The 40,864-nt window shown below is 34.2% G+C and carries 35 protein-coding genes and 2 tRNA genes; 18 read left to right on the plus strand and 19 right to left on the minus strand.

The annotated features are described in order from the left end of the window. The first annotated feature begins 273 nt into the window (after positions 1-273). Together PHS07_03440 and PHS07_03445 are read left to right on the plus strand one after the other, a co-directional pair. Complete coding sequence (locus PHS07_03440) at positions 274-723, plus strand: hypothetical protein (protein ID MDD4607353.1); 450 nt, start codon at positions 274-276, stop codon at positions 721-723. 230 nt (positions 724-953) lie between these two features. Continuing rightward, positions 954-1,664: a hypothetical protein gene (locus PHS07_03445; protein ID MDD4607354.1), complete on the plus strand. Its 711-nt coding sequence runs from the start codon at positions 954-956 to the stop codon at positions 1,662-1,664. A 93-nt stretch (positions 1,665-1,757) separates the two neighbouring features. Here the strand turns inward: PHS07_03445 and PHS07_03450 are convergent, their stop codons facing one another. Continuing rightward, positions 1,758-3,338: a tRNA uridine(34) 5-carboxymethylaminomethyl modification radical SAM/GNAT enzyme Elp3 gene (locus PHS07_03450; protein MDD4607355.1), complete on the minus strand. Its 1,581-nt coding sequence runs from the start codon at positions 3,336-3,338 to the stop codon at positions 1,758-1,760. A gap of 259 nt (positions 3,339-3,597) precedes the next feature. Between PHS07_03450 and PHS07_03455 the strand changes: the two genes are divergently transcribed. The 4 genes from PHS07_03455 to PHS07_03470 all read left to right on the plus strand — a co-directional run bounded on the left by PHS07_03455 (position 3,598) and on the right by PHS07_03470 (position 10,123). Then, positions 3,598-4,287 carry a class I SAM-dependent methyltransferase gene (locus PHS07_03455; protein MDD4607356.1) on the plus strand — a complete coding sequence of 230 codons (690 nt, stop codon included), beginning with the start codon at positions 3,598-3,600 and terminating at the stop codon, positions 4,285-4,287. A gap of 70 nt (positions 4,288-4,357) precedes the next feature. Beyond that, positions 4,358-4,645 (plus strand): hypothetical protein, encoded by a 288-nt coding sequence (locus PHS07_03460; GenBank protein ID MDD4607357.1) that lies wholly within the window; start codon positions 4,358-4,360, stop codon positions 4,643-4,645. A gap of 76 nt (positions 4,646-4,721) precedes the next feature. After that, on the plus strand, positions 4,722-6,089 hold the full coding sequence (locus tag PHS07_03465) for a phosphomannomutase/phosphoglucomutase (GenBank protein ID MDD4607358.1): 1,368 nt from the start codon (positions 4,722-4,724) through the stop codon (positions 6,087-6,089). A 476-nt stretch (positions 6,090-6,565) separates the two neighbouring features. Continuing rightward, entirely contained in the window at positions 6,566-10,123 is a 3,558-nt protein-coding gene (locus tag PHS07_03470) for a right-handed parallel beta-helix repeat-containing protein (protein ID MDD4607359.1), read from the plus strand. Between the two features lie 57 nt (positions 10,124-10,180). On the opposite strand, the gene trpS is transcribed toward PHS07_03470, so the two are convergent. The 5 genes from trpS to secG all read right to left on the minus strand — a co-directional run bounded on the left by trpS (position 10,181) and on the right by secG (position 15,095). Further along, positions 10,181-11,161: a tryptophan--tRNA ligase gene (gene trpS, locus PHS07_03475; protein MDD4607360.1), complete on the minus strand. Its 981-nt coding sequence runs from the start codon at positions 11,159-11,161 to the stop codon at positions 10,181-10,183. A gap of 9 nt (positions 11,162-11,170) precedes the next feature. Further along, positions 11,171-12,865 (minus strand): ribonuclease J, encoded by a 1,695-nt coding sequence (locus PHS07_03480; GenBank protein MDD4607361.1) that lies wholly within the window; start codon positions 12,863-12,865, stop codon positions 11,171-11,173. A 24-nt stretch (positions 12,866-12,889) separates the two neighbouring features. Beyond that, positions 12,890-12,973 (minus strand) — tRNA-Leu (locus tag PHS07_03485). Between the two features lie 45 nt (positions 12,974-13,018). Then, positions 13,019-14,809 carry an ABC transporter substrate-binding protein gene (locus PHS07_03490; protein ID MDD4607362.1) on the minus strand — a complete coding sequence of 597 codons (1,791 nt, stop codon included), beginning with the start codon at positions 14,807-14,809 and terminating at the stop codon, positions 13,019-13,021. A 73-nt stretch (positions 14,810-14,882) separates the two neighbouring features. Next, positions 14,883-15,095, minus strand: coding sequence for a preprotein translocase subunit SecG (gene secG, locus PHS07_03495; GenBank protein ID MDD4607363.1), 213 nt, complete (start codon positions 15,093-15,095; stop codon positions 14,883-14,885). Positions 15,096-15,733: 638 nt separating this feature from the next. Between secG and uvrA the strand changes: the two genes are divergently transcribed. The 3 genes from uvrA (at position 15,734) to PHS07_03510 (ending at position 20,873) form a co-directional block, all read left to right on the plus strand. After that, positions 15,734-18,577, plus strand: coding sequence for an excinuclease ABC subunit UvrA (gene uvrA / locus PHS07_03500; protein MDD4607364.1), 2,844 nt, complete (start codon positions 15,734-15,736; stop codon positions 18,575-18,577). 6 nt (positions 18,578-18,583) lie between these two features. Then, positions 18,584-19,456, plus strand: coding sequence for a hypothetical protein (locus tag PHS07_03505; protein MDD4607365.1), 873 nt, complete (start codon positions 18,584-18,586; stop codon positions 19,454-19,456). 124 nt (positions 19,457-19,580) lie between these two features. Next, positions 19,581-20,873 carry an O-antigen ligase family protein gene (locus tag PHS07_03510; GenBank protein ID MDD4607366.1) on the plus strand — a complete coding sequence of 431 codons (1,293 nt, stop codon included), beginning with the start codon at positions 19,581-19,583 and terminating at the stop codon, positions 20,871-20,873. Positions 20,874-21,034: 161 nt separating this feature from the next. Here the strand turns inward: PHS07_03510 and PHS07_03515 are convergent, their stop codons facing one another. The 3 genes from PHS07_03515 to PHS07_03525 form a co-directional block, all read right to left on the minus strand. Next, the gene (locus PHS07_03515) at positions 21,035-21,346 is read right to left on the minus strand and encodes a hypothetical protein (GenBank protein ID MDD4607367.1); all 312 of its coding nucleotides are present in this window, start codon (positions 21,344-21,346) and stop codon (positions 21,035-21,037) included. Positions 21,347-21,358: 12 nt separating this feature from the next. Further along, a complete protein-coding gene (locus PHS07_03520; protein MDD4607368.1) occupies positions 21,359-21,613 on the minus strand; it encodes a hypothetical protein in 255 nt (84 codons plus the stop codon). 167 nt (positions 21,614-21,780) lie between these two features. Then, on the minus strand, positions 21,781-21,990 hold the full coding sequence (locus tag PHS07_03525) for a hypothetical protein (GenBank protein ID MDD4607369.1): 210 nt from the start codon (positions 21,988-21,990) through the stop codon (positions 21,781-21,783). A gap of 799 nt (positions 21,991-22,789) precedes the next feature. On the opposite strand from PHS07_03525, the gene PHS07_03530 reads away from it, so the two are divergent. Together PHS07_03530 and groL are read left to right on the plus strand one after the other, a co-directional pair. Next, the gene (locus PHS07_03530) at positions 22,790-23,080 is read left to right on the plus strand and encodes a co-chaperone GroES (protein MDD4607370.1); all 291 of its coding nucleotides are present in this window, start codon (positions 22,790-22,792) and stop codon (positions 23,078-23,080) included. Positions 23,081-23,115: 35 nt separating this feature from the next. Then, on the plus strand, positions 23,116-24,750 hold the full coding sequence (gene groL, locus PHS07_03535; GenBank protein ID MDD4607371.1) for a chaperonin GroEL: 1,635 nt from the start codon (positions 23,116-23,118) through the stop codon (positions 24,748-24,750). Positions 24,751-24,805: 55 nt separating this feature from the next. Here the strand turns inward: groL and PHS07_03540 are convergent, their stop codons facing one another. After that, a complete protein-coding gene (locus PHS07_03540; GenBank protein MDD4607372.1) occupies positions 24,806-25,309 on the minus strand; it encodes a hypothetical protein in 504 nt (167 codons plus the stop codon). Positions 25,310-25,429: 120 nt separating this feature from the next. Here PHS07_03540 and PHS07_03545 point away from each other — a divergent pair, with 120 nt between their 5' ends. The 3 genes from PHS07_03545 to ppsA are packed head-to-tail and all read left to right on the plus strand — an operon-like array spanning position 25,430 to position 29,138. Beyond that, positions 25,430-26,365, plus strand: a complete 936-nt coding sequence (locus PHS07_03545) for a calcium/sodium antiporter (GenBank protein MDD4607373.1) — start codon at positions 25,430-25,432, stop codon at positions 26,363-26,365. A gap of 11 nt (positions 26,366-26,376) precedes the next feature. Further along, positions 26,377-26,712, plus strand: coding sequence for a DUF4870 domain-containing protein (locus PHS07_03550; GenBank protein ID MDD4607374.1), 336 nt, complete (start codon positions 26,377-26,379; stop codon positions 26,710-26,712). Positions 26,713-26,723: 11 nt separating this feature from the next. Next, entirely contained in the window at positions 26,724-29,138 is a 2,415-nt protein-coding gene (gene ppsA / locus PHS07_03555) for a phosphoenolpyruvate synthase (protein MDD4607375.1), read from the plus strand. Between the two features lie 59 nt (positions 29,139-29,197). Here the strand turns inward: ppsA and PHS07_03560 are convergent, their stop codons facing one another. Next, positions 29,198-29,512 (minus strand): hypothetical protein, encoded by a 315-nt coding sequence (locus PHS07_03560; protein ID MDD4607376.1) that lies wholly within the window; start codon positions 29,510-29,512, stop codon positions 29,198-29,200. 196 nt (positions 29,513-29,708) lie between these two features. Here PHS07_03560 and PHS07_03565 point away from each other — a divergent pair, with 196 nt between their 5' ends. From PHS07_03565 to PHS07_03575, 3 genes are all read left to right on the plus strand, one after another. Then, positions 29,709-30,074 carry a hypothetical protein gene (locus tag PHS07_03565; protein MDD4607377.1) on the plus strand — a complete coding sequence of 122 codons (366 nt, stop codon included), beginning with the start codon at positions 29,709-29,711 and terminating at the stop codon, positions 30,072-30,074. Between the two features lie 232 nt (positions 30,075-30,306). Next, positions 30,307-30,394, plus strand: a tRNA-Ser gene (locus tag PHS07_03570). Positions 30,395-30,418: 24 nt separating this feature from the next. After that, complete coding sequence (locus PHS07_03575) at positions 30,419-31,666, plus strand: DUF1015 family protein (protein MDD4607378.1); 1,248 nt, start codon at positions 30,419-30,421, stop codon at positions 31,664-31,666. A 254-nt stretch (positions 31,667-31,920) separates the two neighbouring features. On the opposite strand, the gene PHS07_03580 is transcribed toward PHS07_03575, so the two are convergent. The 7 genes from PHS07_03580 to PHS07_03610 form a co-directional block, all read right to left on the minus strand. Beyond that, on the minus strand, positions 31,921-32,541 hold the full coding sequence (locus tag PHS07_03580; GenBank protein MDD4607379.1) for a class I SAM-dependent methyltransferase: 621 nt from the start codon (positions 32,539-32,541) through the stop codon (positions 31,921-31,923). A 308-nt stretch (positions 32,542-32,849) separates the two neighbouring features. Next, complete coding sequence (locus PHS07_03585; protein ID MDD4607380.1) at positions 32,850-33,263, minus strand: hypothetical protein; 414 nt, start codon at positions 33,261-33,263, stop codon at positions 32,850-32,852. A 306-nt stretch (positions 33,264-33,569) separates the two neighbouring features. Continuing rightward, the gene (locus PHS07_03590; GenBank protein ID MDD4607381.1) at positions 33,570-34,235 is read right to left on the minus strand and encodes a LysE family transporter; all 666 of its coding nucleotides are present in this window, start codon (positions 34,233-34,235) and stop codon (positions 33,570-33,572) included. 195 nt (positions 34,236-34,430) lie between these two features. Continuing rightward, complete coding sequence (locus tag PHS07_03595) at positions 34,431-34,784, minus strand: hypothetical protein (protein ID MDD4607382.1); 354 nt, start codon at positions 34,782-34,784, stop codon at positions 34,431-34,433. A 325-nt stretch (positions 34,785-35,109) separates the two neighbouring features. After that, positions 35,110-36,486, minus strand: a complete 1,377-nt coding sequence (locus PHS07_03600) for an aldehyde dehydrogenase family protein (GenBank protein ID MDD4607383.1) — start codon at positions 36,484-36,486, stop codon at positions 35,110-35,112. A gap of 314 nt (positions 36,487-36,800) precedes the next feature. Continuing rightward, complete coding sequence (locus PHS07_03605; protein ID MDD4607384.1) at positions 36,801-37,601, minus strand: amidohydrolase family protein; 801 nt, start codon at positions 37,599-37,601, stop codon at positions 36,801-36,803. 251 nt (positions 37,602-37,852) lie between these two features. Then, positions 37,853-38,791 (minus strand): metallophosphoesterase, encoded by a 939-nt coding sequence (locus PHS07_03610; GenBank protein MDD4607385.1) that lies wholly within the window; start codon positions 38,789-38,791, stop codon positions 37,853-37,855. Between the two features lie 956 nt (positions 38,792-39,747). On the opposite strand from PHS07_03610, the gene PHS07_03615 reads away from it, so the two are divergent. Then, positions 39,748-40,200: a hypothetical protein gene (locus PHS07_03615; GenBank protein MDD4607386.1), complete on the plus strand. Its 453-nt coding sequence runs from the start codon at positions 39,748-39,750 to the stop codon at positions 40,198-40,200. A gap of 243 nt (positions 40,201-40,443) precedes the next feature. Here the strand turns inward: PHS07_03615 and PHS07_03620 are convergent, their stop codons facing one another. Next, positions 40,444-40,683: a hypothetical protein gene (locus PHS07_03620; GenBank protein ID MDD4607387.1), complete on the minus strand. Its 240-nt coding sequence runs from the start codon at positions 40,681-40,683 to the stop codon at positions 40,444-40,446. Positions 40,684-40,864 lie beyond the last annotated feature (181 nt).

The raw sequence follows: 40,864 nt of genomic DNA on the forward strand, positions 1-40,864 counted from the left end.
CTAAGGTAAAATGTTTGTAGGGCATATTGTTTATCAAGTTAATTATTGATTGCTCAATAATCATTTTACTTGAAAACGTGTGCCCCTTTAAGTTGTCTTGATGTTTCACTTCGGAGTAGAATGCACCAGTTAGCTATTGACAAAAAATTTATAAAGTGCTACTATTTAATTAGTAAATAATTTAGATAGATCTTTTTATAAAAAATTTTTTGAAAAAATTTATCGCGTAAAGGTAGATAGCTACCTTGCGAAAAGGAAAAGTAAGGAGGTTGAATGAACAAAAACATTCTCATTGTTATGCTGATGTTGTTCATTGCTATGGCAATGATGGCATCACACGATCTCGATCGCGATCTCGATCCGGCTTTGGCTCCCAGTAACGCAACGATTATCCCGGCTGTCGACCCCGATCCTGGCGGTCTGGTCATCGCCAAAGAATATAATAATTACATCGACATCGTCGACATCACCGACGTCACGACCATCGCCACCGCCACCGCCATCGGCGCCGCCAGTCCAATAAGACCAATCAGCACCGTCGCTGACCGAAATCGAGATGGAATTCACGACTACTTATTCGCCGCGACACCGCCAGGATACAATCTGAAGATTGTTTCCTTGACGGCCGAGGAATCGGCTGTTAAATCCGGTTATAATAAATATTTTCCATCCGATCTCGCGGTTATTCCTGACAACTATGGCCGGGTGATGAAAATCACCTAGCCGTGCGCCTCTTTGAATCAGAGGCAAAACATGAGGCGTTCCCAGTGGAACGCCTCTTTTAATTTTTTATAAATTAAAAGTGGGATTACTTTGAAATTAGGTTTTGTAAAAGTTTAAAATTATCCATCCAGATTGGGTTGACAAAAAATTTAGATGTTGTATTATATAAATAGATACAGAAAAGGTTTCTGTGTCAGAACATTCACAAAATTAACAAGGAGGAATTGCTCATGGGAAACCAAGAGACAGTCCAAACAATGACCGCAGGTCAAATGAAAGAATTAACCGCCGCTTTGATTGAAGCTGTTCCGGCTGATCTAACTAAAGCGGAAGCACAGAAAGTTGTCGGGTCAAAGGAAAAAATAAGAGAGGCGATGGAACGAGCTATCAAAGAGATTGTCGGCAATACGACACTCAATGAATGGTCTCGTTTTTACCTCGAGGTTTTTGGTCTCAAAATTGACTTTTCTAACGTGCTAATGCCGAAGCCTCAAGGCGACATCGATTTCCCGATTTGTGTTGCTCAAGGCATGACGCCTAATCGTCTTTTCGAGAAAATGGCTTCTCGTTTCGCATCTTGGCGTTACATCGACAATCTCAATACCATCACCTCGATCAGAAAAACAGATCATAACTATATTGTTTTGGTTCGTTATCGCGTCGAGGCCGATAAAGAGCTCAAAAATTTTTCTGCCAATGATCTTAAAGCAAAAAATATCAATGTTATCACTTTAGAAGAGCGCCAGATATTGGAACTCTTCTATCACTGGAAGTCTGGTAAACATCTCGATGGCGAGAACTGGACTATTTGCGCCGGCTCGCGCTATGCCGATGGTGATGTCCCTGGCGTCGGTTTCTGCGACGGCAAGGTTAGGGTCCGCTACTGCGTTCCTTCGAACTCGGGTGAGGATCTGCGTGGCCGCCAAGTAGTTTCAATCTAACCCCCACTCACCAATTTATTGGTGAGGGGGTAAATCTTGTAACTTGTACCTTTTAACCTTAATCCCTTTTGCCAATTGGCAAGAGGGATAATTTTATACATTTTTTACCATATACGTCCCATCCAATTTATATCCCAATTTTCGATAATATTCACGCACACCAATTCCGGCGATAACCGCTAATTTAGAATAGTTATTTTTTTGAGTTATTTTTTCCGCTTGTATCATTAATTTTTTTCCCCAACCTTTGTGTTGGCTGGCCTGCTTATTTTTGGAATTTAAATTTATTAATTGACCATAAGTATGCAGCTCGCGCACCAAGGCGCAATCAATTAAATTTAAATTTTGTAGAAAAGGGTTAAATTTTTTTTCTGGCAATCTTAATCTTAAAAAAGCTAGCAGTTTATTATTTTTAACATCTTCATAACTTAAAAAATATTCTATACCACCTGAAGCTGAGTATTGAATTATTTTAAATTTAACATTTTTAAAATTGATTTGTTCGTTTTTAATTTCACGACAACGAATACATTGGCAAGCTAAATTTTGCTGAGCCATTTTTTTTTGTATAATTTCTCGCAAGTTGGTGACTTTGTTGCCAGCCTCAATTGAAATGGACGGAATATCGCGAATTAAGCGATTGACTCGAGTATAAGGTGGTAAAATAAGCTTAATTTTAATTAGTAAATCAATTAATTGTTTTTGAGTATAAGGTTTATATTTATTCTGTTGCCAAATTTTATATAAGGGCGAACCCTTTACCACCGTGCAAGGATAAATTTTTAACATGTCAGGTTGAAAGTCTGGACTAGAAAATAATTTTTTAAACATGGCTAAATCTTTTTTTAAAGTAGAACTGGGTAAATTCGGCATCATATGATAGCAGATTTTAAAGCCAGCTTGTTTTAATAATTTAGTGGCTTGGATAGTCGCTTGGACTTGATGACCACGTTTATTTTTTTGCAAAATATCATTAAAAATAGTTTGGACACCGATTTCAATACGCGTGCATCCTAATTTTCTTAAACGAATAACTTCTTTTTCGTTAACTAGATTTGGTCGGGTTTCAATTGACAAACCAATAATACGATGTTGGGTGGTTTGATTAATTTTTTGAGCCTGAGATAAACTTTGTTTTAGAGGTTGATTGCGTTTATTGAAATCATTAGCGGCTTGAAAACAACGTTTAATAAACCAAGTTTGATATTGTCGAGGATAAGCTGACCAAGTCGCACCCAAAATTATCAACTCAATTTTATCAGTTGGATGGCCAGTTTGATATAAACTTTTTAAACGACCCTGAACTTGTTTGTAGGGATCAAATTGACACAAAATAGCTCGCATCACCGCTGGTTCGTTAGATAAATAACTTTTTGGCATATTTTTTTCTTGGGGGCAATATAAACATTTTCCCGGACAAGGATAGGGCTTAGTTAAGACAGTGATAATAGCTACGCCAGATAAAGTTCTAACGGGTCGGCAGACTAAAAGTTTTTCTAAATTTTTATTCGATTGGATTTTTTTATTTTTAATCAATTGACGATAAGTTTTTAATAAATTAACATTAGAAATTATTTTTTTAGAATCACAAAATTGACGCTTGGCTTTATCCAAATCTTTTTTAGTGATATGATGACTATGAATTAAGTTTTGAATTATTTTTTCGTTAGACATTTTTTTAGGTTGTAGTGAGTAGTGTGTAGTGAGTAGATAACATCATTTCTGTTCACTAGTCGGTGGCGAAGAACATCGTTGTTTTAAAGTGTCATTGCGAGGGAGCCCGTCGACTCGGCGGACGACCGTGGCAATCCCGTAAATTGGCACACGAGGCATTTATTTACGAGATTGCTTCGCTACGCTCGCAATGACCAGTTATTTTCTATTTCTCTTTAATAAGGAATAGAAAAATTGACCAATTTGTAAAATTATTAAAATGCAAAAAAATAAAGTTAAAAATTTAATTAGCAAGACACGACAGGACTATGAATTAATTGCTAATCATTTTTCGCAGACTCGGGTCAAGCCTTGGCCAGAAATGTTAGAATTTAAAAAATATGTTCAGTCAAATGATAAAATTTTAGATCTGGGTTGTGGCAATGGTCGTTTGATTCAAGTTTTTACCGATCTAAATATAGATTACACTGGAATTGACATTAGCGCAAATCTAATAAAATTGGCTCGAGTTAATTATCCAGCCTCAAATTATAAATTTTTAGTTGGTGACATGACTCAATCCTTGCCCCTTGAAGACAAAAAATTTGATGCAGTGTTTTGTATTGCTGCTTTTCAGCACATTCCAGATGTGGATTTACGACAGCAAGTTTTAAAAGAAATTAAACGTATTATTAAGCCTGGTGGATATTTAATTATGACCAATTGGAATCTTAGAAAATGGAATTTAATTTTTAAATATAAATTGTGGCATTTATTATTAAATTTTAAATCTAAAAATTTAGAAAAAGGAGACACTTTAATTCCTTGGAAATTACAAAATAAAATTATTCAACGTTATTATCATGCCTTTACTTTAAAAGAGCTAGAAAGATTATTTAAATATACAAGTTGGCAAATAATTAAACAATATAAAATTAAAGATAATTTAATTAGCATAATCAGGGCTTGACAAAATATTTTAAAAGATTAAACTATATTTAGTTCTTAATAATATAAACTATTTTTATCAGGAGGAAAGAATGGTTTCTAATGAGCAAGAGTCTAGCGGTAATGGCAATTATTTGCCAGAGGTAGTTTGGATATATAAGGGGGTTGATGATCGATATTATTATTCGGCTCTAGGTCCAGATTATCCTCAAGATAGACCCATAAGTCAAATTAATTGTGGTCAAGATAGTTTCGAAATCGCCTTTGAGCTAGTTAGACAAATTAATTTTGGTCAACCCGAACAAAGACAAGCGGTTCTAGATCTTTTAGAAAAAAATCAAAGAATCACTAGAAAAAAACATGCCACTAGTCCTAACTAGAGGCATTTTTATTTGTTTTAAGCCGAAAAGCGTGTTAAAATATGTTAATAAACATTAATTTTTAAATTTTATTTTTATGGATAAAACAATTTTTAAAGCTTACGATATTCGAGGTGTTTTTCCGGAACAAATTAATCCCGAAATCGCCGAGAAAATCGCTCAGACTTTGATTTATATTTTATCGCAAAAATTAAATAAACCCATTTCAGAATTAAAATTAGCAGTCGGGCGAGATATTCGTCAATCGTCCGAACCTTTGATCAAAAAATTAATTGAAACGATTTTAAAATATGGCGTTAAAATTGATGATTTGGGTTTAATTTCAGTTAATGATCTATATTTTGCAGTGGGGCATTATCAATATGATGGTGGGATTATGGGCACAGCTTCGCACAATCCACCAGAATACGGTGGTTTTAAAATGGTGATGGCTGATCCAGATTTAAAAAATAGTATTTTATTTATTAGTGGCGAAGAATTATATCAGGTTATGCAAGAAATAGATTTACCTCTAAAAGCCGAAGAATTAGCTGGTACATTACAAACTAAAGATATTTTTAATGATCATTTAAAACATATTTTAAATTTTATAGACTTAACTAAAATTAAGCCCTTAAAAATAGTTGTGGATGCTGGCAATGGTATGAATGGTAAAATGGCGATGACAATTTTAGAAAAAATGGGTTGTCAGCCGATACCATTATTTATTGAGCCAGATGCAGATTTTCCTAATCGTCCGCCCAATCCCTTAACTCAATGTGCGGAAGAAAAAATTGCGACTAAAATTACTCAAGAGGGTGCAGACTTTGGCGTGATGTTTGACGTTGATGGCGATCGGATGTTTTTAGTTGATGAAGTCGGTAATTTTATACCTGGCGACATGGTCTTGTTGGTTTTAGCTCGGGCCTTTTTAAAATTACATCCAGGGTCGGGCATTGCTTATAATTTAATTTGTTCACACGCAGTACCGGAATTAATTCAACAATGGGGTGGCAAAGCGATTCGGAGTGAAGTGGGTTATCGCAATTTAGCGCGACATATGAAAGAAGAGGGGGGTTTAATGAGTGGTGAGGTTTCAGCTCATTTTGCTTTTAAAGATAATTTTTATGCTGATAATGGTTTTATTGCTCTGGCTTTAGCTACACAAGCCATTTCAGAAGATGGCCGCTTGCTTTCTGAAATTATTAAAGATTTTAAATTATACTATCGAGCCGATGAAGTTAATTTAAAAATAGATGATAAAGACATAGCCTCAGATTTGATTCGACAACATTATAAAGATAATATTCGCGACGAAATAGACGGCATTACAATTGAATTTGATGATTGGTGGTTTAATGTGCGACCTTCAAACACAGAACCAATTTTGCGCTTAACAGTTGAGGCTCGAGATAAAGAAATGGCAAAGGAAAAAATTGATGAGATTTTGAAGATTATAAATTAAGCAGTTTTAAAAAAATATTGTGTAAAGTTGGAAAAGAAGTGGGTTGAGTCGAGGAATTTGACAAATGTATGTAAACAGCATACAATTGTATGTATATAACATACAACTAAAATGATATTAAAATTTATATGGATAAAATTAAAAGTTTTATTGATGCCAAAGATCCTCAGTTAAAAATTTATTAATTTAAGAACATTGCCCAGAATTGGTTGGGGGGGGTGAGTTAAAGAAACTAATTTAAAAGTGAAAACAGTGAGTTATCCACAGGTTTTACACAGAAAAATTGATTTTTTATAGAAAAAGTGGATAAGATAGTCTTTTTAAGTATAAATCACAGGAAAATTTTAAAGATTTAATCTTTTTAAATATCAAGTACGTGGCTTAAATAAGCCATTTATTGACTTTTTGGACAAGATATGATATAATGAAGTCAGCTAGTCAGAGCTAGCACATTTTAACTAATTTACAAAAAATCTATGCAAAACAAAAAAAGGGTCACAAAAACAACTTTTAACAAGCTGATTTATTCAGTTTGTGTTATGGCTCTTGTCCTAGGTACGGGAGTTTTTTTAATGCCGAATGAGGTTGAGGCGAGTAGTTATACATTTACGGAAGATTTTTGGAATAAAACATATCAAGACAGCGTTTATACAAGCGCTTATTGGGAAAATTATGATTCTGTTAGGCTAACTAAAAATTATATTGCGGATAATAATATTCCGTCTGAACAATTAGTTAATACTAACCTTACTGAAGTACAACAAGATCCCGCGGTAGATTCAGATATAAATGGTAATTTTGTAATAGTTTGGAGAGGTATAAATGAATCAGACAGAACACATGATATTTATAGCCAAAGGTTTGATTATAATGGAAATAAAATAGGTGGTGAATTTAAGGTTAATAATGATGTACAGGCTGAACCTGCTTGGCCAGACGTTGCCACAGATGGACGCAATGAAACTGTAATTACGTGGGTTAGCTATGACCAACATGAAACTGGAAGTGGTTTTGATATTTATGCAAAGAAATATGATTCCTACTTTAATGAAATTCCCGTTTCATCACAGGCTCAAGGTTCTGGCGAGGGGAATGAATTTCAAGTGAACACTTTTACAGATGGCTGGCAAATTAATCCGGTCGTGGCTGCAGATGCAAACGGTAATTTTGTTATCGCTTGGACAGACATGGAAAACAATGTGATTAAGGCTCAAAAATTTGATGCTAATTGCAATAAAATAAGTGGAGAAATCAGCGTAGGAGACACAACAGCAGAGATAACCCCCGCTATAGATATGAATCCGGATGGAAGTTATATAATTACTTGGCAAAAAAGTACTGGGACAAAAGGAATTTATGCGCAAAGGTTTTATAGTGATGGATATCCTGCTGGCGGAGAATTTAGAGTTGACGTGGGTATTACTACTGTTAATGCCCCTACGGATCCAGACATCACTATTAGTAAGGATAATGGTTTTATAATAGTCTGGCATAGTTATGAACCGGGTCAGGATGTTATCGAGGACGTGGTACGTATACAGAGATTTAATAGTAATGGAGAACGCTTAGGTTCTTCTATTGAAGGACCACATGGTTTTACTTCTCCTGGCGAAGAAATTAGTCCCCCTAAAGTTATTTATAACCAACACAACTATGATTTTATTGTTATAATGTCTCGTTTAAGGGGGAGTTATCCCAGTGATGAAGACTGTTGTATTGTAGATGGTTTTCCAAGGAGTGATGATGTAATTGTTCAAAGATATTATAATGATGGTAATGAACATGGCGAAGAATTTAGAATTAGCTCATATGAGAGAGGGTTGAGATATGATCCTGTTATTACGGCCGGTAGGCATGATGATTATATAGCAGTTTGGCAAAGTAAACCATATACAATAGAAGGGGAGATAGAAGGTTTAGAAGATGATTGGGACATTTATTTTCAAAGAATCAATTTAGCAATGCCTCGATATGAAAGGTCAAATATTGCTCAATCCAAAACAATAGATACCACAAGCAAAAACATTACTAAGGCAACTACGGTCATAAACTACGACGAACCATGGGGAACTGATATTAATTATTATTTGAGTAATAATGGTGGAAAAAATTGGATAGAGATTGCCCCGCGTGAACCAGAGCGTACTTTTGTTACAACAGGTTCTGATTTAAGATGGAAGGCGATTTTACAAACCATAGATGATACCATAACACCGCAATTAATTAGTGTTGAGATTTCGTATTCCACCGATGCGGTTCCTCCAACTGAGACCTGCGCATCCTTCACCTATTCCGATTGGAGTGGATGTAATAATGGCCAACAAACACGTACTATTTTGACTTCATCTCCTGCCGGTTGTACGGGGGGCAGTCCGGTTTTAACTCAAAGTTGTACACCATCATTGCCACCATTACCAACAGGAGTTTGTACCTCCTTCACCTATTCCGACTGGGGTGAGTGTAACAACGGTATAAAAACTAGAACATTGTTAAATTCATCTCCAGAGGGTTGTACTGGTGGAACACCTATTTTGTCACGTAGTTGTAGTACAGAAGAAGATTTGCCAATTGTAGATTTAACCGATCCATCGACTTATCAAGGGCGAGTTCACAATGTTAATGGCGTTTATTTTATCTTAGATAGTATTAAACTTGAACCCAAAGAATATAATTTATCACCAGCTCCATTACTAAACGGATTTATTTATCCAGAATCGGCTGCAATCTATATCGAGGAATCAAATATAGTTTTAGACGGTAATGGCGCAATTTTAAACGGTGGTAGTTTTGAAGGTCAGGAAGATTATTCGCATGCTATTAAAATACATAACGCCAAGAATGTAACGGTTAAGAATTTTGAGATTAAAAACTATGTTTATGGCATTCATGCCGGCGATCATTATGGCCGGGCAGCTAAAGCAGTTACCAATTCAACTTTTCAAGATAATATTATTCATGATATAAAAACCGCCGCTATAGAAATGTTGTATTATTCAACTAATAATAGTGTTTTAGATAATGAAATTTATGATATTGGTCCAGGGAAAAATGGACATTCTTATTGTATCTCATTTTTTGGTCAATCCAATTATGGTCGTATAGAGGGTAATAAATGTAGTGGGTCGGCTGATGTGGGATTAAGAATTTTTGATGGTCCATTTGAAGTTATGAAAAATATTATTATTGACAACGATGGTTTCGATATTTATTCATACGGTCATGCCGACAATTATGGTTTCTCTAATGCTTGCGGTTCAACAATTCTATGGAATGATGATGGAGAACAAGGTTGTACTTATATGCCATCTGGTGATCCAAGTGATATACCAGAAGATATCGATGCTTATCAACAATATTTAGGCGAATTAAAGTTGGCCAATGGCAGATATTATTTTACAAGTGATGATGGTAGTTTTAATTCAGCTTTGATTTTTAGTAATCAAGTCGACGATATTAATAAATATTTAAACAAAAAAATAGTTGTCACATTAAAACAAGCAACTGACAATAGTATAGAAATTTGTAATATTAAAGTTATTGATGAAACTTTAAGGCGTCGCTTGGGTGGTAAATTATTATTACAGGTTGAAAGCCGAGGTAGGGTTTGGTATGTTGACAAACAAAAGAACACAAGATATTTGATTGAACAATATAAAGCCTTACCTTTATTCAGAGAATTGTCTTTGGGTATTACTGACGCAGACTTAAGTAAAATCCCAGTTAATACTAGTACCATTGATCCGAATTTGGACACAGATGGCGATGGCTATTCAGACAAACATGAGATAGAGAATGGTTACAATCCATATAATCCAGCTCCAGTTAAATTACAAACAGACGCAAACTTAGCTAATCGATTAAAAGGTCAATTATTGTTACAAGTAGAAGAAGGTGGTCGGGTTTGGTATGTGCATGAAGATGGTCAGGCCTATCGTGTTGAACCCAAAAATATTTTGGAGATATTCAGAACATTAGCCTTGGGTATTACTAATGAAAATCTAGAGAAAATTCCTAACAATAGTTTGATTAAATAAATTCATATCAAAAAAACGGCCTACATCGCGTAGGTCGTTTTTTTTGATAATTTAAATTTATTTTATCAAGCCAGTCAATTTTTTTATTTCAGTCATATTTTTGCTGGCAATTTTTTCGGCTTGTTGCGCGCCTTGATCTAAAGTTTTCCAAACTTGATCAGGTTTTTGGATTAAAGTTTGATATTGCTTTTGAATTGGTTTTAATAAATCAACAACATTATCAGCTAAAACAGTTTTTAGCTCTGAGTACTTGATTTTATTGGTTTTATATTCTTGCTCAAATTTATCGGCAGTTTTTTTGTCAGCTACAATTTTTAATAAAGTAAATAAATTAATTACACCTGGACTCATGGTTTTAGAATCTCCAGTATCAGTTACTGCTGACATGATTTTTTTTCTAATTATTTCTGGCTCATCAGTTAGGGCAATGTAAGTTTTTTCACCATGGCTTTTGCTCATTTTTTGAGTCGGATCAGTTAATGACATGATGCGTGGCGCTTGAGTAATGAGTTCTTTAGGCTCAGGGAAATAGTCGCCAAATTTATTGTTAAATTTTTTAGCAATTTTACGAGTTAATTCAATGTGTTGGACTTGATCTTCACCAACCGGTACAGCATCAGCTTTATACAATAAAATGTCAGCGGATTGAAGGATGGGATAGGTAAAAAGTCCAGCGTTAATATTATTTTTGTGTTGTTGAGCTTTGTCCTTAAATTGCGTCATGCGTTCTAATTCGCTGATAGGCAGTAAAGTATTAAAAATCCAAGTCAATTCAGTGTGTTGAGGGACGTGCGACTGAACAAAAAATATGGATTTTTTAGGATCAATGCCACAAGCTAACAAAGTAGCAGCGGTTTCCAAAATGCGTTGTTGAAAATTTTTAGCATCATAATCAACAGTCATGGCGTGCAGATCAACAATTGAATAAATACACTGATATTCCTTTTGGAGTTGCACCCAGTTTTGAATCGCGCCTAAATAATTACCTAAATGAATTTGACCTGAGGGCTGAATGCCAGAAAAAATAAGTTGAGACATAGATTTAATTTAAAGACTAATAATGACTGGTAAAATTAATGGTCGACGCTCAGTTTCTTTAAATAAGAATTTACCAATTTCGTCACGAATTTTATTTTTCAATTGATCTTCATTGCCAGGTTTAGACACGTCTTGATTTTGAACTAATTGTTTAACTTTATTGCGGACTTGTTCGATGAGTTTTCTATTTTCTTTCATGTAAATAAAACCACGTGAAATAATATCGGGATTATTTAATAATTTACCGCTACTTTTATTAACGGTAGCAATAACCACCAACATACCGTCATCAGCCATAGTGCGTCGATCGCGGAGAACAATATTGCTGACATCACCAACACCAAGGCCATCAACCATAATGTCATTAGTACAAACTTTTTTGTTCGTTAATTTAGCTTGGCCGTTTGCAAATTCAACAATTTGACCATTGACTGGAATTAAAATATTTTTTTCTGGGAAGTTCATGCCTTTAGCTAAGCGTTCGTGGGCCTTTAAAAGAGATAGATTGCCTTCGATGGGAATTAAATATTTAGGACTAACCAATTTTAACATTAATTTTAAATCTTCTTGCTTGGCGTGACCACCGGCATGGATATCAACCATTTGATAATGAATTACATCGGCGCCTTTACGATAGAGATCATCTTTAAGTCTTTGCACACTAGTTTCATTACCTGGCACAACTGAAGAAGAAAAAATAACCGTATCGTTTTTACCAATTTTAATATCCTTGTGTTCATCGTGAGCAATCCGCATTAAAGCGGCTCGATCTTCACCTTGAGCTCCAGTGCAAACGACGATTAATTTATTATCCGGAATATTTTGAGTTTTTCTCAATGAAATAATAGTATTTTTTTTATGTTTTAAATAGCCAAGCTGTTTAGCAATTTCAACATTAGTTTTCATACTAAAACCCTCAATGGCTACTTTTTTACCTAATTTTTCAGCCAACCAAATAATTTGTTGAATACGATTTAAAAGCGAAGCAAAGGTGGCGACAATAATTCTGCCTTTGGCTTGGCGAAAAACTTCTTCTAAATTATACTCAATTTGTTTTTCAGTAAATTGATGACCCGGACAATCAGCATTAGTGCTATCAGAAAGCAAAGCTAAAACATTGCGATTTTGAAATTGAGCAATTTTAGAGATATCGGGCGGTTCAGAGGCGGTTGGATTCATATCTAATTTAAAATCGCCAGTGTGAATAATTATACCCTGTGGGGTATTAATCGCTACGCCCATACTGCCCGGAATATTGTGAGTAACCTTAAAAAATTCAAGCCTAAATCCGCCCAAAACCAATCTGGTTGTATTATTAATATTACGTAATCTTAATTTAACCGGACAGTTCTTGTAGTCTTCTTGGCGTTTGCGAATAATAGCATTAGTTAAATCGGTGCCATAAATAATGGGATTGCCCAAGTCAGCCATTAAATGTGGGATACCACCAATATGGTCATAATGAGCATGAGTTATAATTACGCCACGGATTTTATTTAATTTATCTTTGAGATAAGAGATGTTAGGAATAATATAGTCAATTCCTGGCATATCTTCTTCTGGAAATTGTAAACCCATGTCAATAATAATGATATCATTTTGATTTTCAAGAATAGTCATGTTGCGACCGACTTCTTCCATGCCACCAAGAAAAATTAGGCGTAATTTATCATTTTTGTTTTGAATTGTTTTTTGTTTTAACATTAATTTAAGTTATTTGTTTATAAATGGGGACGGGGAGAGTTGAACTCCCACCCCGTAAACGGGACAACGCCCTGAACGTTGCGTGTCTACCAGTTTCACCACATCCCCTGATTTTAAAAAGGCGTGGGGTTTTTGCTAATTACATCGTTATAATTAAAATTGTTTTTTACCTTCAATAAACCACCGATTAATAATATTAAAACGCGTTGAAAAGTCTGGCGCTTTAATTTCAGTTATGCCTAAAATACGTTGATTAATTAAATAAGTGTAAGATTGATTGTAAAGAAATATAGCTGGTGTTTGTTCGATTAATAGCTCTTGAAACTGTTGGTAATCTTGATTGCGAATAGTAGTATCAAAAACATGTCGGGCTTTTTCTAAAATTTTATCGACTTGGTCATTTTTAAAAACAGATAAATTAATTCCACTGCCGGCCTGACTTGAATGCCAAACGGGATAGGGATCAGGGTCGAGATTGGTTACAATTGAAAAAAGTAAAATTTGATAATCGCGTTGATTGATAATTTCTTCTTTGAGCTGAGAAACTGGATAGGTTTGAATAGCAGTTTCTATGCCAAGAGCTTGCCATTCCCGCTGAACGATTTGGGCGATTTTTTGATCGATGGGAGTGTCGGCTACACTTAAAGCTACACGTAGTTTTTTATCATCTTGTTGGTAAACGCCATCCTGTAATTGCCAGCCGTCAGCTTCTAAAAGTTGTTTGGCTATTTCAGGATTAAAATCGTATTTTTCTGGTGCATTTTCAATGTTAATCAAATTAAAAGTTAGTGGAGAATTAATTAAATATGCCGGCGAGTTTAATTGAGTTAAAATTTCTTCTTTGTTAATCGCATAAGCTAAGGCTTGTCGCAAAGTTTTATTGGTAATTTTTTGATTATTAAAGAAAATAGCTGTGTATTGAGGGAGGTAGAGCGATTGATGATTGATCCATTTTTTATCAATTAAATCCTGATAAATTTGGCGAACTAGAAAGCCATCAATTTGTTTACTTTCCAAGGCCGAGAGAGCATCTTCATTTGAATAATAAAATTTAAAATTTAATTTATCAAAATAGGCTGGCTGATCGTAATAGTTGTTGTTTTTTTTCAGAGTATAAGTTTTAATAAAACCAAATTTATCTTTAACTAAATTTTCAAATTGGAAAGGACCGCTCCCAATTGGTTTTAAATTATATTGAGCTAGAGTAAATTGATTTAAGGGGATAGTCTGCCAAATGTGTTGAGGTAAAATGCCGACGGTTAAATAATTTAAAAATGGCGAGAAAATTTCTGGTAAAACAATTTTTAAACTAAAATCATCAATTTTTTCAATTTGAATATCTTTAAATTGCGATAAATATGGGCTTTGATATTCTTTAGTTTTTAATAATTCAAAAGTAAAAATAACATCATTAGCTGTTAAGCGTTGGCCATCATGCCAATAAACATTATCCCGAATTTTAAAAGTTATAGTTTTATTAGGTTCGTCAATTGTATATTCTCTAGCCAAATCATTAACCAATTTATAAGGTTGGGTTGAATTTTGATCGTATTTTAACAAGCCTGAATAAATTAAAGTGCTGAGGTCTTGGTCAACTGAGTTTAATGGTGCTAAAACAGGATTAATGTATTGCGGATTGCCAATTAAACCTTCACGATATTCGCCACCGGGAAGAGGTGTAATTTGGGTGTGAACAAGATAAGCTCTAATAGCCAAGAAAACTACACAAATTAGAATAATAATGAGTAGAAGTCGTAGGATATTTTTTTCATAGTTATGTAAAAAACTGGGCAAATATTTTAATTGCTTAAGAGATGGCATTCTTTTTTTTGAAAGTTGGGTGACTAATTTTAAGTCAAGATCATTTTGCTGACGAAGGCGTTGATATTCTGGATTGTGCCATTTATGCCAAAAATTTTTAATTGTATTTAAAAAATAGGCCACACTTGATAATTAATAATTAAACAAGACATAGAGTTCTTCTCGCCTAACTATTAAAAAAATATTTAATTTAAACTTAAATAAGTATATTAGCAATAGCTAAACCAAAAAAAATAATCGATAAAATAATAGTAGCTATAAAAATAAATTTTTCAGCTCCACGTTTGGTTTGGTAGATATTATCACCGCCACCAAAAACGCCTGATAAACCGCTACCACGACTTTGAAGTAAAATAGCTATGATTAATAAAACCGAAACAATAATTTGAGATAAGTTAATAATTTGCATAAGATTGTTTTAATAAATTATATTTATTATAGCAAAGAGGATTTAAGAAGTCAAATAAATTTAACCACTTGACAAACGAATTTTAAAGATGTATGTTATAAATTATTGTTATTATTTATGCACATTCAAATGAGGAGTCAAAATGAATAAAGAAGATTTTCGTCCTCCCAGTTGGAAAGATATTATATTTTTCCACAAAAATAAATTTTAATCCAAAGGAGGAGGAGGACTATGTCGTTAGAACGTTGTGCCCATTGTGGGTCTATTAGTGTCCCCAGGGGAAAGATTCGTGACATTACCCGAGAAGACATCGAAAGTGGTAGAGTGTTAATTATGGGGAATGCTGTTTCTTACGGGCCATGTCAAGAAAAAAAATGCGGGAAACGCACATGGTGTATAGTTACTGTCCCAGATGAATTAGCTTATTTGGCTCAATTAGTACCTGCATGGCCGAGGTCATAGCCAGAGACAGGGCGAGTCCTAGATGGGGGGGTCGGCACTTGGTGTCGTTCATCCGGAACTTGGATGAACAAATTACGAGGGGGTGAGGATTCACTCCCTCATTTTTATTTTACTCTTGATATGATTTTAAAAATATATTATAATAATTGCTAATAAAAAACAAATTTTTTAGATTTATGTCTAAAGATCAAATTGTTATTCGTGGTGCTCGTGTCCACAATTTAAAAAACATTAACGTTGATATTCCTAAAAATCAATTTACTGTCATTACAGGTGTTTCTGGTTCTGGTAAATCATCTTTGGCTTTTGACACGATTTATGCTGAGGGTCAGCGACGCTATATTGAGAGTTTAGCTTCATATGCACGTCAGTTTTTGGGTATTATGGATAAACCAGCCGTGGATAAAATTGAAGGTTTGTCGCCGACGATTGCTATTGACCAGAGGACTTTAACCAAAAATCCACGTTCAACAGTGGGCACAATTACGGAAATTTACGATTATTTACGATTGCTATTTGCTCGCATTGGTCGACCGCATTGTCCAATTTGTGGACAGGAAATCGTTCAACAAAGCACAGACCAAATTATAAAAAAGATTTATAGTCAGTTTAAAAATACTAAAATTATTGTTTTAGCCCCCATTTTCAAAGATAAAACTGGTCAAGTAAAAAAAATTATTCAGGCGATTAAAAATATGAATTATCTCAAAGTCAGATTCGACGATGAGATTTATTTTTTAGAAGAACTTGAATTATTGCCAATAGATAGAAATCAAGCTCACGATTTAGAAGTAGTAATTACCGAAGATTTGTTGGTTAATTCTCAGACGGATAAAGAATTAATTCAAATTTTAAAACGATCCTTAGAGCTTGGCAAGGGCTTAGCTACCATTAAATCTACTAAAGATAATCGAGAGCTTATAGTTAGTCAATTTTTATCATGTCCTCAATGTGGTATTAATATTCCATTATTAGAACCACATTTTTTTTCTTTTAATTCGCCTTATGGTGCTTGTACTCATTGCGACGGTTTGGGGGTAACCTTTGAACCAGATAGTGATTTAGTTATACCGAATAAAAAATTAACCATCAATCAAGGAGCTATTCGACCGTGGTTAAAAATTCATTATAGCCAGTGGCAAAAATTATTACAGCAAGTAGCGACTAAATATAATTTTTCTTTGGATGTCGCAATTCAAGATTTACCAGTTAAGATTTTAGATATTATTTTACATGGAACGGGCGATGACTTTTATGTGGTGGATGGTGAAAAAATTGTATTTGAAGGAATTTTAAATCAACTTTATCAAAAATGTAAGGAAAGTCCTTCAGAATATATTCAGAGTGAAATTAAAAAATATATGCGTAAACGCACTTGTCCGAAATGTCAGGGTCAAAGATTAAAGCCTGAAGTTTTGGCGGTGACGGTCGGTGGACAGAATATTGCACAGATTAGCCAGATGAGTATTCGGGTGGCTCAAAATTTTTTTTACCAATTACAAAATGATAAATTAGATAAAAAATTAATTCATCATCAATTAACGCCCAAAGAAAAAATTATTAGTCAACAAATTTTAAAAGAAATAGATCAACGTTTGCGGGCATTAGAAAATGTAGGTTTGGAATATTTATCACTAGATCGTTCATCCTTAACTTTGTCTGGTGGTGAAGCTCAAAGGGTTAAATTAGCTACTCAAATTAATTCAGCTTTGTCGGGTTTGATTTATTTATTAGATGAACCAACTATCGGTCTACATATGCGCGATGTGGAACATTTAATTAGCGTACTTAAGGATTTAAAAAAAATTGGCAATACAGTCATTGTAGTCGAACATGATGCTCAAACTATGCAAGTCGCCGATCAAATTATTGATATGGGGCCAGGAGCTGGAATTCAAGGCGGTGAAATTATTGCTCAGGGAACTTATCAACAAATTTTAAAAAATAAAAAATCTTTAACCGGCCAATATTTATCACACTGTAAAAAAATCGAGACTCCGCAACAAAGTAAACAAACGACAGGCAAATTTATAACAATTAAAGGTGCGCAACAATTCAATTTAAAAAATGTTAATGTTAAAATTCCTTTAGGCAAATTTGTATGTTTTACGGGGGTATCGGGTTCGGGTAAGTCAACCTTGTTAATTGAAATTTTAGCTAAAACCTTGGCACGTGAATTGCATCATGCCTCTGATTTGCCAGGTAAATGTAAAAGTTTAATTGGCGTGCAACATCTTGATAAAATGATTAACATTGATCAATCACCAATCGGTCGTTCGCCACGTTCTAATCCGGCAACTTATACGGGTTTATTTACTTATATTCGCGATTTATTTGCTGAGTTGCCTGAATCAAAAATGAGAGGCTATACGGCTGGTCATTTTAGTTTCAATGTTAAAGACAAGGGTCGCTGTGAGACGTGTGGTGGTGAGGGAATGATTAAAGTTGAAATGCAATTTTTACCAGACGTCTATATTGAATGCGAAGAGTGCAAAGGTCAACGTTACAACGCCGAGACTTTAGAAATTTTATATCAAAATAAAAATATTGCTGAGGTTTTAGATATGACCGTAAGCGAAGCTAGTCAGTTTTTTAAAAATAATGAGTCGATCAAACAGAAGTTAGATATTCTTTTGGAAGTCGGGTTGGGCTATATGAAATTAGGTCAGCCAGCCACAACTTTATCTGGTGGTGAAGCTCAACGGGTTAAATTAGCGACCGAATTGTCACGTCGGGCGACTGGTAAAACTTTATACATTTTAGATGAGCCAACCACCGGTTTACATTTTGAAGATATTAATAAATTACTTAAAGTGTTGTATAAATTAGTTGAAAAGGGTAATTCAATTTTGGTGATTGAACATAATCTTGATATAATAAAGTCAGCTGATTGGATAATTGATTTAGGTCCTGAAGGTGGTGATCGTGGTGGTCAAATTGTGGCTCAGGGTACACCTCAACAAGTAGCTCAAGTTAAAAATAGTTATACCGGGCAGTATTTAAAAAAAGTTTTAAAATAAGATAAAATGGACTTAAAGAACAAATTAGCCGTGTTAACTTATTTTGATATTTTTAATTTTCCATTAACAGAATTTGAATTACAAAAATGGCAATTTCAAAAAGATTTTTTACCAACCGTTGAAGTTGAAAAAAATATTCAGCAACACAACGGTTTTTATTTTTTAAAGAACAGATCAGAGATTATTCAAACCCGATTAACTCGTTATAGCATAGCTGAAAAGAAATTTAAAAAAGTCATCAAGATTAGCAAAGTTTTGCGTTGGATTCCGTTTATAAAAATGATCGCGGTCTGTAACAGTTTGAGTTATTCAAATGCGACAGTCGAGAGTGACATAGATTTGTTTATTATTACGCAAAAAAATAGAATTTGGCTAACCCGGTTTTTAGCAGTTAGTTGGTTAAAGATTTTTAAATTACGACCGAGAGAAAATGACACCCAAGATAAAATTTGTTTGTCGTTTTTTGTGAGTGAAGATAGTTTAAATCTAGAAAAATTATTATTACCAGCTAAAAATAATTTATCTGATATCCATTTTATTTATTGGTTGTCGCAGTTTAAAATGATTTATGACAAAGATCGGACTTGGATTAAATTTACTCAAGCCAACGAATGGCTAAAAAAATATTTACCAAATTTTGAATGGGCGCAATCTAATTTACGTCGCCAGATTAAAACCATAAAATTGCCTAGTTTTTGGGGTGGCTGGTTAGAAAAAATAGTTAGAAAATATCAACTTAAAATTTTACCTGTAACTATTAAAGATAAAATGAACCAAAATTCTAATGTGGTAGTGAATGATCAAATTTTAAAATTGCATACCAACGATAGGCGCGAAGAGTATCGAGATAAATTTAAAAATAAAATTTTTCAGAAATAAAATATAAAAAGTCATTGCGAGCGTAGCGAAGCAATCTCGTAAATCAACGCCTCGTACACCAATTTACAGGATTGCCACGGTCGTCCGCCGACTCGGCGGGCTCCCTCGCAATGACACTATTTTTATGTCAAAACTCAAAAAAACAATTGAATATCTAACTTACTTATTAATTTTTTTATTACCATGGCAAACGCGGTGGATTTTTAAAATTAACAATTTAAACAATGGTTATTGGGAGTACGGTAGCTTGAGTTTATATTTTATTGACATTCTCTTAGCTTTAATTTGGGTATTCGGCATAATTTTTATTTTATCTAAAATTAAAGACGAAGATTTTTGGTTAAAAATAAAAAAACAAAAATATTTAATTTTGTTCGTCTCTCTTTTTATTGTTTGGTTATTTATCTCCATTATTTGGTCTCAAGATAAAATTTTAAATTTATACTGGGCCGTTCGAATAGCTTTATTAATTGATGTAGCCTTTATTTTAAGTTTAATAAAAATATCATTTAAAAAAATAAGTTTAAGTTTAATTACCGCCGGAGTGATTCAATCGATTTTAGCTATTTGGCAATTTTTTAGTCAACAAGTTATAGCCAGCCAATGGTTGGGCATGGCCGGTCAGTTGGCTCGAGATTTAGGCGTATCGGTGGTTGAAGTGGGCGATCAGCGTTGGTTGCGAGTTTACGGTTCATTGCCCCACCCGAATATTTTAGCCGGTTTTTTAGTTATAACAATTTTATTAACGATTTATTTATTAGATAAATATCCGAGCAAAGTGCGTTATTTAAGTGCGGTCTTACCGATTTTGATTTTAGGTTTAATGTTAACTTTTTCCAGGGGCGCGATTCTAGCTTTAATAATTAGTTTTATTTTTTATAAAATTTTAATCAAAATTAAAATTAAACAAAATTTAATAAACAAATCAGTTTTAATCGGTTTGGTAAGTGTGATTATTTTTTCTATATTTTTATATCCATTGTTAATGACTCGTTTGCAAAATCAAGCTCGTTTGGAAGTTAAATCCAATCAAGAACGCATAGCTAGTTTACAACAAGCCAAAGAAATTATTCAACAAAATTGGTTGTTGGGCGTGGGCGTGGGGAATTATACTTTAGAATTACATAATTTATATCCTCAACAAGAAGTTTGGTGGTATCAACCAGCGCATAATGTTTATTTATTAATTTTATCAGAGCTGGGTTTAGTAGGATTAATTTTATTTTTAAGTATTATATTTTATTTAGTTTTTCAAATTTTTAAATCAGGTTTAAACTCGCAGAAAATAATTGGTTTAGCTTTACTATTAAGTTTGTTAATCATCGGCTTATTTGATCATTATTTATGGTCAATGAATTGCGGGTTGTTGTTGTGCGGAATAATTTTGGCGATTGATATTCAAAATTTAAGCATTTAAACTCTCGTATGCATTCTATCCTTTTATAATTTTGTTTGTCTTGAACGGGCGAAAGAAGTTGTCATGCTGAATTTATTTCAGCATCTAGATTGGTATATAACAGATCCTGAAACAAGTTCAGGATGGCAGGTTTTAAAAATGACATAAATGAAAAAGCCCGCTTAGTGCGGGCTTTGTTGATGTAATAATAAGTCTCCCTCTAGAATCAGATCAATTTTTTCTTGAGCTGAAGGAGAAAGGAATATTCTTTTTCCGCCCTTTGTTTTTCTATCTGCAGCAATTATGTGAAAAATTTGCATTGCCGAACTATCTTGAATTGGACCTTTACGTCTTTTATGGGTAGCTATAAGCGCAGAAATTTTTCTTTGAGTAGCTACAGAGAGTGTTCTTTTCTGTCTGCCCTTAGCGATGAGGCGGAAAATTTTAAAACATAGGTTTTTGCCATTATAGGGGGGGGTAATCTTGGTTGTCATTTTTTTCCTTTGTTATCCCTTTAAATGACCGTGGGTTCCTCCGGCTGCAGGTATCCTTTCCCACCTGTCAGACTCCTTATTGAAAGAGCAATAGAAGAATGGCCTGAGGTACATAACTTCTAATTTGATGAATATCTGTTTTGCTAATGCCAAATTTTTTAAGATTGCAGCAAATAGTAATAGAACGAGGCCAAACGGAATTGTTAAAGGTAATAACGGAATATTGAGCGCTATTATCTTTAAAATATCTTTTGTGTTTTCACTCATTATTTTTCCTTTCTCATCCCTTTAAAGGACCGTGGGTTCCGCCAGCTGATGGTATTATTTCCCATATTCCGTGTTTTTGTTAAAGTGGACAAGGAAAAATGGGGCGAAGAATTAGGATGATTATTCTAACAAGAAAGTTTTCAATAGAATTTATCATTGTTTCTCCTTTAGAGATCAGAATTTTTGCCACGCGTTCTTACTGTAGCTCGATTGCGTTTTTTTTCTTCTGGCGATATGGGATATCCATCAGAATCCGTGTCACCATGTTCATTTGTTTTAGCAAATGCTTCTGGGTTGCCAATAGGTGAATTAGGCGGTAGGTTTGCTTCTTCTAATCGCTTTACGATTTTTTTCCCTAAAGATTCTTTCTTAGCCATTTTACTCCTTTTGTTTTAAATGATAATGTGCAATATATTCTTATTCTAGCTTTTAAATTTAAAAAAGTCAAATAAAATGGCCGGTTTTAAAGCCGGCCGTTCTGAGGGGTGGATCACAACATTAGTTGATGGAGACCTCCATAAGTATTGTTTTGCGCATTTTACCCCCTTAAAAATACGCGGTTGGATTAGTGCTTCTCGTTTAACGAGAAGGGTGGATTGTAGATTTATACCGCTTGATTGAGAACTATATTGTCGTGGCTCAGCTACCAAATGGTGTGCCCGATTTTAGGATGAGCATTATACCTCCCAAATAGGGTTAAAAAGATCAAAATGGGTCTTTTCAGTAGCGAGATTAGTCACATACATATAAGCAAATACTTCGGCGTTGAACTGAAAAGACCCTGTCCAAGGATTTTAGCTCAACAAATCCATGACTGGAGGGTGGGTATTAAGCTATGGTGCGTAGGGCGTCCTTGGAATTCTTAGTCTCGGGGGAAGGGGTCAAAATAACCTCGCTGGGGTGATGGTTGTGTTAAGTGGGATTGTCAAACAGCCAGTTTTTCGAGATATAGTGTTAACGCCCAGCGAGGTCTTTATAATTAAAAAGAACAAAATTATTTTATATCTATAATATATAATTAATAAAAGAGAATGTCAAACAATTTTTTAAATATTTTTTTGTGGATAAAATGTTATTAGATATAATTGACATGATTTTTAGGCATGTTATAATATAATTTCAGTTAGCAGTCTCAAGCTTAGATTGCTAAATTAATTAGTTTAACATAATAAAAATATGTCATTACAACCATTACATGATCAAGTTATTATTAAACCCATCCAAGAAGATGAGGTGACTAAAGCTGGTTTGGTGTTACCAGATACAGCTGAAAAAGAAAAACCAGAAAAGGGCGAAGTTTTAGCAGTTGGTCCAGGTAAAATTTTAACCACCGGCCAACGAGCTGAAATGAGCGTTAAAGTTGGCGATCAAATTGTCTTTAAAAAATATTCTCCAGATGAAATTAAAATTGATGATCAAGAGGTTTATGTTATTCGAGATGAAGATATTATTGCCATTATTAAATAAAGATTAATAAATTAATAATTTAAATATACAATTATATGGCTAAACAAATTATTTTTGATGAAAAAGCTCGTAAAAAATTAAAAAGTGGCGTTGACCAATTAGCTAATGCGGTTAAAGTTACCTTAGGACCTAAGGGTAGAAATGTGGCCTTAGATAAAGGTTTCGGCTCGCCAACGATTACTTGTGACGGTGTAACAGTTGCTAAAGAAATTGAATTAGAAGATAAATTTGAAAACATGGGGGCGCAATTAGTCCAAGAAGTTGCTTCTAAAACCAACGATATTGCTGGTGATGGCACTACTACGGCTACCATTTTAGCTCAAGCGATTATCAACCAAGGTTTGAAAAATGTCACAGCTGGTTCCAGTCCACTTTTAATTAAAAAAGGTTTGGATCTAGGCATGCAAGCTATTACCGTCGAATTAAAAGAAAAAATTTCTCGACCAGTTAAATCCAAAGAAGAAATTGCTCAGGTGGCTTCGATTTCAGCTAATGATCAAAAGGTTGGAAATTTAATCGCCGAAGCCATGGAAAAAGTTGGTCAAGATGGCGTGATTACAGTTGAAGAATCACAGTCTTTTGGGATTGATGTGGAAGTAGTTGAAGGTATGCAATTTGATAAGGGTTATCTATCGCCCTATATGATTACTGATCCAGACAAAATGGAGGCTGTTTATGAAGATGCTCATATTTTGATTACGGATCAAAAAATTTCAAGTATCAAAGATATTTTGCCCTTGTTAGAAAAAATGGCTCAATCAGGAAGAAAGGATTTAGTTATTATTGCTGACGAAGTTGATGGTGAGGCTTTGGCCACTTTAGTGGTTAATAAATTGCGAGGAACTTTTAACGCTTTGGCGGTTAAAGCGCCAGGCTTTGGTGATCGTAAAAAAGAGATGTTGCAAGATGTAGCCGTTTTAACTGGTGGTAAATTTATCTCCGAAGAAGTTGGACTTAAACTAGAAAGCGTGACTATGGATGATTTGGGCCAAGCTCGGCGGGTGGTGGCAACTAAAGATAATACTACCATTGTTGAGGGTAAGGGTGATAAAAACGCCGTGGATGAGCGTATTGCTCAAATTAGAAAAAGCTTAGAAAAGGTTGATTCAGATTTTGATAAAGAAAAATTGCAAGAACGTTTAGCTAAATTAGCCGGTGGCGTGGCGGTGATTAAGGTTGGCGCTGCTACGGAAACCGAACAAAAAGAAATTCAACATCGCGTTGAAGACGCCCTAGAGGCGACCAAGGCCGCAGTTGAAGAAGGTGTAGTCGTTGGTGGTGGCGTAGCTTTATTACGAGCCTTACCGGCTTTAGATAAGCTAGAAGTTGAGGGCGAGGTTAAATTAGGCTTAGATATTTTAAAACGCGCTCTAGAAGAACCAGCTAAACAAATTGCAATTAATGCTGGTAAAGACGGCGCAGTAGTGGTGGAAGAAATTAAAAAACATAAAGATAACTATGGTTATAATGCTGCTTTAGACAAGTTTGAAGATTTGGTTGAGGCTGGGATTATTGATCCAACCAAAGTAACTCGTTCAGCCTTGCAAAATGCAGTTTCAATTGCTAGTCTTATTTTAACCACAGAGGCTTGCGTGACTGATATTCCAAAAGAAAAAGATGATAATCCAATGTCGGCTATACCAGGTGGTATGTCAGGAATGGGCATGTAATTAGTTGAATAAATTTAAAAAAAGGACCGGAGAATTCCGGTCTTTTTTGATTGTCTTATTTTCTAGTTAGAATAAGATTGAGGCTGTATTGATGGTGCAAAAGCCATCTCGTGGCTGTCAGCGATTGGGTTAGAATCTGCAGCATATTTATACACTGGGTCGAATCTTCCGAAAAGCAGACTGGAGTGGGTGGGTTGATTATAACCATATCCATTGAATAGGGAAAGTCTTCAATGGCAACCTGATAGTCGCCGTGATTGTCTAGGTTGTTTGGTAGTTGGTATGAGAACATAACAAAGCAGTTGATACTTTTAATTGCGTTTTCACTGCAGTCAATCAAGTTTTCAACCGCCGATTCAGGATCGTAATAGCCAAAAGCATCTTTAGGTAATTCTTGCCAATCTCCCAGGCAAGGTCCATCAGCGAAAGAATGGTCGTAAATGCCAGCATGGCTGACACAGACGGTTTGGCGTTGAACTAACGATTGTTGAGAACAGCCGAAGCCGACCAATAGCAGACAGATTAGAGCTATCGTCCAGCTTAATTTAAAAGAACGCATACGTCCTCCTTCGAAATAAAAGAAATTGAAACAGAGGGTGACTATTTAATGAGTTTAGCGCATTTGGTTTTTTTTGTCAAGAGTGGTATAATAAAAAAAAGAATTTTAAAAAATAAAAATATGTTAATAATTTGGATTTTAGTTTTTGCGGTGAGCTTATTTGTCTTAATTAAAGCGGCTGATTATTTTACCGATGCTGCTTCAAAATTAGGTTTAATTTTAGGTTTGTCACCATTTATTGTTGGTGTAGTTATTGTGGGCGTTGGCACATCTTTACCGGAATTAGCATCTTCAATTAGTGCCGTTTTAAAGGGCACAACTGAAGTGGTGGCGGGCAATGTTGTTGGTTCTAATATTGCTAACATTTTATTAATTATTGGTTTGAGTGCTGTTATTTTTAAAAAAATAGAAGTCAAACGTGAATTAATTAATTTAGATTTACCCTTGTTGGCTGGAACTACGGTTATTTTAATTGTTTTATTATTGTGGGATGGGGTATTTAATTTTTTTGAAGCATTAGTTGCTTTGTTGGTTTATGGAATTTATATTCATTACGTTTTTAAAAATCACGATCATGATTTTAAACCGATTAAAATTCATAAAGAAAAAATAGATTTTAAATTAATTGCTATTTTAATTTCAAGTGTTGTTTTTATTTGTTTAGGAGCGAATTATGTAATTGAATCGGTAATTAAAATTTCACAAATTTTAAATATTGGCACGGCCATTATTTCTTTAAGTGCAGTAGCTTTGGGCACGTCTTTGCCAGAATTATTTGTTTCAATTAGTGCGGCTAAGAAAAAAGATTATGAAATGGCCTTGGGTAATGTTTTTGGTTCAAATATTTTTAATGGTTGTGTGGTGATTGGTATTCCAGCTTTAATCCATAATTTAGAAATCTCAGCCACCATAATTACTATTGGTTTGCCCTTTTTAATTATAGCAACGATTTTGTATGTAATTTCAGGTATTAAACGGATGGTTTATGTTTGGGAGGGCGCTTTATATGTTTTAATATATTTTGTTTTTCTAGCTAAAATATTTAATTTATTTTAATTTTTAAAAATATGCCAGACAAAAAATTATCAGCTGAAACTTTAAATAATCAAGATAAAGTTTTGGCAGCCATCAGTTACATATGGATTTTATGGGTTATTCCTTTTGTTATTAATCATAAAAAAGATTTTGTGATCCAGCACGCCAAACAAGGCCTACTTTTATTTATTTGCGAAATTGTAGCTTGGAGTTTGGGTGTTTTGCCGTTTATTGGTTTTCTTTTAGGATCAATGGCTTGGATGTTGTGTATTATTTTAGTGATAATTGGAATTATTAAAGCCATTAATGGCGAAGCTTGGCAAATTCCCTATATTGGCCATTTAGTTGATAAAATAAATAATAAATAAAAATAATTTTTATGACACACACAAATAAATTTGTTTATTGGTTTAAGGAATTAAACATTAAAGATGTATCTCAAGTTGGAGGTAAAAATGCTTCTTTGGGCGAAATGTATCAAAAATTAATTTCCAAGGGCGTGCGTGTGCCAAACGGTTTTGCAACGACCGCTGAAGCTTATCAATATTTTTTAAAACAAAGTGGGTTAGCTGACGAAATTAAAACAACCCTACATGGTTTAGATGTGACCAATATCAAAGAATTAATGAAACGAGGTGAGAAAATTCGCCAAATGATTTTGAAGGCCGATTTACCATTAGAACTAGAAAAACAAATTCGGCAGGCTTATCAAAAATTAGCCCAAGAATATAAAAATAAAAAAGTTGATGTCGCCGTGCGGTCATCAGCTACAGCTGAAGATTTACCAACAGCTTCTTTTGCTGGACAGATGGAGTCATATTTAAATATTCAAGGTGAAGACGAAGTTATAAAAATTGTTAAAAAATGTTTTAGTTCTTTGTTCACAAATCGAGCAATTGTTTATCGTGAAGAAAAAGGCTTTGATCATTTAAAAATTTCTTTATCAGCCGGAATTCAAAAAATGGTAAGATCCGATTTGGCTTGTTCGGGGGTGATGTTTTCCTGCGACACTGAGTCGGGTTTTGCTGATATGACAGTCATTAACTCTTCTTGGGGATTGGGAGAAAATATTGTTCAGGGCAAAGTTACGCCAGATGAGTTTATGGTTTATGAGCCATTAATTGATAAATTTAAACCCATTGTTAGTCGTAAATTAGGTTTAAAAGAATGGCGCATGGTTTATGATTTAAAAGGATCTAAGCCAACTAAAAATTTAAAAACTACTGAGCAGGAACAAGAAAAATTTACCCTAACCGACAAGGAAGTCATCGAATTGGCTAGATATTCAGTCGCCATTGAAAACCATTATAAAAGGCCGATGGATATTGAGTGGGCCAAGGACGGTCAGGATAAAAAATTATATATTTTACAAGCGCGACCAGAAACCGTTCAATCACAAAAAAATGTTGATGTTTTAGAAAATTATATTTTTACTGATAAAATAAAGAAACATCAATCGAAATTAATTGCCAGGGGAGTGGCTGTTGGTTCTAAAATTGCCAACGGGCGAGCACATATTATTCAAGACGTTAAAGATATCGAAAAATTTAAAGCTGGTGAAATTTTAGTGACTGAAATGACCGATCCGGATTGGGTACCAATTATGAAAATTGCTAAAGCGATTGTTACTAACGCTGGCGGTCGGGTGTGTCATGCGGCTATTGTTTCACGTGAATTAGGTATTCCTTGTATTGTGGGGACAGGCGAGGCGACAGCTAAAATCAAAAATAAACAAAAGATTACAGTTTCATGTGCTGAAGGCGAAGAGGGGTTAGTTTATAATGGTTTATTGCCGTTTAAAATTCAACGAACTTCAATTAAAAATATGCCTCAGCCTAGAACTAAGATTATGATGAACGTGGGAGAGCCCGAGCAAGCTTTAAGTTTTAGTTTTATTCCAAATGATGGCGTAGGATTAGCGCGTGAGGAATTTATTATCAATAATTATATCAATATCCACCCTTTAGCTTTAATTAATTACAATAAAATTAAAGACAAACAAGTTAAACAGCAAATAGATAAAATTACGGCAGGCTACAAAGACAAAAAGCAATTTTATATTGATAAACTAGCTGAAGGTATTGGTCGCATCGCAGCGGCTTTTTATCCTAAAGATGTAATTGTGCGCTTATCAGATTTTAAAACCAATGAATATGCCAATCTAATTGGCGGTCAAAATTATGAACCACAAGAGAGCAACCCTATGATTGGTTGGCGTGGAGCCTCACGTTATTATGATCCTAACTATAAACCAGCTTTTGATTTAGAATGTCTAGCTATTAAAAAAGTTAGACACGAAATGGGATTAGATAACGTAATTATTATGGTACCATTTTGTCGAACTATTAACGAAGGGCAAAAAGTGCTTAAAATTTTAGATGAACATAAGTTGAGAAATAAATATAAAAATTTAAAACCGCTTCAGGTTTATGTGATGTGTGAGATTCCGTCGAACGTAATTTTAGCTGATGAGTTTTCAAAACTTTTTGATGGCTTTTCAATTGGTTCAAATGATTTAACTCAATTAACTTTGGGTTTAGATAGGGATTCAAGTTTAGTGGCGCATATTTTTGACGAAAGAAATGAAGCTGTCAAAAAATTAATTCAACAGGTTATTCAGGTTGCTCACAAAAATAAATGTAAGGTTGGGATTTGTGGCCAAGCGCCGTCAGATTTTCCAGAGTTTGCTCAATTTTTGGTTGAATGCGGCATTGATTCAATCTCATTAAATCCAGATACCGTTATTAAAACCACTTTAGATATTGCCAAAACCGAGAGGAAAATAAAAAAGTAGTTTTGAATTAAAATAAAAAAAAGAAGGGCGTCCTAAAAAGGATGCCCTTTATATTCAGCCTACGGTAGAGTAAAAAATGGATACCATTCTTCGCCTTCAATTTTAATGGTGATGGCGATTTGATCACCGCTTTGAAAGTAGGCAGTATGTTCATATGTTTTACCACCGCCAACACTTCCATTATATATATCCAGCCAAGATCCGTCACTTAATCTTTCAATCTGAATGCGAGCGTAATTCCAGTTTAAATTTTTAATGACAAGCCGTTGGTTATTAATGTCGAAGGTTATTTCGACGTTAGCTTCTTTGATGGTAGTGACACCATCATCGGTTGTATATATGACTGGATTGTCACAGCCCGTTAGAACAAGCACCAGCCAAACAATGATGAAAGGAACTATTTTTTTCATTTTTTCTCCCTTTTTGTTTTTTTATCTTTTCATACATTTTATCATATCTAAAATTTTTTGTCAAGGTGACAACTTTATAATATCCCTTGACATGTTTTTATAAATAATATATACTGGATAATGTTTTTATCGCACATTTTAACCTTTTAAAAGGAGGCCCATGTCAAGAAAGTTGTTGGTTGGAGAGATAAGAGGCTTCGGGTGTTTTCCCGTCAGAGGCATAAGTGGTGTGATCATGAATTTTTGTGGTCGCAAAATTTATATTAGCCCAAAAGGAACGGATCCTTCGACTAGAGTTTATCTTGAGACGCCAGACAGAAGGCGTTTATGGCAAGAAGTTCCCCCTGGGGATAAAAAAAGCTTAAGAGATGGAGACATTTTCTGTGTTGTTCGGATGGGTGGAAGCGAAAAAGAGGGAGTTTTTATCCGCAGATTCATAGTTAAAATCAAGCCAGGCAATTCCTTGGCTTATAGAAAAAGGGTAGTCAAACGTTCACCTCGTCCACGTCATGGTTCTTTTTCTTAGCTCAGATTTAAAAGTCCTCTCCGGAGGGCTTTTTTATTTTCAAAAAATATGTTAAGTTAATTATATCAATTATATTAAAAAGGAGAGATCGCATATGTGCCCAAGGCACACCCGCCTAGGGCGGGGTGGTCGAGCAAAAATCAAAACTAAAATTAAATAAATTGAAGAACTATTTTTTAAAACAGGCAAAGGAAGAGAAAGATTAAAATATTTATTGAGAGATATATTTTATGGAGAGATCGCATAGTGGTCGAGTGCGCACGCTTGGAAAGCGTGTATACCGCAAGGTATCGGGGGTTCGAATCCCCCTCTCTCCGCCAATTAATTTTTAACAAATTAAAATTATGGCAATCATTAGACCATTTAAAGCTTTGCGACCAAGTCAAGAAAAAGTTAATTTAGTTGCAAGCGTGCCTTATGATGTAGTTAATCGTCAAGAGGCCAAAGATTTAGTTCAAAATAACGAATTAAGTTATTTAAAAATTACTCGCGCCGAGATAGATTTACCTGAAGAAATAGATGCTTATGCGGAAGAAGTTTATTTAAAAGCTAAAGAAAATTTAGAAAAAATTATTCAGCAAGCACTGCTTAATGTTGATGATCGTCCGCGTTTTTATCTTTATAGATTAATTATGGATGGTCGAAGCCAAACTGGCATTTGTGCAACCTTTTCAGTTGATGATTATGATAATGATATTATTCTTAAACATGAGAAAACCCGCAAAGCGAAAGAAGACGATAGAACAAGACATATTATTACCACCAACGCGCAAACCGGAGTAGTTTTTTTAACTTATCGAGGCGTTGAAAAGGTAAATGAAATTACAAATAAAGTTTTAAATGAAATTACACCAGAATATGATTTTATTTCAGCTGATGGTATTCAACATTCAATCTGGCTATTACCAGATGAATATAATCAAACAATTCAAGATGAGTTTACTAAAATTAATAATCTTTATGTAGCCGATGGACACCATCGAGCCAAAAGCGCTAGTCGAGCCAGAGAGGAAAAAATGAAAAATAATCCCAATCATACCGGCGAAGAAGAATATAATTATTTTATTGCAGTGGCTTTTCCGGCTGGAGAGTTAAAAATTTTACCATACAATCGAGTTGTCCTTGATTTAAATAATTTAAGTCAAGAAGAATTTTTAAATAAAATTCAAGAAAATTTTGACATACAAAAAACGGAAATTAAAGAACCACAAAACCAAAGAGAATTTTGTATGTATTTTAATCAAGAATGGTATTTGTTAAAACCTAAAAATGAGATTATTCAAAATTTAGAACAAGTTGAATCGGTTGGTGAAAAATTAGATGTAAGTATTTTGCAAAATTATTTATTAAATCCTATTTTAGGAATTGATGATCCGCGAACTAATAATCGAATTGATTTTATTGGTGGAATTCGAGGAACTCAAGAATTGGAAAAATTGGTTGAGACTGGTAAAGCGGTTGTGGCCTTTTCACTTTACCCGGTTAGTCTGGACGATCTAATGAATATTTCTGATAATGGTGAAGTGATGCCACCCAAATCAACTTGGTTTGAGCCAAAATTAAGGGATGGATTGCTGACACATTTGATTTAGTAAAATAAAGTTATAAAATTAAAATAAAAATCCGTCATTTTTTGACGGGTTTTTGTTTTTAAATAATGCGCTTCGCGCATTTTGGCTAACGTTTCCCGATGAAGCGAAGTTTCAATTCTTTCTTCCTTATTATCAATAAAGAAAAGAAAGGATTGAAATTTGGGTCGGAAGAAAATTTTATTCATTATTATATTAATAAAGGAAATTTTCTGGAGTCGCTTATCGCGGTGTTAGACGTAGTTTTTGTAAACACGTTACTTAATTCTTTGGGCAATTACGTTAAGTTTAGTAAAATCAAGCTCTTCTTTTTTTTCGGCTTTTCTCTCATGTCGTTTTAAGATCTTAAATCCAATGTCATTTAACAAACTTTCGATTTCATCTGAAGCAATGATATTTAGAAATAACTTTTCATCTGGTTTAAATGGTTCGTCTATAAATAATTCTTCTGACTGGCCAGACTGCAAGCCGATGTACATAACGCCATCGTCGCTTAACATACGTGAAAAATTTTCTAGAGTTTTTGGAACGTCAACTTTGGGTATGTGAATAAGCGAGCAAGAAGCAATAACACCATCAAATTTCTTATCTTCAAATTTTAAATGTCTAATATCTTCTAAACGAAAATCAATCTGAGGATAATTGCTTTTTGCGGTTTCGAGCATTTTCTCGGAAAGGTCAACACCAACCACATTGCAACCTTTTGACGTTGCATATTTAGAATCAATGCCAACTCCACAACCAACGTCTAAGATACTAGCGTTTCTAGGTAGAAGTTCCAAAAACTCGTCGAGGTATTCCGAAGGTTCGTTAAATTCATCGGCGTATGCTTTAGATATTTTGTTGTATACATTAACTGCTTTATAGCTATTATCCATAGAGAAAAAAGAAGAGCGGTTGTTTAGATTAAACGTTAATATTAGAAAGTGTTTACAAAAATTTCGTCTAACGTCCGCGTGTATCTGAAGTTTTCATCCCGATTAAATTGAATAATTTTGATTATCAGATGCACGCTTTTTGATAGAACTCCACCCAAATCCTCATCTATATTAAGGGATGAAAATTTGGGCGGAGGAAAATTGGCACTCCTTAAAGATTTAATTAACGCCAATTTTCCGTAGCTAGATACACGCTGTTTTGTGATGTAAACAGAAATTTCTTTTCCTTAATGTAATTTTTTGGCAATTTATTTTCCCAAGGCGGAAATCAATTCCTCCAAATCGTTATTATCTCCAATCTTACTACCTTTGTGCGTGAGTAACACTCCGAGTGTAAAACCATTTTTATCTGTATCTAGTGCTTCTTGTGCACTCGTAGCAAACCATTCGATATCACGCATAATTCTTTGTTTTTTTTCCGGATCTATTCCTTCAAGCACAGTAGATAAACGATTTGGAAGATTGATTAAAAGTTGAGCTCTTTCCTCAAGTTTTTGCTGACGGGTCGTAGTATCTTCTTTTGAGTGAAGTGCGGTATCAGCCTCTTGCTTCAAAGAGCGAAACTTTTCCGCCGTTTCCTTGAGAATTTGAAGAACTGGCTGAATCGACTCATTTTCTACATTCTCTTGTGGTGGAATGCTACCTTCAAATTTTTCTGACATAGTTTTTATAGTTAAATTATTAAACTGACTAAATTATATCACAAGCTATGTTCGACCGAAATAAATTGCCAAAAAAATCTTAAAAATAATAAAGAAATTTCTGGCTATTTCACATAACGTTACGAGTATCCGAAGTTTTTCTGAAGCGGAGCGGAAGAAAAATTTGGGTGGAGGCTTTTGAATAAAAGCCGTAACCGGATACTCGTTGTTAGCTGATGTATTCCTTTTCTTTTTTCCGACAGCAGTCGGAATTGTTTTAAAAAATTTTAAAATTTCTTTTTCCGTTTTGGATTTTGGGCAGAGGGGTTAGGGGTGAATTTTGCGAGCCAACCTATTTTCTTTTAGAAGTTTTACTAATCTCATTGTACCATATCCAGTTATTAGAATTCCTACAATTATGTTCAATATTTGCATAACAATTGTTGGTATTGTGCCTTTGAGTAAAGAAAAAATCAAAACAGCACCACCCATAAATATCAAAGTTGATAATCCAGTCCCTAGACCAAAAAAATACAGTTCTTTTTTCGTATAATTATATTCAATTGCTTTTGTTGAAAACAGACTTGTAAAAAAGACAATGCTCAATGGATTAGAAATCGCAAGTAAAAAAACGGATGTAAAGCTAGAAAAAAGACTTGATGTATTGATCACACTATCAGAAACTCCGCTACTTAAAGCTCCTTTTATAATTATTCCTCCAAAAATTATTAGAACAATTGAACTAATTGCTGCAAATATTTTACTTGTTTTTTTATTTTCGAGCAATTTTCCGATACCAAAAGCAGAAAGAGCAATGTAAATGTATCCAACAATTGTCGCCGCAAAAACTCCCATTAGCCCATCAAGAATGGTTTTCTGAAGAGTAAGATTAATCACAAAAAAGAAGATTGGTCCAATTGCCAATTGAATTACAAACCCTGTGAATAAACCGTTTTTTATAACTCCTAAATTTTTTTTCATTAATTTTTTCATTAATTTAGATAAAAAAGTTCCTTATCCCCCTCCTTAAAAAATCAAAAATCTTGTTTTGTTTCCTGATTTCAATTCTGACTTTCAACCGTAGAAGAGATAAAAAATGTATGTCGCCTAACGTATCAAGTATATGGGAAGTTTTAGCTACGGAGTAGCTAAAATTTGGATGGAGCTAAAAATATAATTTATTTTCTGTTAATACCTGCTACCAACTCTATCAGTGCACTCAAAGTGAATTTTATCATCGTTGAATACTTCTACCACCTTATAAGTCCCTTTAGTATATATTTGCTCATTATCCATAAAATGACAAACTTCTAATATTTTAATACTGGCTTTTGGCTTTGACCACTTACCATTACCCATAGTTTCGATCAAGGGCACCTCACCCCAGAGCCAATAGCACCTTTGCTCACTTTTTAAAAAAGAATAAATCTTATCTACTTCTAAAACTTCAGGAATACACTCCTCAAGTTTTCTATTACCTTCTTTATACTCCTTAATGTTTCTGAGCGCTAACTCAGGATTGAATTCTACTTTTATACCCATAAAAAATAAATTATATTTTTAAAGCGTAATCCTATATACTTTGTTATACGACAGTTTGCTGAAGCAGCAAATTTCGTATAACATCAGGGATAAAAGAAGTTTTCGTAGCGTAGCGGAGAAAATTTGGGAAAATTGCGAGCCGAGCAATTTTCCTTTTATCCCTTGTTATATGACCCGAGCGTAACGCAGTGGAGCGAGAGCGCAGCGTGGCTTTAGCGTATTTTGGTGGCAATTTATCCATATTATTCTAAAAACTTTTATTTCCCGTGAGCGATAGCGAACACATTATTAGGGGGCGAAAAAATTTTGTCGCGATAGCGACTCCTTATTTTTCCATTGAAATAACTTTGATTTGACAAAGTTCTCTGAATCCAATTACACCATGCTCTCTACCCATACCCGACTTTTTGTATCCTCCAAATGGGTTACAAGACAACCAGTGGAGAGCATTATTAATTTCAACTGTCCCGGAATTTATTTTCGAGGCGACACCTTTAGCACGTTCCAAATCCTTTGTAAAAACAATAGAACCTAGCCCATACACGGTGTCGTTAGCAAGAGATATGGCTTCTTCTTCTGTTTCAAAAGTAATTACTGGCAATACTGGACCAAAAACTTCTTCATTCCAAACTTGCATGTCTTTGGTTATGCTTGTAAGTAAAGTAGGTAAGTAGAAAGCACCATTCACATCTTTAGGCGAACTTCCTCCAGTAATAATTTTAGCTCCTTTATCAAGCGCATCTTTTATCTGGCTTTCTAATAAATCAAGCTGTCTTTTCGCTACTAAACTTCCCATGTCAGTTTCTGGGTTTTCAGGATCACCAATCTTCTGCGATTCAATTTTTTGCTTCAGAGCCTCAATTAATTTATCAGCGATTGATTCATGAACGATTAATCTCTTTAGGGCGTCGCATGTTTGCCCGCAAAGCTTGAATCTTTTGGCGTAAATTTTATCAACAATTTTTTCAATATCTACATCCTCGAAAACAACACATGGATTGGAACCACCTAGTTCTAAAATTGCCTTGATAAATTTTTCTCCTGCCAATTTGAATAATTGTTGTCCGACTTTGGTGCTTCCAGTAAACCAGATCAAGTCAATATTTTCTTGTGCTAACTTCCAGCCGACTTCTCCGTCTCCGTAAACCTCGGAAAAAACTCCTTCAGGAAGATTGTGGGAAAGCATAATGTCTTCAATTAACTTTCCAACCAGCGGACACTCTTCTGAAATTTTAAAAACTACTGTATTGCCAGCAAGAAGATTAGGAACTACTCCCCAAACGAACATTCCGAACGGATGATTCCAAGGAGTTATAACTGCTGCTGTGCCAATGGGCTCATAAATAATTTTATGAATTGACTCGTTATCTTCATGCGTTATCTCATCAGAAAGTGCCGATTCCGCATTATCTAAAAACCATTTAATTTTATTTATATGACCATTAACAATTGCCTTACTTTCAGTAATTGCTCTACCAGTCTCTTTTGTTGCTAATATAGCAATTTTGTCAGCGTTATCTTGAAAGTCTTGATATATGGGTTTTAGTAGTTCAATCCTTTTTTTTATACTCATTTCTTTCCACATGGTTTTTATCTGATTAGCACGATATACTTTTTCAGAAATACCTTTGTCTGTTGAGATTTCTATTTCGCCAACTACTTCGTAGTTTTTTGCGGGATTTGTTGATATTAGTTTAGCCATAGTAATAGTAATTACATTAGTATTTAAAATTTTTTCGCCCCCATTTTGCGTAACGATAGTGAAGCAAAATTTAATAAAATAAAGGGAAATAAAAGTTTTTTCATTTTAAAATTCAAATTGCCACCAAAATATGTCATATAACATTTCCGCATGATGCGAAGTCCAAATCGATACATTATTAAAATTAATAATAAAAGAGATTTGGATTTGGGTGAAAGAAATTTATATTCCTTAATTTATTTTGCAGCGGAGCGGAAAAAGTTTAGATTATGTAAATTTCTGGAACCGCATATGCAGGTGTTATATGATGTACATCACAAAATTTCGAGTTTATATAGATTAACTGCGTTAAGAAAAAAAATCTTTTCCTCGGTTTTAGAATCTAACCCTAAATCTTTGATTAACTCTATATGTTTATCGACAGGGCACATTGGCCAGTCAGTGCCAAACAAAACATTATCAGGTTTTTTCGTAACAGTTTTTTTCAATGTTTGTACAACTAAATCCCAACCTCCACTAGTTTCTATTACTTCATCATCCGCCATTGCCGAAGTATCGTAATAAATATTTTTCAAGTCTTTGGTAATCTCATAACAATATTCCATCTTAGGCCAAAAAAAATGTGAAATGACGACTTTTAAGGTTTTATATTTTTCTACGATTTCAACTAGATATTTTGGGTCATTATACTTTGCACAATCATCATCTCCAGTGTTTACCCCAGTATGAAAAACAACGGGAATATCGTGCTCAGTGCATAAATCATAAACTGGTTGACATTTCTCATCTGTGGGATAAAAGGGGTCGTGTCCTGGAAAAAGCTTGATAGCGCAAATTTTTTTGGCCATTATCAATGATTCTAGATTTAATATTTGTTTTTCTATGTCTTGAAAAATATTTATGGCTCCCATTGAAAAAAACTGTTTATCGTCTCCAATGATTTCAAACATGGTTTTCATATCAGCACATTTTGGATTTGGCACGTTATCGGGAATAACAATCGAATAATCAATGCCGTATTTTTTCATTGATTCTAAAAGTTCTTTTTTTACTTCAAAAAGATTTTTTTTCTCTTCATCTAAGTAGGATATATGTAAATGGCTGTCGATTATCATAATTTTGTGATGTATTTCATATAACGTTCCAGTATATCTGATGTTTGCCGTAGCGATAGCGGAGGCAAATATGGGTCGAGCGACGGCAGGAACGAGCCAGATATACTGTGTTGTGCGAGGGTGATTTTCTGGAGTGATAACAGAAGAAAATCAAGTGCAACGACCCCGAAGCGTATTTTTCAATATTTTTTCATTCCTTATTATTTTGTTGAAGAATTTTATCATTATTTGGAATTTTTATTTTTTTATCCTTATTTTAGTTCTAATATTTCAATAGTTGGTGGAATACCTAGTCTCATTGGTAAACCTATTTCTCCAATTCCAGCTGTTACAAATACTTTTCCATAATTATTTTCTGTAAAAATGATATTTTCTGTTGATTGAACAGTAACATGTTGAGGTATTAAATCATACAAGCCTTGATCAAAATTATAAATGCACGGAATCACATCTTTGTATACAAAAGGGATTCTAATTTGTCCTCCGTGTGTATGTCCAGCAATGGTTAGGTCAGGAATAGAATTGCCATATCTCAGTGTTGTATCTGGATTATGAGTTAAAATAATCAAATTATCGTCTTTTGAAAAATTATCAATTATTGAAATATCATCTTCATTTGCCCATCTATCTCCAAGTCCAATGATTTTTATGTTTTTATTTTTAATTATGCTATCTGTATTATGGAGAAACATTACACCATTATCTTCTAAAACTTGTTGTAGTTTTTTTTGAATTGGTGGACCAGGTTTTTCACTATCATGATTTCCGAGGACTGCATAAATAGGAACTTTAATATTTTTTAGGGGAGTAAATAATTTATCTAAATTTTCAGGTGGATAATATGTGAAGTCACCTGGAATTAAAACTGCATCAATATTTTCTATTTCATTAATTTTGCTCACAACTCTTTCTAGGAAATTTACATCTTTATATACTCCTAAATGCATATCTGAAATAATTACTAATTTTGCAGAAAATCCAACATTAATTTCTGTCGTTTTTACAAAAATCAAATTTCTTTCTATAAACCTTGCATAAATAAATAACAGAGAAAGTATTAAAAGTAATATTAAAATGATTGACGATATTTTATTTTTTAAAAGGTTTTTTCTCTTCTTGTATAAAAGAAAAAGTAAAAAAAATAAAAATGGTAAAACAAGATAAGAAGAATAGAAAACAAAATTATGCATTATACTGTATTTAAAAAATAAAAATTCCATTCCTTTTTAAATTCTTCAACAAAATTCCTTTTGAGAAAAAATATTGAAAAATATGTCGCACAACGTTTCTGTGTATCTGAAGTTTTTGCCTTTCTTCCTTATTATATTCTAAAATAAAGGAAAGGCAAAAATTTGGGTGGAGTAAAAGAGAAAAATTAAATAATTTACCTTATATTAAAGCCCTTTTTCAATTTTTTTGGTCGCCGAGCTTGACATAGATTAAATAATCTGCTATACTAAATAATCAGTAATTTTGCTGACAAATTGAACCCTAACAAAGGAGGAAGAAATGGATCTTACAATGCTTGGCGTCGGATTTATAGTCGGACATTTGCTTGCTCGGTTAATCCGAAAAAATGATCCGAACAAAGTGTTTGATTCCATCATGATCGGCATTGTTTTGGTTCTCATCCTGGGAAGCCGATACCATTTTTTCGGCGGCTAGGTTTAACCAGCCAGCCCCACACGAGCCTTCGCGGAAATAAAATCTGCGAGGGCTCTTTTCTTTAAAAAAATTGAAAAAGGCTTATTAAAAATAAAGAATTATTTAATTTTTCTCTTTTTACGGAACCAGATACACAGTGTTATCGGATGTAGCGACGGATTATATAGTTTTACGAACGGAGTATCACCGTTCTTTTTTAGTTGCTCAAATTTTTAATACTCATCATTACAAGTCGCTATTTCCGATAACGTATCGGGATATGAGAAGTTCAGTCCCGATTTAATTAGCTAATATTTGAATTATCTCACGATTTATTAGAAATTACCAACTATTTATTACTACCAGTAAAAGGGACTGAATTTGGGCGGAAAGAAATAATTTTTTTGTTATTTTTTTATTTTTTGGCAATACCTATTGATTTTTTTGGCTAATTGTGCTTAACTGTAGGGTCTATCAAATTCAACAAAAAGGAGGATAGCAGATGGACATCAGGTCAAAGTTGGATTATCCGGCTGGGGCGCTCACAAATTTTGCTCCGTTTACTTTCGAGATAGACGGTGTAAAATGCGCTTCAATGGAGGGTTTTCTTCAGTCACTCAAGACTGACGACCCGCTCGTTCAAAAAGAGATTTGCCAATTGGTCGGCATCGAAGCCAAGAACTGGGGCAATGAACACAACATCATCTGGAAAGAAACTCAAACGCTATACTGGCAGGGTCGTGAATATGACCGCCAAGGTGACGAGTACCAGAAGCTTATCGACAGGGCATACGATGAACTCGCCAAAAACGAGGAATTCAGAAAAGCACTGTTGGCAACTGGGCAGGAGGTGTTGACCCACTCAATTGGCAAATCGGATCCGTTCGAAACAATCCTGACGGAAGACGAATTCTGTTCAAGGCTCATGAAGCTTAGGAGCAAAATTACTTCCTAATGGCAGGAAGTCTGTCGGACGTCACAACCTACGAGGTTGAGACGTCCGTTTTTTATTGCCAAAAAATAACAAAAAAATTATTTCTTTCCGCCTCATATCCCGTGTTAGGCGATGTGCTTTATCCTTTTCTCTTAAAGCATTTCGCCTAACGTTTCTGCATGATCCGACGTACTTTTGAATGGAGTGAAAAAGTATGTTGGATATGCGGTGTTATACGTCGTAATAAAAAGTCGATTCCTTTTTTTATAGTTTATTTTTTATAATGTAATCTAAAGCTGTTATTGCTTTTTTAAGCGCTGTTTCGTATGTATATCCTTCACCACTACCTTCCTGACCAAGATCATTTTTTATAGTAACATCAGTCTTTTGTCCACGTTGGGATGTTTCTGTCACGACATATCCTTTTTCTTCCAATTCTTTTTTAAGATTGTCTAATTCTTGATTTGGTGTTGATTGCGGTTCTCTTTGTTCTAGTGTTTTCATAATTTTATAAGTTACCAAAATTATTAAAAAATATAAGGAGGATTTTTATTACGACGTATAACGTTTACGCATCATCTGAAGTTTTCATCCCGACTTAGCGGAATAAACTTTTGCTTTCAGGCTATGCTTTGTTTAATTATCTCTACCCAAACCTTCATCAGACTAAGGGATGAAAATTTGG

This window comes from Patescibacteria group bacterium, assembly GCA_028707495.1.
GTDB lineage: Bacteria > Patescibacteriota > Patescibacteriia > UBA2591 > JAQWAS01 > JAQWAS01.

What these genes read in the sequence shown, in the direction of transcription:
- PHS07_03440 (MDD4607353.1), top strand. Translation starts at nt 274, where the DNA reads ATGAACAAAAACATTCTCATTGTTATGCTGATGTTGTTCATTGCTATG.
- PHS07_03445 (MDD4607354.1), top strand. Translation starts at nt 954, where the DNA reads ATGGGAAACCAAGAGACAGTCCAAACAATGACCGCAGGTCAAATGAAA.
- PHS07_03450 (MDD4607355.1), bottom strand. Translation starts at nt 3,338, where the DNA reads ATGTCTAACGAAAAAATAATTCAAAACTTAATTCATAGTCATCATATC.
- PHS07_03455 (MDD4607356.1), top strand. Translation starts at nt 3,598, where the DNA reads ATGCAAAAAAATAAAGTTAAAAATTTAATTAGCAAGACACGACAGGAC.
- PHS07_03460 (MDD4607357.1), top strand. Translation starts at nt 4,358, where the DNA reads ATGGTTTCTAATGAGCAAGAGTCTAGCGGTAATGGCAATTATTTGCCA.
- PHS07_03465 (MDD4607358.1), top strand. Translation starts at nt 4,722, where the DNA reads ATGGATAAAACAATTTTTAAAGCTTACGATATTCGAGGTGTTTTTCCG.
- PHS07_03470 (MDD4607359.1), top strand. Translation starts at nt 6,566, where the DNA reads ATGCAAAACAAAAAAAGGGTCACAAAAACAACTTTTAACAAGCTGATT.
- trpS (MDD4607360.1), bottom strand. Translation starts at nt 11,161, where the DNA reads ATGTCTCAACTTATTTTTTCTGGCATTCAGCCCTCAGGTCAAATTCAT.
- PHS07_03480 (MDD4607361.1), bottom strand. Translation starts at nt 12,865, where the DNA reads ATGTTAAAACAAAAAACAATTCAAAACAAAAATGATAAATTACGCCTA.
- secG (MDD4607363.1), bottom strand. Translation starts at nt 15,095, where the DNA reads ATGCAAATTATTAACTTATCTCAAATTATTGTTTCGGTTTTATTAATC.
- uvrA (MDD4607364.1), top strand. Translation starts at nt 15,734, where the DNA reads ATGTCTAAAGATCAAATTGTTATTCGTGGTGCTCGTGTCCACAATTTA.
- PHS07_03505 (MDD4607365.1), top strand. Translation starts at nt 18,584, where the DNA reads ATGGACTTAAAGAACAAATTAGCCGTGTTAACTTATTTTGATATTTTT.
- PHS07_03510 (MDD4607366.1), top strand. Translation starts at nt 19,581, where the DNA reads ATGTCAAAACTCAAAAAAACAATTGAATATCTAACTTACTTATTAATT.
- PHS07_03515 (MDD4607367.1), bottom strand. Translation starts at nt 21,346, where the DNA reads ATGACAACCAAGATTACCCCCCCCTATAATGGCAAAAACCTATGTTTT.
- PHS07_03520 (MDD4607368.1), bottom strand. Translation starts at nt 21,613, where the DNA reads ATGAGTGAAAACACAAAAGATATTTTAAAGATAATAGCGCTCAATATT.
- PHS07_03525 (MDD4607369.1), bottom strand. Translation starts at nt 21,990, where the DNA reads ATGGCTAAGAAAGAATCTTTAGGGAAAAAAATCGTAAAGCGATTAGAA.
- PHS07_03530 (MDD4607370.1), top strand. Translation starts at nt 22,790, where the DNA reads ATGTCATTACAACCATTACATGATCAAGTTATTATTAAACCCATCCAA.
- groL (MDD4607371.1), top strand. Translation starts at nt 23,116, where the DNA reads ATGGCTAAACAAATTATTTTTGATGAAAAAGCTCGTAAAAAATTAAAA.
- PHS07_03540 (MDD4607372.1), bottom strand. Translation starts at nt 25,309, where the DNA reads ATGCGTTCTTTTAAATTAAGCTGGACGATAGCTCTAATCTGTCTGCTA.
- PHS07_03545 (MDD4607373.1), top strand. Translation starts at nt 25,430, where the DNA reads ATGTTAATAATTTGGATTTTAGTTTTTGCGGTGAGCTTATTTGTCTTA.
- PHS07_03550 (MDD4607374.1), top strand. Translation starts at nt 26,377, where the DNA reads ATGCCAGACAAAAAATTATCAGCTGAAACTTTAAATAATCAAGATAAA.
- ppsA (MDD4607375.1), top strand. Translation starts at nt 26,724, where the DNA reads ATGACACACACAAATAAATTTGTTTATTGGTTTAAGGAATTAAACATT.
- PHS07_03565 (MDD4607377.1), top strand. Translation starts at nt 29,709, where the DNA reads ATGTCAAGAAAGTTGTTGGTTGGAGAGATAAGAGGCTTCGGGTGTTTT.
- PHS07_03575 (MDD4607378.1), top strand. Translation starts at nt 30,419, where the DNA reads ATGGCAATCATTAGACCATTTAAAGCTTTGCGACCAAGTCAAGAAAAA.
- PHS07_03580 (MDD4607379.1), bottom strand. Translation starts at nt 32,541, where the DNA reads ATGGATAATAGCTATAAAGCAGTTAATGTATACAACAAAATATCTAAA.
- PHS07_03585 (MDD4607380.1), bottom strand. Translation starts at nt 33,263, where the DNA reads ATGTCAGAAAAATTTGAAGGTAGCATTCCACCACAAGAGAATGTAGAA.
- PHS07_03590 (MDD4607381.1), bottom strand. Translation starts at nt 34,235, where the DNA reads ATGAAAAAATTAATGAAAAAAAATTTAGGAGTTATAAAAAACGGTTTA.
- PHS07_03595 (MDD4607382.1), bottom strand. Translation starts at nt 34,784, where the DNA reads ATGGGTATAAAAGTAGAATTCAATCCTGAGTTAGCGCTCAGAAACATT.
- PHS07_03600 (MDD4607383.1), bottom strand. Translation starts at nt 36,486, where the DNA reads ATGGCTAAACTAATATCAACAAATCCCGCAAAAAACTACGAAGTAGTT.
- PHS07_03605 (MDD4607384.1), bottom strand. Translation starts at nt 37,601, where the DNA reads ATGATAATCGACAGCCATTTACATATATCCTACTTAGATGAAGAGAAA.
- PHS07_03610 (MDD4607385.1), bottom strand. Translation starts at nt 38,791, where the DNA reads ATGCATAATTTTGTTTTCTATTCTTCTTATCTTGTTTTACCATTTTTA.
- PHS07_03615 (MDD4607386.1), top strand. Translation starts at nt 39,748, where the DNA reads ATGGACATCAGGTCAAAGTTGGATTATCCGGCTGGGGCGCTCACAAAT.
- PHS07_03620 (MDD4607387.1), bottom strand. Translation starts at nt 40,683, where the DNA reads ATGAAAACACTAGAACAAAGAGAACCGCAATCAACACCAAATCAAGAA.